This is a genomic window from Paenibacillus sp. NEAU-GSW1, assembly GCF_009737085.1.
In the GTDB taxonomy this organism is placed as follows: domain Bacteria; phylum Bacillota; class Bacilli; order Paenibacillales; family Paenibacillaceae; genus Pristimantibacillus.
Map to the genome: position 1 here is coordinate 115343 of NZ_WOVL01000006.1, position 56680 is coordinate 172022.

Below are 56680 nucleotides of genomic sequence, written 5' to 3' on the forward strand. Positions count from 1 at the left end.
TCCGTATACTCCAGTTCGGCGGCAAATTTGCGCTTTAACGTCTCGCGAAACCGGATTCGCAAATCTTGCGGCACTTGAAACAAATAGCGGTTCGTTCCGCTAAATCCATTGAACAGCCATCCTTGATGCTTAAAGCGAACGATCATGTCACGGGGAGCCATTTCCTTTTCTTGCGTTTGTTCCTCTTTTTTACGTGAACGTTTCGGCTTAGCAGCCTCAATTTTATTCGATTCCGGCACAGGTTCCGCTTTACCCGCCTCGACAAATTTGCCTTGCTGCACGCGCGCAATTAATTCTTCGAGGCTGAACGAATCGCGAGTCTCGAACAGCAGCGTATTTAGAAAGCGAAACTCTTCAACCTTCATGCCGCTGATTTGCGCTTCAAAGACGTCGTTGCGGCTTACTGTCGACAAAATCGACTGGATCAATTCGTTTTTGGAGTGCCCGTTGCACTCAATGCGATACACAGAAGCAATTCTGCTTAATTGCCCGATGTCTGCGAAGCCTAGCATATCCGAGAAATTCATCGCTGCCCCTCCCGTCCCCGCTGCCTATTCACAGCTGAATTACTATCATTATGGGAAATTAAACCCTTTTTCAAACGGGAGGCTGAGAAAAAGAAAAAGCCGCGAATTCTATTCGATAGAATTCACGGCTTTCATGGCTTGGCAATACGATATGCAAAGTGAAGCATCTTATTATTAATTTCTAGTCCGAGAAAGCCAGTTCAGGATCAATAGTGTAATGATGATACCAAGGAGCGCGAAGGCCGCCCAATATTGCGGAAAAGCAGGTACGACCTTAAGTACGAAAGGATCGCTGACGCTCGCGACTGGCACCTCTAATTCTGCGCTGATGACAAGCGCGCTGTCCGAAGCGTTGGCCGTATCCATCAATCCGGTCAATTGCGCGATTTCCTTCCCGGAAGGAGCAGTTTCATATCCGGTCACGAAATAAATGAGCGCGCAAGCGAACATAGCCATGCAGGCTGCGATGACAATCGCTAAATTGCGGCGGAACGATTTCGAGAAATGATAGCTTTTCTGAGCAACAGGCATGAGCCACGATTGCTCGGCATAAATCCGATCCATAACGTTTCGATTCACATGATCGATCGGGCCGAGCAGCGGTTCCTCCTCCTCGGACATGAAACGAATCATCGATTCGCTCTCTTCCCACAGTCGGAATTGCTCTGTGCAATGTTCGCACTCCAGAAGGTGAGCCTCCATCTCCTCCCGGTCCGTATCCTCCTCGGACAGTTGCCAATAGGTGCCGAATTTGTGTTGAACGTCCTCGCAGTTCATCGCGTTTTCATCCCCTCGAACTCCTCCATCATCTGTGCTTCACCGAAATAAGGCTCAAGCTGCGACTTGACGCTAGCCCTTGCCCGGAATAACAGCGATTTAACGGAACTGACCGTTTGCCCTAAAATATTGGCGATCTCTTGATAGTCCATTTGGTCATATTCGCGAAGAATGAGCGCAGATCGCTGCTTATCAGGCAAATTGTTAATCGCTTCACGAACCATAGCCATACGCTCGTTGCGCAGCACAAGCTGATCCGGAGCGAGTTCGGGCGATGCGGGAGGGATATGTCCCGCTTCGTCGAGCGGCAAATTCGTCGTCTTTTGTTTTCTCAGCTCGCTTAGCACCGTATTTCGCGCGATCGTGTAGAGCCACGTTGAAAAAGAAGCATCGACCTCGCGAAAGGAATGCAAGCTGCGATAGGCTTTATAGAACGTCTCCGAGCACAAGTCTTCCGCTAACAGCTCTAACTTTGCGCTCTTTAGCATGTGATAAATAAAAGTTAATATTTTTCGTTGATAACGGCGCATAAGCTCGGAGTACAGCTCGATGTTGCCGTCCTTGATTTCTCGTATTAATTGGGAATCAGTCATGACAGGCGAACCTCCTCACCTGCGAATTCTTCTTCCCAGTTCGATTATGAAACATTGTACCGAACCGGAAGCGAAAAGTTGCGGTCATTAGAATAAAAATTAATATTCGAGTCATCCAATCAAAATCCTGCTAGCTTCGACAAATGGTGTTTAACCCATTATTTTACAAACAAGACGTTCCTATGTATTGTATCATAGCTAGCTGAATCAGTCCTTAAATTAAGTAAAAAAAAAACCACCTATAAAAGGTGGTCCGCACAGAGTGCGAAGAATTTGGATAGGAGTGGAGAGAAACCATACTGTACTTTTATTATATGTATACGCTTCCAAATTGTCAATAAGCGTTTTCATTTTTGTATAAAGAAATTTGAAAGCGATTACTCCGTTCATCTTTACAGATGGACGGAGTAATGTTTGCCTAACAATACGAGCGCTTGATCCAAGTCCTCTTGTGAGCGGAACGATAGCCGCAAAACACCGGGAACATCTTCCCTGCTCTCGATTATAAGAATGTTGCTAAGATTAATCCGGGCGTTTCCTAGTTCTGTCGCGATGGAGCCGATGATACCGGGATGATCGGGAACATCGACATAACATTCGAACGTGGAAAGAATCATCCCTTTGCGCCGCTCCGGCATCCGGCTGCGGAATTCTCCCGCTGTCTGAAAAGCTTCTTCAATCGCCTGGCCGTCTTCAGATTCCAGAATGCGCACGAACTTCTCCGTTTCGACATTCCAGTCCTTCAACAGCTTCAGCAGGACGCTGCGATTGTTTATGAGAATATCGCGCCAGACGACCGGATCGCTGGACGCGATGCGCGTAATATCCCGAAATCCTCCGGCAGCGAGCGATTCATATAAACCGTTGCCTTCATTGTAGCCGCGAACTTGATTGACGAGAGCAACCGCAATAATGTGCGGCAAATGACTGATCGCGCCAACAATATCGTCGTGCGCACGCGCGTCAACCTTGACGATATGCGCCTTCGTATGCGCCAGCAGCTCTGTCAGCTTGTCCACTGCCTCAGCAGGCGTTGTATCATCCGGCGTAAGTACATAATAAGCGTTCTCGAACAACGTCGTCGCAGCTGCTTCGACGCCGGATTTCTCTGACCCTGCCATTGGATGGCCGCCAATAAACGATACGTTCCGTTTGTTGAAAATTCGGCCGCATTCCACAACAGAAGCTTTCGTGCTGCCAACATCGGTAATGATGCAGCCCGGTTTTAAATCAAGAGCATTCAATTCATTCACATACTCGTCCAGCATGCCGACCGGAACGCACAGAAAAATAAAATCTGCGTCTTCGGCTGCTTCCGACAGCGAAGTGGTTGCGTAGTCGACCACGCCTCGCTGCATATATTTTTGTACCGATGACTCGCGGTTGGAATAACCGACGACTGTAAGCCCCGGCTTGCCTTTAAAACATAAGGCCAGCGAGCCGCCGATTAGTCCTACGCCAAAAATCGCTATTTTCGTTGTCACTTTACCCGTGCACCGCCGATTCCTGCAATACTTGCTCTAAAGCTGCGATAAATTTCTCGTTCTGTTCCTGCGTGCCGATCGAAACGCGGATATAAGTCGGATAATAGGTCCAACGCGGACGCGTTATAATTCCTTTGCGAAGCAAGGCATCAAATACTTCTGTCGACGGACGTTTCACATCAACCAGGATGAAGTTTCCGTGTGCAGGGAAGTAGGGCAGTCCGAGCTTTTCGAAGCGATCGCTTAAATAAGCGATGCCCGCTGCATTCTCTTGGCGGCACCGTTCGACGAACGCTTTATCTCCGATCGCCGCTTTCGCAGCGGCTTGCGCCATGCGGGATGTATTAAACGGTTCTCGAACCTGATTGATAAAACGGATAACATCCGGATGGCCGACTCCATAACCGATACGCATCGAAGAAAGGCCGTAAATTTTCGAGAATGTGCGCAGCAGAACGAGATTGCGGTGCTCGCTAAGCAGCTCTAAACCGTCCGGGTATTCCGGATCTACAACAAACTCGCAATATGCCTCATCCAGCACCACAAGAACATGTTTTGGAACTTGCGATAAGAAAGCCGACAACTCCGGCTTTGTTACAATTGTGCCCGTTGGGTTGTTCGGATTGCATACCCAAACGATTTTCGTGCGTTCGGTAATTTTGGCGAGCATTGCCGGAAGATCATGCTTCCCTTCCTTCAATGGCACTTCAATAATGCGGGCATTCTCGACTTCCGCATTATGTTTATATTGAGAGAAGGTTTCATCCGCCATAATCGTTTCGTCGCCAGGCGCCAGAAACGCGCGCGCAAGCATCAGGATAATATCGCTTGATCCTGTGCCGAAAATAAGCTGATCCGTATTGACGCCCAGCGCTCTTGCCAGCTCGGCTCCAAGCTCTACGCTGCCGCCGTCCGGATATAAATGAACCTGATCCAGCTCTTTAATCGCAGCTGCTTTAGCCAGCTCGGAGCAGCCGAATGGATTTTCATTGGATGCCAGCTTGATGACCTCTGTAAGTCCAAGCTCTCTTTTTACATCTTCAATCGGCTTTCCCGGTTGATAAACCGGAAGATGCACGATATTGCTTTTTGGCTGCATGCGCCGTTCACCTCTTTAATAGAATGGCTGTCACATCTTGCATGTCCTCTATTGTCTCACATCTTTACTTCCTTTTAAAGACATTGGCGCGAAAAGCAGGGGCAAACAGCAGCCTCCGCGCTTCGAATGTTTTTCCGATCGCTATCGCTTCTCCAGAATCATTCGAAATGCTCTATTTGCTATGACCCTGTTTCTTAAACGGACATGAGAGACCTTATTCTGCCTTATCGAGACGACTCCGCATTCTAGCAACGGACACCAGAGCCCTTATTAGACGCAGAACGGCTCTTTGCGAAGCATTTTCACACAAATAGAGGCTTCTATGTCCGTTGCTTTTTCAATAACAGCGACACTACTTATTCACAAATGTTCAAATTAAACTTTCCCAAACAAAATAAAGGGGCTGACCCAAAAGTCTTTAGACTTTGGGGCAGCTCTTTTCGCTACACAGTCACTGCTGAAAGGCAACTGCGCAGGCGAATGTTCTTACGATCGCTGTGCTCTTACGGATTCCTTGAACAAATGGGTTAAGGTTGGAATCCGAAGAGCAAGGCGAACGCTAACGCTTCTTCAGAATCATTCGTCTGCTCCGTTGCTGGACAGTTATTTTTCAAAATGAACAAAAAAAAGAAACAGCTTTTTGGTAAAATGGAGGTACCACCCAACCATTCCAAAGGAGCTGTTTCTTTTGTACATCCAATATACCTTGGATCAACTTTGCCTGCCAATGGACCTCGAAGAGGATATTCCTCCGAATCATCTCGTTCGCGTCGTCAACGCTGCTGTAAACCGTCTCGACGACAAGATCTTTGCCGATGCTTATCCGGGCGGTGGTCGAGATAGTTATCACCCCAAAATGCTAACCAAAGTGATCGTACAGATCGGAACAGAAAACCAGTTCATCATCGGCTACAGCTTGCATCAACGCCCAACAGACACACGCTGCCTCAAGCCCCATCTAGAGAAAAGTAAAAACAACGATAGGATCGATGCCACGAAACGTCATTGCCGACGCAGGATATGGCGGCGAAGAAAACTACGCGTACTTGGAGAGCGAAGGGGATTCCGACGTTTTCTGCTTCTAGGCTTATCGAAAGTAAGCCTAGAGGTCGGTTGGCTTTCGCTTGCCCATAATCTGCTCAAAAAAGCGGCAATAGACGAAAAAGACAGAAATCGCGGTGCAGGGATAACCATCCTGACACCGCCATTTTGCTAAAAATATGATATTTTGTTAAGCAAGCTGTCACATCAAGCCAGCGGGATCTACTTATGGGTCAGCCTTTTGTCACCCTTTTAAACTCGCTACATACTCGCCAATTTGCCGCAAGCCCTCTTCACGCTGCTGCTCGTCGGCAAGCAGCGGAAGCGTCTCTTCGATTTTACGAACGATCGCGCTGCCGACAACGACGCCGTCGCACTGCGCTTCGAATCTTTTCACCTGTTCGCGGTTTGAAATGCCGAAGCCGACTGCAATCGGCAAATCGGTTGCTTGGCGGACTGTCGCCAGGAAATCATTAATGCCGCTGTGGAATTCCGAGCGAACGCCCGTAACGCCCAGCGAGGATACGCAATAAACAAAGCCGCGCGCTTTCCGGGAGATGCGGACGATACGATCCTTGGAAGTCGGAGCGACGAGCGGAATAAGATGGATACCGTGAGCTTCTGCCAGCGTACGAACCTCTTCATCTTCCTCGATCGGCAAATCCGGGATGATCAGACCGCTGATATCTTTTGCCTTCACAAGCTCCATAAAAGCTTCGAGTCCGAATTGCAATACCGGATTAAAGTAAGTAAACAAAATAAATGGCAGCTTCACGCCGCTTTGGCGAGCTTTCTGTGCCGTATCGATACAATCCCGGATTGAGATACGGTTTACAAGCGCCCGCTCCGAAGCCCGTTGAATGACCGGACCGTCAGCAAGCGGATCGGAATAAGGTACGCCAAGCTCCAGCAGATCGGCGCCCGCCTTCTCCAATTGCTGAATGATCGCAATTGTCGTTTCTACATCGGGATCACCGGTCGTCAGAAACGGAATGAGCGCTGTTTTGCCCTCTTCTTTCAATCGAGCAAAAGTTTGATCAATGAGATTCATGCTGCTCACCTCCAAGATAACCCATAATCGCTTCCACGTCTTTGTCTCCGCGGCCAGACAGGCTTACTACGACGATTTCATCTTTATCCAGCGTCGGCGCAAGCTTAATCGTCTGTGCAATCGCGTGAGCCGATTCAAGCGCCGGAATAATGCCTTCCGTACGGGAGAGCAGTTGCAGCGCTTCTAACGCCTCCGCATCGGTAATCGGGAAGTATTCCGCGCGTCCCGAATCTTTCAAATACGCATGCTCCGGACCGATGCCCGGGTAGTCAAGCCCTGCAGAGATGGAATGAGCAGGCTGCACTTGCCCGTATTCGTCTTGAAGCAAGTAGCTGAGCGAGCCTTGGAAAACGCCGTGGCTTCCTTTTGTCATCGTCGCCGCATGCTCGTTCGTGTCTACGCCGCGACCCGCCGCTTCGACGCCGACGAGTTTAACGGAGCCGTCGCCGACGAGTTTAACGGAGCCGTCGCCGACGAACGGATAGAAAATGCCGATGGCATTGCTGCCGCCGCCAACCGCTGCTACCACGTAATCAGGCAAACGTCCTTCAACTTCAACAATTTGCTCGCGGGACTCGTCGCCGATAATGCGCTGGAAGTCGCGAACCATCATTGGATAGGGATGCGGTCCGGTTGCGGAACCGAGAATATAGTAAGTGTCGTCTACATTGCTGACCCAATAGCGAAGCGTTTCGTTGCACGCATCCTTCAACGTTTTCGTTCCGGAAGTGACCGGAACGACTTCAGCGCCAAGCAGCTGCATGCGGAATACGTTCAGCTGCTGCCGTTTCATATCTTCTTCGCCCATGAACACTTTGCACTCTAGCCCAAGCAGCGCAGCTACGGTAGCGGATGCTACGCCATGCTGGCCAGCGCCTGTCTCGGCGATTACTTTTGTTTTGCCCATACGCTTTGCCAATACGGCTTGGCCAATCGTGTTGTTGATTTTATGAGCGCCCGTATGGTTCAAGTCCTCGCGCTTCAAATACACTTTAGCGCCGCCCAAATGATTGCTTAAGCGCTCCGCATAATAAAGCGGAGTCGGACGGCCGGAATATTTATGAAGAAGATCATGCACTTCCTGCTGAAACTCAGCGTCCTGGGAATAGCGGTTGTACGCTTCTTCCAATTCATGCAGCGCGTTCATCAGCGTCTCGGGAACATAACGTCCGCCGAATTTGCCGAAGCGCCCGTTCTCGTCAGGTACTCGGTTCATCTCTCAATCACCTTTCTTACAAACGCTTTTATTTTATCGATATCTTTGTGTCCATCCGTTTCAACGCCGCTCGATACATCGATGCCGTCCGGCATATATCCGTCCAAAAGCTCTCCGACGTTGCCCGGATGCAAGCCGCCCGCTACATAGAGCGGAACGCCGATCGAAGCCGCAGCAGCGCGGTATTCCGCAATAAGTTCCCAATTGAAGGTCACGCCGGTACCGCCGCCTGCAGTATCGATCAGCACGGCGTCAACCGCGGATCTATAGGGTGCAAGCCTTGCTTCCGCGCTTTCTTTCGGATCATCCTGCCCTTTGCCAATCGAGAAAACCTTCCAGACGTCGACCGAAAGCTGCTGCTTAACATCCCGGCAGAACACTGCGCTCTCCTCACCGTGCAGCTGAACGACATCAAGTCCAGCAATGTCCACAACCGTTTTGAGCGTATCCAATTCAGGATTTACGAATACGCCAACTGACCGAGGCGGCTGATCATTTGCCATTCGAACGCTTTTTGAAGCTTCAATAAGCTTAGCGGCTGCCTCCGGCTCGACTTGGCGCTTGCTTTTGGCAAACATGTAGCCAATCTCGTGAACCGGCAGCCGATCCATTAACAGAATCGTCTCCGCATTTTTAAGGCCGCATATTTTGATTCTTGGTCCGTTGCTCATCTTATCGGCACCGGCCCCATCAAATCAATGACCGCATCGCCTGCATCCGACTGACGCATAAAGTGCTCGCCAATGAGCACGCCTTGCGCGCCGACTGACTGCAAATAGTCCATATCCGCGCGGCCTGCAATGCCGCTCTCGCTAATAACCGTTACATGCTTAGGCATAAGTCCGATTAATTGCTCTGTCGTCTTCAAATCGGTTACGAATGATTTCAAGTCGCGGTTGTTCACGCCGATCAACGTCGCTTTATCGAGCTCCAGCACCTGCTCCAGCTCTTGGCGGTCATGCACCTCAACCAGCACATCCATGCCCAGCGATTTAGCGGTGTCATACAGCTCGCCAAGCTGCTGCGGCGTCAAAATTGCAGCTATAAGAAGGATCGCATCCGCACCGATTACGCGAGCCTCATAGACTTGCTTATAGTCAATAATAAAATCTTTGCGCAGCAAAGGAAGACTTACCGTGTCGCGCACGAGCGACAAGTAGTCGTTAGAACCTTGAAAATAGTCGCGGTCCGTCAGCACCGAAATGCAGTCCGCCCCTGCCCGTTCGTAGGCGGCGGCAAGCTCAGCCGGATGGAAATCCGGACGGATAAGCCCTTTCGACGGGGATGCCTTTTTCACCTCGGCGATCAAACCCAGCTCTCTCTTGCGTCCTGCATTCAAAGCCCGCTCAAAGCCGCGGCAAGGCGCAAGCGCCGAAATTTGCTGTTCATATTGCGCCAATTGAAAATGCTCGGCTAAAGCCGCTACTTCTTCTCGCTTGGTCGCTACGATTTTATTAAGAAACATGTGCTAACTCTCCCGTCGTTTGAATAAGCGCATTCAGCTGCTGCTCCGCTTTGCCCGAATCAATTGTATCCGCTGCTATCGCTACGCCCTCTTGCAGCGTGTCGGACAAGCCGCCGACATAAATGCACGCTCCAGCGTTCGCCAGGACGATATCGCGATAGGCACCCTGCTGTTGGCCTGCGAATATCGCGCGAATCAGCGCAGCGTTTGTCTGCGGATCGCCGCCGACTACCTCGCTGATCGGATAACGCTTTAATCCCAAATCCTCCGGCGACAGCTCATAGGAGCGAACCTCGCCGTTTTGCAGCTCGGAAATTTTCGTCGGCGCGGAAATGCTGATTTCATCCAGACCGTCGATGCTGCTTACCACCATAGCCCGCTTCACGCCCAGATCGCCTAGTACTGAAGCAATCGTATCTGTTTTTGAGCGGTCATACAAGCCCAAAAGCTGGCGATCGGCTCCAGCCGGATTCGTTAAAGGGCCAAGCATGTTAAAAATCGTCCGTACGCCAAGCTCTCGCCGAGGCGCCGCTGCATATTTCAGCGACGGGTGATACAGCTGCGCGAACATAAAGCAAATGCCAATCCGGTTCAAGCATTCCGACGCTTGCTCCGGCGTTAGCGTAATTTGAACGCCAAGCGCTTCGAGCACGTCCGCGCTACCGGCTTTGCCGGACATCGCGCGATTGCCGTGTTTCGCAACGCGAATTCCCGCAGCGGAAGCGATGATCGAGGACGCAGTTGAAATGTTGAATTTATGAATGCCGGAACCGCCGGTACCGCAAGTGTCGAGCAATCCTTCCTGTTTCGTCTGCACATGGCTGGAGAGGGAGCGCATTACTTCAGCAAATCCGGTAATTTCATCTTTCGTCTCGCCCTTCATCCGCAAAGCGGTTGCGACGCCAGCAATTTGCGCCGGTGTCGCCTCTCCGCTCATAATAATTTCCATGACCGAGCGGGCTTCCGCTCGCGACAGGTCGCTCCCGCCGATGAGCTTCTGGAGCGCGCTTTGCATCGTTACAGGTTCCGTAATGAAAGTCATTGCCCTTTCCCCTCTCCCGCTTGAACATAATAATCGGTATTAATAGCGCTTTGCTCGCCGATCCGTTTTTTGCCGAACACGAGCTCTGCGACGCGAATCGCTTTTAAGCTCGCCTTCGCTTTATTTACGGTTTCCTCATATTCGCTTTCCGGCACCGAATCCCATACGATGCCCGCTCCAGCTTGCACGTAGGCTTTGCCGTTTTTGAAAATGATGGTACGAATCGTGATGCACGTATCAAGCGAACCGCCAAAGCCGAGGTAGCCAATCGCGCCGGCGTACGCGCCGCGCGCTTCGTTCTCCAGCTCAGCGATAATTTCCATCGCCCGCAGCTTAGGCGCGCCGGACACGGTTCCGGCAGGCAAGCAGGATAAAAATGCATCGAAGAAGTCTTTGTCTTCGCGCAGCTTGCCGGAGACATTCGATACGATGTGCATCACATGCGAGTAGCGTTCGATTTCCATATACGAATCGCATTGAACCGATCCGAACTCGGATACGCGTCCGATATCGTTACGCCCGAGGTCGACGAGCATCAGATGCTCTGCGCGTTCCTTCTCGTCAGCGAGCAATTCCTTCTCCAGCGCCAAATCTTGTTCAGGCGTCTTGCCTCTTGGCCGCGTACCGGCGATTGGACGAGTCTCCACTTTGTCGCCGTCGACTTTAACGAGCGCTTCCGGCGATGTGCCGACAATAACTTCGTCGCCCATTTTCAAATAGTACATATAAGGCGAAGGATTCATTGTGCGCAGTACCCGGTAGACATGCAGCGGATCGATAACGGTATCGATGCTGAAGCGCTGGGAAAGCACCACTTGGAAAATATCGCCGGAACGAATATACTCCTTCGATTTCTCGACGTTCGCAATAAACTGCTCTTTCGTGACATTCGATTGAATCTCGCCCAGATCCGGGTCAACGGCCACCGTCGAGCCGGACATTACCGGAACGGCAATCGGCTGCTGGAGACGTTCGATCGTTGCTTCAATTTTTGCGATCGCCGCGTGGTAAGCCTTCTCAACCGCGGATTCCGTTGCGACTTGCGGCACATGAACGTTTCCGATAATTTGAAGCTGCTGTTTGAAGTGATCGAATACGATGACCTGGTCGCAGAACATAAATTGCAAATCGTTCATTTGCAAATCGTCAACGCGATGTGCAGGAAGCTTCTCGTAATATTGCAGCAAATCATAGCCGAAAAATCCGATTGCCCCGCCCGTAAACGGAGGCAAGCCTTCGATATGCGGGCTGCGGAACGAGCGTAAATGCGCTTTAAGCAGCTCAATAGGCTTATCGTCGAACGCAGTTGTCACGCCGTTTTGCTCCAACACCATCTTGCCGTTTTTACCGTAAAGCATCATGAACGGATCGGTGCCGATGAACGAGTAACGAGCCCATTTCACGCCCCCCTCGACACTCTCGAGCAGAAACGCGTGCTTCTCCTTCGCAAAATGCTGAAACAGCCGGATTGGCGTTTCGGTATCCGCCATAATGTGGCGCACAATTGGAATCAGGTTATATTGACCGGCTAATTTTTGGACTTGCTGAAGTTCGTTGTTCATAATGGGCCTCCTAAATGCTCGCTCATTAACTTGCTCGGCAGCTGTGCCGCTTTACGCGCGAAATGTTCTTCCGATCGTATTGTTCCAAGGCCTGGCTTCTATCTTTGACGGATATTCCCGAATCGACCTTTACACAAAAACGAACGCTTATAAGCTTTCTGCAAGAAAGCTACTTCGAAAGCATTAACTGCGCTTCTCCAGAATCATTTCGCCCGCTCCGCTCAAGCGTCCCTTAACCCGTTAAAAGCTTCGCCTTTTTTCGTTGTGGGATGGGGTGGTTGGGGCAATAAGAAAAGCCCCTGCGATCGCAGGGGCTTGTTGAATTTAAATGAACAACAGTAACGATTCAGCAAATAAAATATAGCTAAGTACGCAGGCGACCGTTACGTAAGGTCGTACACAAATAAATGCTGCGCGCACATTAGGCTAATCTCATCTCGGCTGTACTCGTCTCTTCTCTGCTCATCTCTGCTCAACTAAAAACCTGCTCGCTCACTGTCTTGCGCTAATCTGGCTCTCTACTACTCGATCTGTTCTATCTGCTGCTAGGTGACTGCTCTCTGATTTACTAAACTGTATCCACTATACAATAGCTGACGTCAAAGCGTCAACTTAAGTTTTGGATAAATCCGGACGCAGCACTTGGGCGCCGCCCAAATAGACATGATTAATCTCAGCTTGCGTCTTCCCGGTATTGACGTGCAGCATAAAACGGATGCAACGTTCCAGGCTGCCTTTCACCGGAACTTCCAGCGCGCACATTAACGGCACCAGCTCCCAACCGCCCATTTGGCGAATTGCGCTAGCCGGAAACGTTGCGTCCAAATCGCCCGTTACCGTAATCATCACGCTGCAAATATCCTCAGGAACGATCTCATTTTCCTTTACAATGCTGTTCAGCAGTTCGATCGTTGCTTTCAAAATCGGCTGCGGTTCATTGACGTCGACTGTAATCGCGCCTCGTATGCCTCTGACACTCATCTGTTACGCCTCCAGTTTCAATTGCTCGACAATTTCCCGCACCCATGCTGCTGGAACGTCTTTCTTAATTTCGACCTTGCCAATCGCTGTCGGCACAATAAAGGTCATTGTGTTTTCCATAAATTTCTTATCGTGCATCATCGCTTTCATAATCGCGTCGACGTCGAAATGCTCCGGCAATTTCACCGGCAGGCCGCATTTCGCCAGCACTTGCTTCGTCGTCGTGTACACTTCTTCCGGCGCACCGTAACGAAGGCCGAGCTTAGCCGAACCAATCATGCCGATGGAGATCGCTTCGCCGTGAAGCATCTCGCCATATCCGGCTACTGCTTCCAACGCATGGCCGATCGTGTGGCCCAGGTTCAGAATCGCACGCAGATCATTCTCCCGTTCGTCTTGCGAAACGACTGCCGCTTTCACGCTGCTTCCTTTGTACAAGGCATAACCAAGCGCGTCCGGCTCGAGCGCTAGCAGCTTATCCGCGTTGGCGTCGCACCAGTCCGTGAATTCCGAATCCCAAATCAGACCGTGTTTAACGACTTCCGAAAGGCCGGCAGATACATCTCTTGGCGGCAGCGTTTGGAGCGTATTCAAATCGTAGAGCACGAACTCCGGCTGATAAAAGGCTCCGATAATGTTTTTGGCAAGCGGATGGTTAACCGCCACTTTGCCGCCAACGCTGCTGTCATGCGCCAGAATTGTCGTCGGCACTTGCACGAACTTAATTCCCCGCATATAAGATGCAGCTACGAATCCAGCCAAATCGCCGACAACTCCGCCGCCGAGGGCTACGATCGTCGATTTGCGGTCAAGTCCCGCCTCGAGCGCTTTCGTAACGAGCTCCTCCAGCATCGAAAGCGATTTCGAACTTTCGCCCGACGGAACGACCGCCGATGCGACCTGGAAGCCTCCAGCCTTCAGGCTGTTCTCCAGCGCCTGCAAATGATGGCCCGCGACATATTCGTCGGTCACAATCATAAGCGGCGATCTAACGCTTGTTCCATGCTTCAAAAAATAGGAGGAGGCCTCCTGCAGAAGACCTTCGCCAATATAGATCGGATAAGAGCGTTCGCCTAGATCAACCTTTAATTCTCTCATAATTTACCTCTCCCATAGCTCGTCAAAAGCCTCAACATCTTTGCTCATTATAGTACAGCCATGTCGGTTTGACAATCATCGCAATAGCCTTGCCGCCTGCGGCAGCACAATAAAAAAAGAGCTGCCCCGCCGTATTCCGGCAAGGCAGCCCGCTATTCGAACGCAGCTGTCGTTTCAGCTTGTAATGCTTGTAACCGCTCTGCCGCGTCTGCCTGTTACATCTTCGGCCGGCATTTGCACGTCATTGATCAGCCCCGACAGCTGACGGCTGTCCAGACCGATAATCTGGGCGCATTCCTGTATCGAAATGATGCCGCTGCGGTAAGCATTGATCACTTTCCGTTTATCCATTCCTATCCTCCCGTTCCCTGCAGTGTCGCTTATACTTGTAGTATAGGAGGAGATGGAAAACGGTATACATTCCGATCAGGATTAAGACTGTATTCTTCGGTAAAAGAACGTATCCGCCGTTTCGAAGCCGTATTGCCCTGGCGAAAAAATTTGCTCCGTGCTGCCAACGAACAGCAAGCCCCCCGGGCGAAGCGCTTGCGCGAATTTATGATACAGCAAATGTTTGGCCTCTTCGGTAAAATAAATCATGACGTTGCGGCAGACGATTAGATCAAAGCCGGAGTCAAACGAATCGTGCAGCAAATTTTGCTGTTTAAAATCGATATGCTTCTTCAAACTGTCGGACACCGCGAACGCGCCGTCTTCCGGCTTGAAATATTTGCTCTGCAGCGGCTTAGGAACGTCACGGAGCGAACGCTCCAGATAGATGCCCTCTTTCGCCTTTTCCAGCACAATTGCATCCAAATCGGTAGCCAGAACTGAAGCGCGGTTCGAGGCCGACATCTCCTCTAATATCATCGCCAGCGTATACGGCTCCTCGCCTGTCGAGCAAGCGGCGCTCCAAATTTTAATTCGGCCGCCGCCCTTCAGCATTTCAGGCAAAAAACGGTTCTGCAGCACTTCCCACCGATTCGGATTGCGCCAAAATTCGGATACATTAATCGTCATCCGATCAAGAAATTCGTTCAATAACGCACGGTTTTTCTCAATTGCTTCCCAATACAGTTCAAAGCTTTCATAGCCATGCTTCAAACGGAGCGTGGTCAAACGGCGTTTCATCTGCGCCTCTTTATATTGGCTCAAATCGATATGGGTCTTTTCCTTCATCCGTTGAATGAACAAGCTAAAATCGCGGTCCTCTGTCATTGCGGCGTCTCCCTCCCTGGATGCGCGGTGCCAATGATCGTATTGCTAACGAGAGAAAGCTAAATCCATTTTTGAATCGTATGCTCGTAGCTGACAAGCTCGCTTGCCGCAAAGAAATTGCCGATCTCGCGCGCAGCGCTTTCCGGAGAATCGGAACCGTGGATCAAATTAAAATTCGTATGTACTGCAAAATCGGAACGAATCGTTCCTGGCGCGGCGTCAACGGAGTTCGTTTTGCCGATCAACGCTCTAGTCAGCGCAATTACGTTATCGCCTTCCCAAACCATCGCAAATACCGGACCTGCCGTGATGAAATCGATCAGCGGCGGGTAGAACGGTTTTCCTTCATGCTCAGCGTAATGCTTAGCTGCGAGCTCGCGGTCGACCTGCATAAACTTCGCAGCCGCAAGCTTCAAGCCTTTGCGCTCGAACCGACCTACGATTTCGCCGATCAGTCCGCGTTGTACGCCATCCGGTTTTATCATCAGAAAAGTTCTTTCCATCATTATCCAATCCTCTCTGTATGGTTTAATAGTTGCGCTTCCCGACAAAATGAGCGATATCGATTAAATTCTTTTTCGCCCCGATAGCCGGCAATCCCTCTAATGCATGCAGCGCTTTTTCAAGATAACGGTTCGCGAGCTGATCGGCGAGCCCGATTCCGCTGCTTTCTCTAATGAGCTTAATTGCGGGAGCCGTATCCGCCGATCCGTTCGATTGTTTAATTCGGGAAATCTCCTCCAGCAGCGGACCGCGCACTTTCTCGTCACGCAGCGCCAATATTACAGGCAACGTTATGTTCCCTTGCCTTATATCTGAACCTGGCGGCTTGCCGATCTGCTTCTCCGTTCCAAACAAGTCAAGCAGATCGTCGCGGATTTGAAAATTCATTCCGATATTATAACCGTAACTGTACAGCCGATTGACCGTTTGCCGATCCGCATCGGCCGCGGCGGCGCCAAGCTGGCAGCTGATCGCAATCAACAGCGCGGTCTTGCGCCGAATGCGCAGCAAATAATTACGAATCGTTTGCTCCGTATTGAAAAAATCGCGGATTTGCTCCATCTCGCCGATGCTCATCTGCACAAGCGACTTCGATAGCATTTGATGGATAAACGGATTGTTCAGCTCGGTTGCGATCGTTAACGCCTTACCGAATATATAGTCTCCCGTATACATCGCGACGCGGTTATCCCATTTCGACTTAACGGTCAATTGGCCGCGGCGAGTAGTTGCGTCGTCGATGACGTCGTCATGCACAAGTGAAGACATATGAATCAGTTCGAGCGGAACCGCTATTTTTTGGAGCACATCAAGGTTATAGTGGCCAAACTTGCCTGCGAGCAACACGAAAACCGGACGCAGCCGTTTGCCGCCAGCTTTGAGCAAGTGAAGCGAGGCTTCGCTAAGCAGCCCGTCGTCAAACGTTACGCTTTTCTCAAGCTCGCGTTCAATTTGGTTAATATCCCCTTTTAGTTTGGAAAAAATGTCTAGTAGTTTCATTCGTTCACCTGTTCGGCATGAACCGGATATCCACTTCGCGATCCAAAAGTCCCAGCTCATTCGCATATTTAAAATATAAGGCCAAACCTTCCTGCTGCTTCGGACCGAAGTCGAATTGAAGGCTCGTAAAATAGTTCCGCCAATAGGCTTCATCGCCTCCCAGCACATCGCAAGCTTTACGGATCAGCGGCTGCAAATCGCTTGTGCTCTGCTCCTTGCTCGCCAGCATTGCGTCATACAGCAGACGAAGCGCCTGCGGCGCAGCCTCTGCCGCTTCTTTGCGGACAGCTACGACTGCATAAGTCATCGCAAGGCCGGTCCATCGATTCCATAAACCGCCCAAATCAATGACGTGCAGCCCCGTGTTCTCGCGCCAAGATGCATGAATAGCCGGATCTCCAATTAACAACGCCCCGTCCGCCTGTTCCAGCATGCGGTCCAAGTCCGGTTCCGCTGATTCATACTGAGGATGAATGCCATAATAGTTTGACATAATGATTTTCAATAAATTGACCGAAGTTGCCGAAGCTGTCGTAACCGCAATTCGTTCCGGCTTTACTTTATCTATCGGCTCTTTCAAGAAAAGCAATATCGAATTAACATCGCCCTCTGAGCCGACCGAAAGCTGCGGCAGCAATAAATAATCGTCGTAATGCAAGCCGTAAGCAAAAGAAGAAATGGCGGATACGCCAATCTCACCCTCTTGCAGCATCCGGTTAAGCACAGCCGGCACCCGTGAAACAATTTCAATCGAAGGACCGTTGTTCGGCAGCGACAAATGATGAAATAAAGGCCAAGCGTTCGCATAATCGATACGACCGACAGTGAGCGATTCGTTAATGCTCATGCTGCTCATGCTGCTCATCTCCCCATCTTCGATAGAGGCTGTGTTCAACATTCATGTTGTCCAACACTTTGCCTACTAGAAAATCGACCATTTCGTCCATCGATTGCGGCTTATAATAAAAGGCCGGCATCGCCGGAATCATCCGGACGCCTAGCCGCGACAGCTTTAACATATTTTCAAGATGAATCGCATGCAGCGGCGTTTCCCTTGGAACGAGAAGAAGCTTGCGGCCTTCCTTAAGCATGACATCGGCTGCCCGTGTCAGCAAATCGTCGGAAATGCCGTGCGCAAGCGATGCCAATGATCCCATCGAGCAAGGTACGATAGCCATGCCTTCCGCCAAAAAAGAACCGCTTGCGATCGAAGCTCCGATATCCGCATTTGGATGGAAGACAAGCTTGCCATCGGACAACTGACGGCCGAAAGCTTGTTCAAGCGCCGCTTGCCTGCGGGATGTCTCCCAGCCAAGCTCTTCCTTAAGCACCCGCCAGCCGGCTTCCGTAATAACGAGATGCACGGTGAATGATGCGCGAATAAGCTCCTCGATAAGCCGGATGCCGTAAATCGATCCGCTGGCGCCGGTAATTCCGACAACCCAGCGTCTTTTTTTCGCAGCTGCCGTCTCTACCATTGATGCAGCACCGCCAAATCTGCAATCGTAAATGCGAAGAGCACAACGCTGAGCGTTCCGTTCATGCCGAAAAAGGCAATTTGAACGCGGGACAAATCATTCGGACGAACGAGCCAGTGCTGATAGAACAACATGGCGATGGACAAGATTGTGCCCGCCAAATAGCCCCAGCTTAAATCCGTCAGCCAGAACAGTCCGATAAAGCCGACAGCTGTAACGATGTGAAAAGAGCGTGCGATCCAGAGCGCGCCCGAAATGCCAAAGCGCGCAGGAATCGAATGCAATCCAGCTCCGCGATCATACTCGAAGTCTTGCGTCGCATATACAATATCAAAGCCTGCGATCCATAGCGATACCGTAATATAAAGCAGCCAGGCCGGCGCGTCAAATTGCCCGGTTACGGCTACCCAGCCGCCCAGCGGCGACAAGCCGATCGTAAGGCCGAGAAAAACATGGCACAGCCAAGTGAATCTTTTCGTATAAGAATAAAGGACAAGCATAACGACAGCGATTGGCATGAGCTTCATCGCGATTGGCGCAAGCTGCGAAGCGGCGACAAACAACAATACGAACGATACAATCGTAAAGAGGAGCACCTCTGCAGACTTCAGCAAGCCCGCGGGAAGCGCGCGGCTTGCGGTTCGCGGATTGCGCAAATCAATCGCTTTGTCGATTAAACGATTCAGACACATCGCAGCGCTCCTCGCGCCGAACATCGCCAGCGTAATCCAGCCGATCTGCGCCCAGGACGGAAATTCGCCGTTCATGACGACCGAGCCGAGAATAGCTCCCATGAAGGCGAAAGGCAAAGCAAATACAGTATGCTCAAACTTAATCATTTCTAGAATAATGCGTAATTTGCGAATCATTGCTGCTTCTTCTCCTTTTTGCCGATGTGCAGTGCGGCAACGCCGCCGAACAGCGGATATGCGCTGACCTGCTTAAGCTCGGCTTTGCGGAACAGCTCACTTAATTGCTTCATATCAAGAAATTGCTTTAACGAATCAGGCAGCCATTTATATTCTTGGAACCGCTTCGCTACCAGCTTGCCAAGGAGCGGTAAAATCTGTTCGAAGTACAAGTAGTATACCGCTTTAAAAGGCTGCCAGCCCGGTTTCGAAAGCTCCAGGCAAACGACGCTGCCGCCCGGTTTGACGACACGTTCCATTTCTTTCAGCACCTGCAAATAGTTCGGCACATTACGCAGTCCGAATCCGATCGTAACATAGTCAAATGAATTGTCCTCGAAGGGCAGCTCCATCGCATTGCCTTGCACCAGCTTAATTTGATTGTCCAGCTTCTCGCCTTTAATTTTATCCATGCCGATATCAAGCATGTTCTGACTGAAATCCAATCCGGTAATCGCGCCGGTTCCGCTCGCCTTTGCCAGAGCGATCGTCCAGTCGCAAGTGCCGCAGCAAATATCGAGCGCCGTTTGGCCCGGCTGCACGTTCATTTTTTTCATCGTAAACTTCCGCCACGCCTTGTGCCTGCGAAAGCTCAGCAAATCGTTCATCAAATCGTATTTCGGAGCGATGCTCTCGAATACGGCGTGAACATGCTGTTTGGAGTTTGCTTCCATTGCTTGTTCGTCCCCTTATCTGATCTCGTTTAACGCGGGAGCGCTCCAGCCGGCTTGCCGGCATAAAGCTCCGTCATTTGGCGGAGTTCCTGCGCGAGCTTGTCCGAAGCAAGCCCTTCTGCCGCCATCCGCACTTCATTCGCTGCAGCATTAGCGATTGCAGTCAATTTCGCTTCTATATCGTATTTGCGCAGGAGGCCGCTAATAAAAGCAGGCTCAGCTTTGCGCTCATTAAGCATGCTGCATTCTTCCTCCGTCCCTTCCTGCAAGACATGCCAATAAGCCCAGCTTTGATAAAAGCGGGCAGGCGATTCGCTGCGCGCCAGCTCGTCCAAGGCAACCTCGCAGCGGCTCATACCCGCCAGCAGCTCCGGCCAACAAGCGGAAAGCTCGCCTCTCAGCATGCCATTAAAAACTCGAAACAGCTCGCTTTTGAGCTGCACTGTCGCATTCAGATATTCTTCAGCCGTTAGCTTTAGCCGGTTCATCATCAAATATAAATTCATCTTCATGCGATTGACTTCGCAAACGGCGGCGCTGATGGCCGAAATCATTTCGATTTGACCCGCCTGCGACAGCAGCCGGTAAAACTGGGAGCTGAAATAGTCGCCGCCGAGCACTTTCAGCTGCCTCGAGCGCATTTCGCTCTCCGATCTTTTATCGATTTCGACATCGATTAAATCATGCGTGTCCATGCCAAGCTGCACTAGCGAAACGACCAAAGAATAGAGTTCATTATGAACGGCTTGCGGACGCTGCTGCTCCAGAACCGCTTGCAGAAGCCGCACTCGCAAATCCGGAAACGCCGGCAGTTCCGTATAGGCCTCTATCATGTCGTACTCGACATATTTCTTCGCGATCTCATGGATACGGTATTGTTTCACAGGGTAAGCCTCCCAAGCTTAAAAGAGGTAGTTCAAAAATTCACTTTGATCACGACGCATATCATAAACCGGATTCAGCTTCGAATCGAATATTGAATGCAGCCGGATTTAGGAGAATGCTTCATCCAGCCTTTTGAACATATGCTCATAAGAAAAATAATCTAAACTATTATAGCACAACTTTGAAAAATGAGCATTGCAAGCTTGCCGTTTTATTGCGCTCTTTCCGACATCGGAACGGCCGAATATCCGTCCGCCCTGCCGAACCGTTCCTCCCAAGCCGACGTAAAGCTAATCCGAAGACGCTGCCGCCACATCTCGTTATGCAGCGGGTCGGCTTTGCCGAGCTCCTCGATGCCTCCAGCCAGCCAACTGTCGCCGCGTCGGACGTCGACCGCGAACAGCAGCTTAGCTTGATCCTGCGAGTCATCGACAAATCGAATCAGGACGCGATTGACATTATCCATTTGAACAAATGACAGCTGAAACAGCTTCCGCATATCGTCGGGCCATTGGCGAGCCTGCCCGGGATTATCGCTTACTTTTATATCGACACTCAATATCGCATGGTTCCAAACGACTTTGGCAAGCGGACTGGCAAGCTGAAGACCGACCATGGAATCGACCAGATTGCTGTTGCTTAATCGCGTCGCCGGCGACGGATGAAAAACGGCAACCTCGCCCCCAGGCTGAAAATGGTTGGCATGCGGCAGCCACGCCAGCAGGAGCGTTACCGCTAAAGCCGCGAGCAGCCCTGTTAAATACGGTTTTGCGATTCTCATCTTCATCGCCGATAACCTCCCGTGCTGGATGCGTCCGCTTCGTATTCAAAGTGTGGACGTTCCGCATAAACCTCATACCCCATTGTACAAACAATTAAGCCAGGCTATGACACGAAATCGACGAAAAAGCTCCCTCTCCGCTTATCCGCAGAGGGGAGCCGACTCGCCTTTATTGATCGGTTTCCATCGTACCGTATTTCGTCATTACAATCGCTTTTCCGCGAATTTTTATTGCGGAAGTATGGTTGGTGAACTGGGCAATCATAATTTCGTTCTTGTCCAACTTCTCGGTATGATGGAACTTTGTATCCTGTCCGCGCGTCAAGCCGATCACTTGAACGCCGTGGTCTTTGGCCTTAATAACGATGTAATCCTCATGGTTCGCTTCCATCTTGGACCCTCCTAAAAGTTTTGCGAAGCAAAACTCACTTCGAAAGCATAAGCTTAAGTTTTGCGAAGCAAAACTCACTTCGAAAGCATAAGCTTAAATTTTGCGAAGCAAAACTCACTTCGAAACATAAGCTCTGCTTTGCGCAGTAAACTTTCAAATAGCAATTTTTATTATAAGAGGGCGCGCATCGCTTGTAAAGGAAAAGCGCCGGACGTCTCTAAATGCAAAAAGCGCCTGGGCGGCTAAGCCCGGACGCTTTCTAGACATTCGTTTATGCTTAATTGGAAACAAGATCTTTAAGAGATTTACCCGGTTTGAATGCAGGCATTTTGCTGGCTGCGATATCAATCTCTTCGCCGGTTTGCGGGTTACGGCCTTTGCGTGCTTGGCGCTCGCGAACTTCGAAGTTCCCGAATCCTACCAGTTGCACTTTATCTCCGTTTTGAAGCGCGTCGGAAATCGCATCGAATACAGCATCAACTGCCTTCGTAGCATCCTTCTTCGACAGATCGGACAGCTCAGCTACTTTGGCGATCAAATCAGTTTTATTCATTGTATCACCTCCCCTAAAGACAATGAAGAGTCATCTTATCCCTCTTATTAACCGTTTACTTCAAAAATATACCTTCTAGAACAAACTTATAGTAATACAGCCGTTTCGCAATTTCAAGTAGTTGACTCGGTTTCAGATGTTTTCATTATTGCTTTAGCTATCTGTTTCGGCGTCTGGATAGATGAACGAACGTGACGGCAAGCGCCAGGACAAGCACGGTGCCTTTAATGATGTCATTCGCATAATATTGCACCTTCATCATCGTCATGCCGTTGAGCAGAACCCCGATCAGAATGGCGCCGAAAAAGGTGCCGATGACGTTCGGTTTGCCTGCGCCGAAGACGGAGTATCCGACAAATACGGCCGCCACCGCTTCCATCATCATCGGCGCGCCGGCGTCAATTTGCCCTGTACCCACCCGGGCTGCGAACAAGATGCCGCCAATTGCCGCGAATACGCCCGACGCAATGTAAGCAGCTGTACGGATGCGGCGGACGCGAATGCCCGACAGGCGCGCTGCTTCTTCATTGCCGCCTACCGTGTGCATTTGCCGTCCCCACTTCGTATATTTGAAGAACAGGTGTACGGCCGCTACCGCTACAATCATTAAAATAACCGGTACCGGCACGCCAAACAGCTTGCCTTGTCCGAGCCACAGAAACGATTCACTGAATACGCCAGGAGCCGTGGAACCGTCCGGCATCGGCATGTTGTTATAGATCGAATAGCCTTTTGTATACGTCTTGTGAATACCTGCGACGATATACATGACTGCTAGAGTCGCAAGCAAATCCGGGATGCGGATTTTAACGATCAACAGCGAGTTGAGCAAGCCAACCGCGGCGCCAATCAATAAAGCGACAATAATGACCAAATATACGGGCTGCTCATACCAAACCATCATAGCTGCCGTAACGACCGTCGTGATCGAGACCGTCGAGCCGACAGACAAGTCAAAGCCGTCTACGGTCAACGAGAACGTAACGCCGATCGCTACAAAAGTTACAATCGAAATGGAGCGCAATATATCTGCAATGTTTGCATAAGTGAAGAAATGCTCATCCCATAATGAGAAAAATAAAATGACAAAACCGATGACGATAAGTGAACCGTATTTAAAAATAAACTGCAAAGCCTTATCCATTATGCCTGCTCCTCCTTGCCGCCGCCGCTTGCGTAAAGCAGCAGCTGCTGCTGCGTTGCCTCGCCGCGATCGAATTGCTTCACCAGCTCGCCGTCGCACATGACGATTATGCGGTCGGCAATTCCGATCGCTTCCGTAAATTCGCAGGTCAGGTAGACGATGGCCTTGCCCTGCGCTGCCAAACCGCCGATAATGCGGAAAATATCGCTTTTCGCGCCGATATCGACCCCTTTGGTCGGTTCATCAAACAAATAGACAGCCGCTTCCGTCGACAGCCATTTGCCGATCGATACTTTCTGCTGGTTGCCGCCGCTCAGAAAACCGGTTTTAAGCAATGGCGATGACGTTTTAATGCCTAGCTTGCCGATAACCGCCTGAGCGTTATTGCTTTCTTTTTTGCCGGAAATGAATCCAAAACGGGAAAACACCTTCAACAGCGGCAGGCTGAGATTATGCTGAACCGATTCGTCTACAAGTATGCCTTGCGTACGCCGTTCTTCCGGAACGAGCGCAATGCCGCCCTTAATTGCATCCGCCGGATCGGAGACGCGAACTTGCTTGCCCTGCACCGTGATGCTGCCGGAATCGGCCTGATCGGCGCCGAAGAGCAATCGCGACAGCTCCGTCTTGCCTGCGCCGACGAGTCCTACGATGGCAACAATTTCTCCGCTTCGAGCCTCAAAGCTGACATTGCGCACGCGATGTCCGCGAGAAACGCCTTCCACATGAAGCAACGATTCACCGATAGCCGCATCTGCTTTCGGATACTCCTCTTCAAATACGCGGCCAAGCATCGCATGGACGACATCCTGAGCGGTAATGTCAGCCGCCCGTTCCGTCATAACGCCTTCTCCGTCTCTCATAACGGTAATGCGATCGCATATCCGGAACACTTCAGGCAAACGATGCGTAATAAACACGATGCCGATGCCGTCTTTTTTCAGCTGGTCGATGACACGGAATAACCGCTCCGCTTCTTCAAGGCTTAGCGGCGCGGTCGGTTCGTCAAAAATCACATATTTCGCTTGCTCGGTCAGCAATCTAGCGATCAATACGAGCTGTTTCTCAGCTAAGCTGAGCTCGCCCGCCTTTTTGCGCACCGGAATCGCTGCGCCAAGCTTGGCTAACGTCGCTTCCGCTTCTTTCTCCAGCTTGCCCCAATTGACCCACATTCCGCTGCCTTGCGCTGATATACGGTCCATCATTACATTTTCCGCAACGCTTAATTCTGCGACCAGAGCGGTATCAACCTCCTGATAAACACAATGGATGCCCAAACGCTTGGCATCCCCAGGTGAACCGATATGGGCAGGAGCTTCGTCAATGACGATAGAACCTTCTTCCTGCGTATACGCTCCGGACAATATTTTCATCAATGTGCTCTTGCCGGCTCCATTTGCCCCGAGCAGCGCATGAACCTCGCCGCCGCTCACGGTAAAATCGACGCCGCGGAGAGCGGGGACGCCGGAAAACGATTTCCGGATCCCCTTCATTTGCAATTGTTTAGGTATACTCATCTGCCTACACCTCTCCAGCGTTCCGTTTGACCGAATTACTTCGTGCCTTCCAGCTCTTTCATCCAATCTTCATAGCCTTGCTCGCTGCTGCCCCAACCTTCGACATATTGCGACAGTTGCGTTGTATTTACTTTTTCTTCAGGCAGAGCATCGCGGTGTACATATACCGGATTCAATACGATTGTCGCTTCATTCTCTTCGCCTTTAAATTCTTTGTACAGCGTGCGCACTTGAATGCGTCCGATATCTTTCGGATCAACCGCTGCGGAAGCGACCCAAGGGCTGTTCTTATCTTGAATCATTTGCAAATCTTCGTCGCTCATATCGATGCCGTAGACTTTAATTTCTGTACGGCCTGCTTGTTGAATCGCGCGCGCTGCGCCTTTCGCGAACTCATCCCATGCAGCCCAAACCGCTGTAATGTCGCCTTTGTTCGGATATTGCTTCAGAATGGCTTCCATTTGCGCTTGTGTATCGATTGCCGGGTTGTTCGCATTCCCGAACGCGCCGATTTCTTTAATTTCTGGATATTTCTCTTGGAACGCTTTGTAAGCCACTTGGCGGCGTTCCATTGGAGCAAAGCCAGCTACCCATACTTTTACGATTTGGCCTTTGCCGCCAGCGTCTTTTGCAAGCTGCTCAAGCGTCATTTCAGCCATTTTTTGGTCATCTTGCTGCAGAACAGGTACGCCTTCTACTTTTACGTCTGCATCAAACACAACGACAGAAATGCCTTTTTCAACCGCTTTTTTAATGCCCGCTTCCAGTGCCGCAGCTTGGCCGTGGTCGATCAGAATGCCGTCAAACCCTTGGTTGATTGCCGCATCAAGGTTCGAAGCCATTTTGCCGAGATCGTTGTCGGATGCGAATACTTGAACCTCGCCGCCGAATTTGCCAACCTGCTCTTTCACGCCCTCCACATATTGCGCGGAGAAAGTGCCTTGATTGAATTGCATAACGAGCGCGACTTTTTTTCCTTTCAAAGACGCTGCGTCGTTGCTAGCCGCCGGAGCAGAAGCCGAAGGCTCAGCAGAAGCTGCCGGCTCTGTATTTCCGTTTTTATTGGCGCCGCAAGCTGCCAACACGAGCAGCATTGCTGCTAAAAGAAGCGTAAATAAACCTTTTTTCTTCATTTCATCTCTTCCCTTCATTCTTCGATCGAAATCGTATCTCTTCCAATGCTATTATCATACCACCATAACATAGTATGTCAATCGGAATTTATGTACTTATGGACTAAACTTGTCGAATTGTATCGAAAAAGAATGATTTATAGCGGCACTTGTCATTATAATGCCGTTCTTGCCAAATATTCAACCACCAATTCAATGAAATATGAAGATTCGCTGCAGAAATTTCGCGCTAAAAGCAAAAAAACTGCCCGCGGCCAATTTGGCCATACGGGCAGTTTTTGTTTAAAGGATAATGGCAATCAGGCCGCCAGAGCCTTCATTAATAATTCGGCCTAGCGTTTCTTGAAGCTTGTAGCGCGCATTGTCCGGCATCATCGCAATTTTGCCTTGGATGCCTTCGCGTACGAGCGAGTGAAGCGAACGGCCGAAAATATCAGACTCCCAAATTTTGATTGGGTCGGCTTCAAAGTCTTGCATCAAATAACGAACAAGCTCTTCCGTCTGCTTCTCTGAACCGATAATCGGCGCAAACTCGGATTCGACATCGACGCGGATCATATGGATGGAAGGCGCAGTCGCTTTCAGCCTAACGCCAAATCGCGAGCCTTGACGGATAAGCTCCGGCTCATCGAGCGCCATTTCCGCAAGCGTCGGAGCAGCAATGCCGTAGCCTGTCGCTTTAACCATTTCAAGCGCTTCGGCGAATCGGTCATATTCCCGCTTCGCATGGGAGAACTCCTGCATTAATTGCAGCAAGTGATCTTTGCCGCGAATCTCGACGCCGACAACTTCCATTAAGATTCGATCGTACAATTCGTCCGGTGCGTACAGATCGATCTCCGCTACGCCCTGCCCCATGTTCATGCCGCTGAGGCCGGCTCTGGCGATAAAGTCATAGTCCATGAATTGCGTCACGACGCGATCGACATCCCTCAAACGGCGAATATCTTTAACCGTATCGCGAACGGAGTTTTCATAATTGCTGCGCAGCCAGTGCTGCTCGTTCAATACCATTACCCAGCTTGGCAGATTCACGTTTACTTCATGAACCGGGAACTCGTAGAGCACCTCGCGGAGTACGGAGACGACTTCCTCCTCACCCATCGTTGCCACGCTGAGCGTAATTACCGGGATATCATATTTGGCCTGAAGCTCGCTTCGCAGATTCAGCGCTTCTTCGCTGCGCGGACGCGTCGAGTTTATAATGAGGACGAATGGCTTGCCGACCTCCTTGAGCTCGCTGATGACCCGCTCTTCCGCATGCACATAAGAGCTGCGCGGAATTTCCGCGATTGTGCCGTCCGTCGTTACGACGACGCCAAGCGTGGAATGCTCCTGAATGACTTTTCTCGTGCCGATTTCAGCCGCTTCCTGGAACGGAATCGGTTCATCGAACCACGGAGTCGTAATCATTCGCGGTCCGTTCTCGTCCTCATAGCCTTTTGCTCCTTCGACAGCATAGCCCACGCAATCTACCAGACGTACGTTGACTTCAAGCCCTTCGCTCACTCTCAGCTGAACAGCCTGATTCGGTACGAATTTAGGCTCGGTTGTCATGATCGTTTTGCCCGCGGCGCTTTGAGGAAGTTCGTCAACGGCTCTGACTCTTTCAGCTTCGCTCGAAATATTCGGAAGCACGACGGTCTCCATAAACCGTTTAATAAACGTTGATTTGCCTGTTCGGACCGCCCCGACTACTCCGAGGTAAATATCCCCGCCGGTACGTTCGGCTATGTCCTTGAAAATGTCCACTTTCTCCACTGAATATCCCCTCCCAATTGAATTCCCGGTTCGCCGCCTTCCACCGGACAAGAGGGCAGGCCAGCGACGCAACTCGTACAGCTTTTTGGACTAGTAATAGCATATTGTCCATTCTCTCCGATTATGACAAGAATTGTGTGTGACACTTTTTAAAAACGCAAAACGATTGCTAATGCCGCCATAGATTAGCTTTAGCCGTTTACGCTTGATCGGGTCACGTTCTTGCCCTTCCAAGATTGAGATATATGAGGATGTAACGTTTTCTATACCAAAAAATCCTCATCGACAGCTCTACTAGCATGTCAATGAGGATTATAGAAGGTTGATACTATCGGGCGACGGCAACCGGTTCGCCAGCTTTCCAATGATAGACCGGCGCCTTCACCGGCACAAATAAATCTGAATCGGCTAGAAGCGTTCGTAGATCGGAGTCTGCGCCGGGCTCGCTGCCGCTTTTTTGCACGGCTTGCATCAGATCCGGACCATAATCGGCATACACCTTGCCTTGCTCGTCCAGCATCGCAGCAAGCGTCTGTCCGGAATAATCGCTTAGCAGCTCCGGCGTTTTCCGTTTCAATGCGTCATAGTCGATATAATTGTAACCCGGATAGGCTTCGTCCGTTTTTGGAAGCTCGCCGCCATGCGCGTCCGCATATTCATCTACCGCGTTTTGAATATCAGTAAGCTGTTGGAATAGCACAAGGTTCATCAGCTTAACGGCCGGCTTCGTCTCTTCGTTAATGACGATGAAATAATAATTGCCGCCCTTCTCGAAAGCGGCTGAAGGAATTTCACTCAAATAGCCTTTATTTTGCATCTGCGTGAAATCGATAAGAAATTTCTCGTACACAGGCGTTTCCGTCGTGCTGTTCTTGATCGGCAGAATGCCGGTCTCCGACTGGAATTGATCAATAGCCGCCTGGACGTTTCGCACCGCTTCTTTTGGAGCAGCCTGATTTTGTTTAAGCTGGCTTTTCGGGTACATGCATCCGCTTAAGGCAGTCAGCATCAGTGCGGCGATCATCAGGCGCACTGCCGTTCTAACAGCAGCGCCTGACCGCTTTGCTTCGATTGCGATCATCATTAGATCTTACCTCCCTCTATTTATTACCAAAGCTTATCGCCCTCTTCCTCCGCCTGTCTGGCCAGCTGGCGTTCCACAGCGGCGCGCAGCGGATCGAGAGGAACTTCTGCGGAAACGCAGCCTCCCACTCTTGCTTGGCAGGCTAGACGAATATGCCGCTCTTCCAAGCCGGACAGCTTTCTCCTCTCGTTATCCGAGATCGGAAGCAGCTCGCTTTCCGGACTTACCGTCATCTTGCACATAAAGCATGCCGCTTTCCCGCCGCAGCGCGTACGGATTGAAAGACCGGCAAGCCGGGCCGCATCCAGAAGCGTAGTGCCCCGCAGAACTTTAACTGTCTTTCCGGACGGCAAAAATCGCACCTCGCCGTTCATCGCGACACTTCTGCTTTCCCGGCTTTGACAGCTAACCGATCATGCAACTGGCGCTTTAACGCCGGAGACAGCGCATTTCGTGCTTCTAATTGCTCCAGCGCGCCAAGATGCTCCGCCGCTTCGCGAGCAAATGCTTCAATGATCAATTCGCAGCGATCCGAACGTTCGCGCAGCACATTGAACCAGAGCTCGTGAGCCAAAGGCGCCACATGCGCGATATGGCCGTGCCGCGTTGCGACAGGCAAGGACAACGGCAGAAGCAGCTCGGCAACCTCCGTCACATATACGCTTTCTTGCGCCTTGACGACAAAGCCGCCGACCAATTCGACTTCAATGCCCTCGATTTCATACTGGCAAAGCTGCGATCGGTACATACTCGTTTCACTCAACACCGGCTCGGCAACCGCATAAGGGCGCAGCAGCAAATGCAGACGATCGAATTCGGCGTCGTCGATATAAAGATCCAGGTCTCTTGGCTCGCTGGCGAGCGGCAATCCGCGAAGCATCAATCCCGCGCTTCCGCCTACAATCCAAGCCACCCCGCTATCCTTGGCCCGTTCTGCGATCAAGGCCAGCGCGGCTTCGATCTGTCCTCTTACGCTCATTCAAAGTCACTCCGCTTTAACTTAAATTAAAAATAAGGTTTATTCACCGCTTTGATCGCAACGGCTTCCGATTTAATAATCGATTGGCAAGCAAGACGATAGCCTTCCTCAAACTCTTCAGGATCCATTCTGTCCCATTCGGCATCCGTAATGCCCTCTAATCCATCAGCGCCCTCTGTAATTAGGCAACGGCATCTTGCGCACGTTCCTCGCGTGCAGGACGATGACCAATCAACTTTATGCTTAAGCGCCAATTGAAGCAGTGACAAGCCAGGCTCCGCTTCCACGACCGCAGTCTTCGTTCTTCCTTTCAGCTCTATCATTGCTTATGATATCCCCTTACCTTCGGTATGTATCAGATAATCAGATAATGGCCAGTTATGCTCTATATGATCGAAAACATGCCGTAAATAAAGCCGAACACCAGCAGAACGAATGCCACCAGCGAAAGAATGAATTTTACTGCGCCTTTCGTCTTCAGCCGGGCAAACGTGATAATGACGGCGGCAATGGCCATCAGCCCGATTCCGATAAATGAAACCCACATTTTTGTCATTGGATCCATTGCTTGATCTTCTCCTACTCTGTATAAAAAATGATTGCACCAAACCTCATTATAACATCGGTCGCAAAAAAGGACAAAAGCTGCGCGGCGCGGCAGGAAAAAGCGATTCCTTGTCGCGGCGCCATGTGCTTTTGTCCCGATATTTTGCCATTACTTTTTCATCATCATCTTCATCAAAGTTTCAATATTGCCCATATTCATACCGGTCGCTTTGACCGCTTTGACGATATCGTTCACAGTCGATTCCGATACGGGAACTTTAGCCATATCCGATACTTGCTTAATCAGCTTGCGCAGCTCCGCTTCGCTTTGCATCGTTTTATCGGTAACGCCGCTGGCCAGCTTTTTAACTGTGCTCTCCGATATGTTTTTGCCCGTTTTTTTGTTAATTGCGCCAAGCACGTCTTTGGAAAGATCTTTACCCATGTTTCTCCCCTTCCCGGTTTAGATCGGTTCGGCATGACATCAGCATCTTTGAACAGAATTCAAAGTCACTATTACAGTGCCTGAAACATCATATGAGGGGGACAACGGATTGGTGTAGGCGTTCATCCCCCGAGGCGGGGGCACGCTCGCAAATCTAACCTAGCTTAGCTGTTCTATTTCGTGCGTTTTCAAACGACCCATCAGATTTTCTACCGCCGTTCTCGGCGAGCTGCCAGCGAACAGCACCTGATATAGCTGAGACGTAATCGGCATTTCCACATCATAGCGGCTGGAAAGCTCATGCGCAGCTCGTGTCGTTTTGACGCCTTCGACAACCATGCCCATCTTATCGAGCACATCGTCAAGCGGCGTTCCGTCCGCGAGCATGGAGCCGGCTCGCCAGTTGCGGCTATGCTTGCTGGTGCAAGTAACGACCAAGTCGCCAACGCCGGCAAGGCCGGCAAAAGTAAGCGGACTGGCGCCCATAGCCACGCCTAGCCTGCTGATTTCCGCTAAGCCGCGCGTAATGAGCGCAGCCTTCGCGTTGTCGCCAAAGCCAAGGCCATCAGAGAGGCCTGCGCCAAGCGCGATAATGTTCTTGATCGCGCCTGCCACTTCAACGCCAACGACATCCTGATTCGTATAGACGCGGAAATAACCGTTCATAAATGCGTCTTGCGCCTTTTCCGCCGCCTGCTGATCAGCTGAAGCAACGACAACCGTCGTCGGCTGTTTGCGAATCACTTCTTCAGCATGGCTAGGGCCGGACAATACGGCAATTGAATCGACCGAACGATTAAGCTCTTCAGCGAGCACTGTCGTCATTCTCTTAAGCGATCCTGTCTCGAATCCTTTAGTCGCGTGAACGACCAGTGTGCGTTCGCCCATAAAAGCAGACGCTTGCTTTGCAACCTCTCTCATGGCAGCGGAAGGCGCGACGAACAACGCGAGCTCCGCGTCCAGAAGCGCATCTTCCATATCCGTCGTCGCTTTCAACGATGCCGAGAGCTTGACGCCCGGCAAATACTTCGGATTTTCTTGTTCGTTGTTGATCCGCTTCGCCTGATCGGCGTTGCGCGTCCACAGCTTTACTTCAAAGCCGTTATCCGCCAATACGGATGCAAGCGCCGTTCCCCAGCTGCCTGCCACGAATACGGCAGCGCGGCGAATCAAATCCGGATTTCCGTCAGACATGGTCCGTTACGCCCCTTTCTTTGCGCCAAGCTTGTTCTCCGTTCCTTTAGCAAGTTTGACGATGTTGGTCCGGTGACGGACAAAAGCAAATACGCACAGCAGCAAGCTTACCGACAATAAAGGCAAAGAATAATGAATAAGTCCGATAAAAAGCGGAACAAGCGATGCAAACAAAAGCGAGCCCAAACTTACATAACGCGTAATTGCGATCGTCGCGATCGCTACAATACCTGCAATCAATGCCGGAACAAACGCAAGAGTTGCCATAACGCCAACGGTCGTAGCTATCCCTTTTCCGCCTTTGAAGCGGAACCATACCGGCCAGTTATGGCCGATGATTGCCGCCAAGCCGCACAACGCAGCAGTCCAGTCGCCGTAACTGTCCGGTCCAAGCCAATGTCCCAGCCATACTGCGGCAATTCCTTTGGCAATATCGAGAAAGAAAACGAGCAATCCGGGACCTTTGCCAAGCACCCGGATTGTATTGGTCGCTCCTGCGTTGCCGCTGCCATGCTGCCTGATATCAATTCCCTTAACAAGCTTGGCAATGACAATACTAAATGAAACCGAACCTAACAAATAACTGATTACAATCGCAATGCAAACGTTCAGCACAGTGATTCTCCCCTAATCTTCGTCAGACTTCCGCCGCGTAAATAGACGAACCGGCGTACCTTCGAAATCGAATGCCGCACGTATTTTATTTTCCAAATAACGTTCATACGAGAAGTGCATCATCTCCGGATCGTTTACGAAAATAACGATGGAAGGCGGCTTCGTCGCAACTTGCGTCACATAGTTGATTTTCAACCGTCTGCCTTTATCCGTTGGAGGCGGATTGTATGCGACTGCATCGGCAACGACATCATTAAGAAGATGCGTCTGAATACGCATCGCATGCTGTTGCGATACGTGATTAACGACAGGAAGCAGCTTGTGCAAACGCGATTTTGTGAGCGCTGACAAGAACACGACCGGTGCATAGGTCATGAACAAGAAATGATCGCGAATGTTTTGCGTGAACGCATTCATCGTCTTGTCATCTTTCTCGACAACATCCCATTTATTCACGACAAAGATAGACGCTTTGCCCGCTTCATGCGCGTAACCGGCAATATGCTTATCCTGCTCAATAATGCCTTCCTCGCCGTTAATAAGCACGAGAACGACATCGGCGCGTTCGATCGCCTTCAGCGCGCGCATAACGCTGTATTTCTCAGTCGTTTCATATACTTTGCCGCGTTTCCGCATGCCGGCCGTATCAATCAACACGTAACGCTGGCCGTCCCGCTCGAAAGGGGTATCGATTGCGTCGCGCGTTGTGCCTGCTACATTGCTGACAATTACGCGTTCTTCGCCAAGCAGCGCATTAACAAGCGAAGATTTGCCGACATTCGGACGGCCGATTAATGCCACTTTAATAATATCGTCGTCATAATCGTCATCTTCCAGTACCGGCAGCTTCTCTACGGCCGCATCAAGCAAATCGCCGAGACCGATACCGTGAGCGCCGGAAATCGCGATAGGCTGGCCAAAGCCCAAACCGTAAAATTCGTATACTTCATCCATCCGGCCCATGTTGTCCACTTTATTGACAGCCAAAACAACGGGCTTGCGAGAGCGGAACAGCATTTGCGCCACCTCGTCGTCCGCATGCGTCAGCCCAGCTTTTGCATCCACCATAAAAATGATGACGTCCGCTTCTTCAATAGCAAGCTCAGCTTGCATACGGACCGATTTCATGATTTCATCTTCGCCGTCAATCTCGATACCGCCGGTATCGACGATGCTGAAAGCGGTGCCGTTCCATTCGCCGGCGCTGTACAGTCGATCGCGAGTCACACCCGGCTTATCTTCGACAATTGCGAGCCGGTCGCCGACAATCCGATTGAATATGGTCGATTTTCCCACATTCGGACGGCCGACAATGGCGATAACGGGTCTTGCCATAGTTGATTTTCACTCCTTCAGAATTACACTCGTTACTCATCATAGCAAAAAACGACGTGCTTGGCTAACTTTTCATCTTAATCCGAATCAGCCCTTTTGTTTTTCCATAGCAATACGGCGTACTTCGAAGCAGTGAAGCGAGCCGCGCTGAAAACAATGCTGACTCCGCGAGACAACGCAAACGCCAGCCAAAAGCCGTCCCACCAAGGCAATTGTCCGATATGCGCGGTATGCTCGCCGCCGCTCATAACGGCAATCGTCATTTCGGCAACGAACGCAGACAAAACGAGCACAGCAAATTGATGCTGCGCTTTCGTAGAGAACGCTGCGGCAAGCAGGCCGCCTAGCAGCGGAGCATCCCATCTTGGATCGATCCAATAAAATACCGGGTCGGCATTGTACATCGTCTGAATGCTGCCCCAAATGACGCCGGTTAGCAACGAGCCTAACGACAAATACAATTTCGAATTATTGAAGGTATTACCTCTAACGGATGCTAATGCGGCTATTGTTATATAAACGGAGCTGGCATGCACATCTATCGCTATACTGCTAACCGCTAATGAATGCTGCAGCGGCTGCAAGGCAATACAGCCGCTGCCAATTGCAATCATAGTGCGCCAATTGGCATTCGCAGCCCCGACCCAATGAGACCAGCCAGTAGCTGATAAAATGATGAAAATTGTCAATATCCATATCGACACAAATCCGGGATTCATTCGATAATCACCTCTCGCTACCCTATTATGCGCGCTAACAGAAGTGACTATGCCGGCAATAGAGCAAATACCTCTTTTTCAGCTCTTATCAAGAGAAAAAGGACTATTCTCATTTGCTTGAAATGAGAATAGTCCTTTTGAATTACAGGCTCAGATTCACAATGGAATCGTGATTTATTTCAATTTGCTCAGCTTATCGCCGAAACGCTCAGCCAGCGAATAGCTCATGCTTTGATTGCTCAAGCTCACGTTCGGGTTGTTGCCCAGATCCTCTTGTTTAGGGGAACGCTCGCGTTGCGGTTTGCTTGCGCGAGGAGCCGCTTGTTCAGCCGGTTGCTCTGGAGCTTCTTCCGTTTCTTTAATGCTCAGGCTAACGCGTTTTTCAGCAGGGTTGAAATCAAGCACTTTCGCTTGCACTTCTTGACCCTCTTTCAAAACTTCGAAAGGAGTTGCAATGTGACGGTGAGCGATTTGAGAAATATGAACCAGGCCTTCAACGCCAGGAGCAATCTCAACGAATGCGCCGAAAGTAACAAGGCGGCGAACTGTGCCCGTTACGATATCGCCTACGTTGAATTGGCCAGCAGCCGATTCCCAAGGACCAGGTTGCGCGGCTTTAATGCTCAAGCTGATTTTGCTTGCAGCCGGATCTACCTTCAGCACTTTCACTGTTACGGCTTGACCTTCGGACACGACATCCTTCGGATGTGCAACATGCTGCCACGACAGCTCAGAAACGTGCACCAGACCGTCGATGCCGCCGATATCAACGAATGCGCCAAATGGAGTCAAGCGTTGAACAGTGCCTTCCAGCTGTTGGCCCACTTGCAGCGAAGCGATAATTTTCGATTTGTTTTGCTCGAACTCAGCGTCCAGCACTTCTTTTTGGGAAAGGATCACTTTGTTGTTCTCGCGATCGATTTCCTTCACTTTTACGCGAAGCGTGCGGCCTTTGTAGTCGCTGAAATCTTCTACGAAATGACGCTCAACCATCGAAGCCGGAATGAAGCCGCGTACGCCTACGTCTGCGACAAGGCCGCCTTTAACGACGTCAGCTACCGTTACTTCAAATACTTCGCCGCTTTCGAAACGGCTTTGCAGCGCGTCCCAAGCTTTTTCGCCGTCAACAAGGCGTTTCGACAAAACGAGCTTTTCTTTCTCGTCGTCGATGCTGACCACTTTAAGTTCAACTTCTTGGCCGATTTGTACGGCTTCAGTCGCGTTCTCAAGCTGTACCGCAGAAAGCTCGCGGATAGGAATGATCCCGTCATATTTATATCCAAGGCTTACATAAGCTTGGTTATCTTCGATTTTGACGATCGTGCCTTTAACGGAATCGCCTTTTTTCAAAGACACAAAATTGTCCATAGCTGCTTGGTCTTGAGCTACAGAGTCCTGAACATTGATTTCTTCTGACATTAGAAATAACCTCCTCAATTCATACCCCAACTTTATTTAAATCCGTTGCCGCATAGACGGCAAACAGCATTTAAAACGAATCCATATGCAACCGGCTCTTGCCGCTTGCCATAATGTCGAACAATTAATTATTTGTGTTGCTGTTGCAGCTCGCGAATGCGAACCATAATGGCTTCTGTTACCCGTTCCAGCATATCCGGCGATGAATCATGAATGAATGCGGAAAGATCAACCGGCTTGCCGTATACGACTTTCATTTTGCTGAACGGTTTGTACTTGCCGACAATCGCGACAGGCACTACGGTAGCACCGCTGCGAATTGCGATCATTGCCGCGCCTTTTTTAGCCGCTGCGCCTTCCGCTTGATGACGAGTGCCTTCCGGGAAAATGCCCATTACTTTGCCTTCTTGAAGCAGACTGATAGCGGAACGGATCGCTTCCTTGCTGACGCCTCCGCGTTTGACCGGGAATGCGCCAAGTCCCTTAATCAGCGGACCAAAAACCGGAATGTCGAACAGCTCTTGCTTTGCCATGTAATGTACTTTGCGTTTCAGCTTAATGCCGACGGTCGGAGGATCAAAATTGCTTATATGATTGGACGCCAGTACGACTGGACCGTCAGTCGGTATGTTCTCGATGCCTACTGCTTTAAGCCGGAACAAGAAATTGTAGATGACGAGGAGAAGAAATCGGCATATACGGTATAACATAGTTTACTTCGCCTCCGCCAATTTGGTTCGGCTTAATTTCACAATTGCCGCGACGACTTCTTGAATCGTCATCGCCGTGCTGTCCATTACGATTGCATCTGATGCGCATATAAGCGGCGCAATCTCCCGCTGCTCGTCCAATCGATCGCGCTCGGCGATCTCCTGTGCCAGCTGTTCAAGCGTTACCGATTGTGTCCCGGCAATTTCTTTGAAGCGCCTGTTGGCGCGTTCCTGCACCGATGCGGTCAAGAATACTTTCAATTCCGCGTTCGGCAGCACGTGAGAACCGATGTCGCGTCCGTCCATGACAACGCCTTTTCGCTCTGCCAGCCTGCGCTGCATGTTGCCGAGAATCGTTCTGACTGTTTCGTTAGCAGCGACAAGGGAAACGACAAGCGTTACCTCGCGAGACCGAATATGCTCTGTCACGTCTTCGCCGTTCACTAAAACCGTCTGGCCGTTCTCGCCAGGCAACATCTCGATCTCGAGCGTAGCCGCAAGCGCCGCCAATTTATCGCGGTCCTGCGGTTGTATCGATTTACGAAGCGCACTTAGCGTAACCGCCCGGTACATTGCTCCCGTATCGATATAGATGAAACCCAGCTGTTCGGCAACTTTGCGCGCAACCGTACTTTTTCCTGCGCCTGCAGGGCCGTCGATCGCAATGTTAATCCGGTCGCTGTCACCGTCTTGATGCATCACAAACAGTCTACCCCCTTATTAAAAAGACGCCGCGTTGAATGCGGATGATAAACGATAGTTGTCGTGTCCGAATGCAACGTCAACCTCTCAAGAAAAAAGCAGGCTCTGCCTGCGAACGTGAAAATTATACCACACTACGGACATAGATGCAAAAGAAGCAGCCGCCATTTCTCAATCCGGCGCCGTTCCTTCCCAGCGGTCTACATCTGAAATCCATCGCCTGATTCCGTCGTTTTGCAGCGCAATTTGCGACAAAACGACAGCAATCAGCAGCAAGATCGCCAGCTTGGCGAGCTTGCTGCTAACTGCGTCCGCGATGTCTCGCATCCGCTTCTTGTCGCTCGGTTGCGGTGTGCTTCTATACGTATTGCGATCATTCGGCATTGGACTACCATCCATTTCCTGTTTTTGGATAGGATGTCTATGTACATGTCCGATTATTCATTACCGATTGCGTATATCAAGCTGTCTCTCAAAGCAGTAACGAATAATTTTTTGGCGTTCGCCGTCGGAAATGCTAGCGAACTTAATCATCACTTGCTTGCGGCCGGTTGGGAGATCGACGACGCGGACAATTTCCCCTTTGAAGGACGCATGCTCAAGCGAGCCGTTCTTATACGGGACAAGCATCCAGCAATCGAGTACCATTTCAGGGCGCACTGGCCATTTGCCGTCGCATATGAACGAAATGCCTCCGCCGCCTACATCGTCAGTGAGCGTAACAAAGCGTATGTGAGCACCGCCGTTGACCGCGATTTCCAATTCAGCCGAAACGCGCAAGAAATGCCGGCGCTGCACTTTCGTGATCCGCTCCGGATCCGGCTTGCGAATTTTGATTAGCCGGATCGTATCGTCTCTAAAGCCAATTACGTGCGAATCAAAATAGTTTTTAATGCCGTCCTCGGTAATAAAGTGGGCCGACAGCTCGTCCCCCAGGAACAATCTTTTCATTCGGCCGGTATCACCGCTAATTGGAGTCTCGATCAGCAGCCCGTCTTCCAGCTCGTCAGCAATGCGAGCTTTGTATTCGACTGAAGCTTCACTTTGATCCGTAGAAGCAATTTCGAAAAATAACATTTGATTAATTCTAGGCAACAAATGGCTCCCCTCCCATATTGGTGTCATTATAACACACTCGAATTAAAGGGAGCCATATCGTAATTAGTCGTTTGTTGCCGAACGATCAAGCTGTGTCATCTCTTCAATCGATTCCTCGACGCCGCTTTCGGCGTTGATGTAAATCCGGTAAATGCTGCCGTTTATTTTTCCTGTAAATTCATAGCAAAGCACTTCTTCTCCAAGGTCGCTCATAATAATCGCTTTTTGCTCCCTGGACACTTTCAGCTCCGGATTCAGCGCTTTCCGAGCTTCAGCGATTGTCAGCTTAGCTGCCGGAATGTTCCGTTTATGATGCTCGTACACATAATCGTTCGCTTGCAGGCCTACCGCTTCGCCATTGTCCAAAGCGATTTTAACAGTCAGCTTTTCCGGATAAATAAGAACGCCGTTTTGGTCTGCGACATAAGTGAACGTTCCTGCATTGTTGAAAACGTCATAGCTTATCGCTTGCATAGATTTGAATCCGTGATCATTCAAAAATTTGTCAGCAGCTTTACGGGCTTGCTCCGTATCCAGCTGTTTTTCGCCCACATCTCGCGGATCCATGAACCAAATAAGCTGTCCGCCCTTTTTCGTATAGTCCATTTGCAGCTTTTTGCCCGATTTCGGCTCAGTCACAGTCGCGCTGAAAGAAGCGTATTCCGTTCCTTTGCCGTTTTCGACGACTTTAATTTCTCCAACATCTTTGCCGACAAAATCGGCGACATGTTTTTTGATGTCTTCAGCAGTTACCAGCTTGCCGCCAAGCATGTTGATCGTCCGTTTCTGATACATGCTGGATACGGATGGCCCCCAATTGATTTCCGGATACTCGCTCACTTTTTTGTCTACGGTCTTAAAGCCGTCGATAATCGTGTTGTCGTTGTTTTGCTTCTCTGATGCGAGCGCGATTTCAACGTCCATCCAGCGAAGATTCGAGCCAAGCACTTTGTCCTGCACGGCGAGCAGATCCTTCGATATTTCCTCGGACTTCGCATAAAGCGTTTTGAGCGTATTAAATTCATCTTTCGACAGCGGCTGCTTGGTCAAATCTCGCACCGAAGTCTTGTAAGCAAAATTGGCTATGCGGGACAAAAAGTCTTCCGCCTCGTTGAACGGCAGCAATGTAAGCGGCAGTTGATTGATTTCATTTTGCGCCTCGCTCGTCAGCCGCCATACGTTAACAAGCCCCTTCCGATGATAGCTTTGCGACGTGGAATTGACCGCGAGCGTGTTGCCCAGTTGCTGATGAAGCTGTTCGACATGGAAAGCGAGATCATGAAAAGCGCGCTGGTATTGGTTCTCGGCTTTGAGCAGTATCGAGTTTTTCTCCTGATGCTCTTGATAGCCCCAATAGGCGGCTCCGATCAACAGAAGGGTTGCGATGGGGAAAAGCACTGCGCTGAGTCTCTTATACATAACAAAAAGCTCCTTTCTTGTGCAAACCTGTCGTTAGTTTGGTTTCCACAAGGGAGCTTTATTCATGACATATGGAGTTTGCGCATGACATCAGGAGTTTGCGCCGAGCGGAAACTCACTCCTCTTCAAACTCACACCTTTTCAAACTCACTCTAAAACTATAATCCATGCTCTTCAATATCTAGGTCGTGGCTATTGTTGCAAATGCATTGCTTAAAGCCGGTATCGATCGACCCCTTCTCGCGCTTCCCGCGCAGCACGAACTTCTCGCCGCAAATGTTGCAGCGAATTGTCACTTTAACCCTCGCTTCCATTGCTGCCCCCCTCAAGATCAACTTTTCTAGGAGACAGTATAGACGGATTCGCTATAATTTAACCTCTTCTTCACGGGCAAGAAAGCGAAACGGCGATCTGGCGTTGGCGCTTTGCATTTTGCGAAGCCCCCAAGTCCATAAAGCGATCATGAACGGCACGATAAAATACATCCAGTGTTGCTGCTGCGTTAGCATAATCCAGTCATACACGCCATGCAGCGCGAACGGCAGCGCCAGTGATACGGACAAAAACCAATTGCGGCTGCGCTTGCTGATCGCAAATTTCGCTTTCCCCATATAGTAGCCCATCATAATGCCGAACAGCGCGTGCCCGGAAACAGGCAGAAGCGCCCGCATCAGCAGCGTTCCGAACGTTGCCGGCGAGAAAACGGCGTACATGACATTCTCCAGCGTCGCAAAGCCGAGCGAGATGGACGCCGCATAAACGATGCCGTCATAAGGCTCGTCGAATTCGGTGTGGTTGTAAATAATATGATACAACACGAACCACTTGACCAATTCCTCAGCACCGGCGGATTGAGCAAAAGCGAACACAAAAGGATTATCTCCCCACCAAAGCTGAAGCCCGCGTTGCAAGACGACGATCGGGACTACAATCAGCATCCCTAGAAAAAACATCCGCACGACCATATGGATCGGTTCCGAATCGTAACGGTCCTTCAAGTATAAATAAGCGAGCAGCGAAACGCCTGGCGCTACCGCTGCGGTCAACACGGAAAATAACAGCATTTCGTCGTTCACCTCCAAACGGGACGAGAGCTCGCTGAAGGTCGATACGCCCCTTCTTCCGGCAAGCCGCCTAAACCCAGCCGCGGTAACGAACCGCTTCTGCCATTTTGCGGACTCCTGTCATATAAGCGGCAAGCCGCATATCGACATTTCTCGTCTTATGAATATCATACACTTGCTCAAAGCCGCGAATCATCATAACCTTGAGCTTCTTGTCGACCTCTTCTTCATCCCAATAGTAGCCTTGATTGTTCTGCACCCATTCGAAGTAAGAAACGATTACGCCGCCGGCGCTGGCCAGCACGTCAGGCACAAGCAAAATTCCGCGCTGGGTCAAAATTTGCGTCGCCTCGATCGTCGTCGGACCGTTCGCCGCTTCAACGACGATTTGCGCGCGAATATTAGGCGCATTCGTTTCGGTAATTTGATTCTCGATCGCTGCCGGTACGAGAACATCGCATTCCAGCTCCAGCAGCTGCTCGTTCGTTATCGTCTGCGGGAATAAATTCGTAACATTGCCAAACGAATCTCTCCGGTCCAGAAGATAAGGAATATCCAAACCTTCTTCATTATACAACGCGCCGTTCACATCCGATATACCTATTACGCGAGCGCCGGCCTCATGCATGAATTTGGCAAGGTAACTGCCTGCGTTGCCGAAGCCTTGAATAACGATTTTTGCGCCCAACATGTCGATAGACCGAAGCTTAAGCGCCTCTTCAATCATAATGACAACGCCTCTAGCCGTCGCTGTTTCCCGCCCCTTGGAACCGCCAAGCACGAGCGGCTTTCCGGTAATAAAACCGGGGGAGTCAAATTCCCGGATGCGGCTGTATTCATCCATCATCCAAGCCATAATTTGAGAGTTGGTCATTACATCGGGCGCCGGAATATCTTTCGTCGGGCCGACGATTTGGCTGACCGCCCGCACATAGCCGCGGCTCAAGCGTTCCAGCTCGCCAAAGGACATTTGACGCGGATCGCATATAACGCCGCCCTTGCCTCCGCCGTAAGGCAAATCGGCGATGCCGCATTTTAAGCTCATCCATATGGACAGCGCCTTTACTTCAAGTTCGCTGACGCCGGGATGAAAACGGACGCCCCCTTTTGTCGGACCTACAGCGTCATTATGCTGGGAACGATACCCTGTAAACACCTTCGTCGACCCGTCGTCCATCCGAACAGGAATGCGTACCGTTAATACGCGCATCGGTTCTTTCAACAGCTCAATCATCGAATCCTGATGTCCAAGCTTGCGCAAAGCGAGTTCAATTACAATTTGCGTAGATTTCAATATATCATGCGAATTTATGTCTGCCATGCAGCAATTCACCGCCTTTGTTTACTTGTAATATGAACGTCAAGCGCAAACCGTATTCCGTATATTTGTTTAGGCGCATGCAAGAAGAGCACCCGCAGACTTGGATGGCCGCCCGCCGATGCTCTTCCTAACGCGTTCTCAATTATAGAAATGAGTGCAAACTTCCAGCACGGCTCCGGACGGCATAATGACTTTGCCGTACTCCTCGAGCATGGCGTAAGTAACAGACGTCGCTTCTCCGTATTCAGCCAGCAATGCAATAACGGCATTGTGGCGGGATGAATCGATTAGTGCCGGTTCAAGCGCCAATATCCATTTCCCATTGTACGAATACAGCCGCCCATCTTCCGTAAGCTCGGCAGCGCGCAGTTGCTTGCAAACGCTAATGACATCTTCAAAATCGCGAAACGAATACATCACGATGTCGCTTTGCTCCATCGTTACTTCCATTTCGTATATCTCTTCTTCCGAATCTTCATCGTCGGTTGCCCGTTCGTCGGATCCGCCGTTCATTTTGCCGCGGGTAACGATTACAACCATTCCTTGGGCCGGGAGGGCAAAAACTTCGACCGCTAACGGGCCGCTGGCATCGAATCCAAGTTCACTATATGCTTGGTCCATCATTTCACTGAAAAGCTCGTGTACCTTTGGAATTTCGCGCCACATATCGTCCTTCTGGATCCCTCTCTCCAGCAGGTCGTCGAACGTCAGGAAAATCCGTATCTTGTCCTGACTAAGCCGCTCGATTTTCATGACAGGATCCTCCTCTGCAGCATCTGTTGTAACAGCGTATGAAATTATTATGAAGATGTGATCAAAATGATCAAATCGTACTATGTAATTAATTTTATCATGTATGATCGCGGAATGCACCTAAAAATGGCTGAGCTCCGTTTTATATCCTAAGATCCACGGCGGCTTGCTCCGCGAATAAAAGAAGAATCGTTTGAACATTGCAGCCAGCAGCTCTGTTCAAGCGATTCTTCTTGTCGTTCCGGGCCCGAGCGGCCAAACCGCCGCTTTGTCCATTATCAATGCGTTTGGTTCGATTGGGATGACGATTCCGCCATAATTTGATCCGCTTGCGCCTTCAGTTTTGGGTCGCTGTTTACGAGCGCTTCAATCTGTGCCCAGCTTCCTTCTGATTTTGCGGCGGTACCGTCTGTACGCTTTGGGGCGGACGATACCGCCTGCGCCTTCCAATTCGCTGAATTTGTCATCATCGATACGGTTTTCCGGCCAACCATGGAGCATGCGCTCGCCAGCGCTGCAGACGCCCATGCAGCCGTTCCCGGCCGTTTACGAGCAACATATACCGCAGCAGCCATCCCGAGCACGCTGCCGAACAAAAATCCGCCAAGCTTCATAGGGCATAACCTCCTGTAAATGTTGTTTCAACCATTAGGTTGGCTTGCACAATGAATCGCCATCCTGCTAAAAAAAAGGAAACTTGATTAGCGGCGGCGAATTCCGAATATGCTACAATTAAATGCACAACTTGAGCTGCAGCGGAGGGATTACAAGATGAACTTAAAACAAAAGCGCAGAAGGCAAGCTTCTCTGCTCGGCGCAGCGGCTGTCATTGCCGCCACAGCTTTGCTTGCGGGATGCGGCGGCGCCGCGCAAACGAACAGCAAAGACAAAGGGTCAGATCAGCCGTCGTCGGCTGCTGAAAGCCCGGCACCGTCGCCGACTGAACAGGCGAAACCGGCTTCTCCATCGCCGACTGCCGCCCCGGAAGCTTCGGCATCTACGGCGCCGGCAATATCCGAACCGGCCAAACCGCTTTACAAAATGAGCAGCGTCTATCGCTTCTCACCAATCGAGGAAGGCACAGAGAAAAAAGTCGTTTTACTTACGTTCGACGACGGACCGAAAGACGAAGCCGTGCTGACATCCATGCTTGACACGCTTGATAAGCATAAAGCGAAGGCGATCTTTTTCGTTAACGGCTATCGCGTAAAGCAAAATCCGGAGCTTCTAAAACTTATTCACGAGCGAGGGCAAACCATAGGCAATCATTCGTGGGATCATATCGATTTGAAGAAGGAAAATGAAGAAAAAATCGAACAGCAAATCGGGGACGTTCAAAAGGACGTTGAGGCTATTGTCGGCGAACCGCCGCGGTTTTTCCGTCCGCCATACGGCTCAGGCGGCGACAAAGTGAAGGAAATAGCAAAAAACCACGGCCTGTTGTTCATGACGTGGTCGAACGGTTCGCTTGATTGGGAACAAAAATCACCTGGGAAGCCTGATGAAGTCATTGCAAATGTACTTGATCAGCTTCATCCCGGCGCCAATATTTTAATGCACGAATTGGGATGGACAGCGGAAGCGCTTGACGGCCTGCTTACGAAACTGGAAGAAAAAGGATACGGATTTATTGATCCTTCTACTATCGAATTGCCGTAATCGACCAAGCTGTCAAAGCGCAATATATCTATCCGTAATTCCCGTACTTGAAGCCGTACCAGAACAGTCCGGCAACGAGCACCACAAATAAAATAAAAAGAACGTTATAATACCATTTTGTTACCTTCTGAGCATTCGAAGGAAATTTCTTTCTTCTGGGCGGCAGCTGCGCCTCGGCATTCGAAGCGTTATCGATGCCAGGCGGGGATGCCGCCTGCTCATGCTGTCGCCTTCTTCTCGACTCTCCGAATTTCTGCACCCGGCTCATACTTAATGCTCCTGCTCCTTCCTGAAACGAATCATTAATCCCATAATAAAATCGACCAAGAAATGCGCGATAATAGGCGCCCAAAGCGTATCCGTCTGTTGATAAATCCAGCCTAACCCATAGCTGATCGAAAAAACAAGTGCCGTTGGTATCCAATGTCTTAAATAACGAACATGAATGGTCGCGAAAACGATACTTGTCCAGTAAGGACCAATAGCATGCTGCACCGCACCTCGGAACAACAACTCTTCGCAAACGGCCACAACAAGAGATAGTACGGCAATATGCCAAACCGGTCTCGTTTTAAAAATACGGTCATTTACGCCTCCGTCGTCCGCCGCCTCCTCCGGTACCCATCGCGAAATTAGCAAATCAATTGCAATAACGGCGGCCGCTAACCCGACTCCCCAATAGACATAATCCAACGTTTTAGGAAAATGGAATAAATGAATTATGTTCTGACGCTGAAATAATACCCATATCAAACCGATAATAAAAGTAAGGCCTTGCGTCATGTAAAGGTTGATCAGCAGCATGCGATCGTCAAGTTCGCCAACCTGCACTCTGCGCACTTTAATTTTTCGGATGTCGAATTTTTTCATATTTTCCCGCCATTCTAGAAGGTTCATATTTTCTTTTACGATCATTTCACCTATACTGGGAGAACACAAACCACATCCATATATTACATAGAAGGAGATTTGTGATGGAGAAACGATTAACTCGCACCGCCATGTTTTTTAGTGTAGGCTTTGTATTTATGGTTGCCTGTGCAGCAGCCGCCTTTTTCTTCGGTTTAAAGCTGGGAACCGAGAAAGCCGAAGCAGCTTATGAAAAGGAACAACTGGAAAGCGAAGCGGCTCAAGTCTCGACGCCCTACCAGCAGCAAGACTTGGTATCATTCTATCATACCGTATTTTTACCTTACCGAGAATTTCAATCCGAATGGCAAAAAGCGATAAATAAGCTTGCGCAAGGGCAACAATCCGAAGCGGTGTCCATGTTGGATGGACTTAGCGATCTAGCGAGCCGCAAACGGAATGACGCCGCTTCATTCGATATGCAAAAGTCGCCTTTGCTTGGACAAGCTCAAGCAAACATCATTAACAGCTTGAAGCAATTTGAGAAAGCATCCGACAAAGCGGTGTCATTGTCAAAGAGCGCTGAAGGACAACAGCTCATTGCCGCAATCGGCAAAGAAGAATCCTATAAGTCTGCCGTATCCAACGCGCTTGCCGCTCAGCAATCATATTATGCGGCAATGATGAAATGGGGCGCTTCCGTCGATCCTGAAATTCCGAGCGACTATACATCGACAAGCATTATGGAAATTTCCCAATGGAAGGCTCTCCCGTTAATCGTTAAAAATAAGCTGATGGCTGACCAACTGAACAAACGGAAGCAGCTAATGTCGTTTTATCCGCAAGATTTAACGAGCCGCGTGGACGAGTTCATCAAGAACGGCCAGCAGTCGTCAATGAAGGTTCGTTCCGTTTCGGCAATTGTTGATTTGCTTATTAATACGAAGGCCGTTCGCTACGGCGATTTTATTGAGAACAAAGCGGCTTTGTACGATAATGAAATGCTTCCGCAACTGCCGTTCTATTATCAGGAAATTGTGAATTAATCATATTGAAACCCTTGCAGCAAGGCTATGGCAGCCATTCCTCCTTCGACATTGAAGAGGTTGCCGTAGCCTTGTTCTTGTAAATAGCGGCATACAGCTAAGCTGCGGACGCCATGCGCGCATACGATATAAATCGGTTTATCATCCTCGAGCTCGCCCAGACGATGCGGGATCGTGTTCATTGGAATAAGGCGAGTAGCTTCTATGTGATAATAGTCCCATTCCTGCGGCTCGCGAACATCAATAATTTGCTCGGGTAAAAAATGGGCTTCGTTCATCCGCTCGAGCAATTGTTCAGCACTAATACTTCGTATTTGATTCATGATGGCAACTCCCTATACTCGCAATATTTCTAGGTATAATGGTTGAATCATAACGAAAATTTCACAATTGAGCAAGTTTGGTCATTGCAATTGATCACCTGATTGCTATAAAATAGAAAAGGTCGTCCAGTATGAATTTAGTCGAAATTTGACGGTTCGTTCCGACTCACAATGTCCGGCTCTTGCCTCGCGGTACAGAGACGGTGTTTTTTTTCCACATCGGAAAATGGAAATGCATTAAAGCGTTAAAGTGAAAACATCAACCGATCGGCGACAAAGGAAACCGAAGCCCGATAACGCGATAGCTTGCGTTGGGATGAAGGTTTACTTATTCGCCTTTCAATATTAAAGAAAAAGAATTTGCACCGCCAGACGTTTTACGGATGTATTCGATGCCGTTTACCGTTTGGCAATACGTTTAGGAGGAAATCTGCACATGTTTAAAGTTCTAGTATCCGACCCGATCAGCGATCTGGGCATTCAAAAACTGGTCGACGCGGAAGATGTCATTGTCGACAAAAACCCTGGTCTTAGCGAAGACGAGCTTGTTGCCATCATCGGCGACTATGACGCTCTTCTCGTTCGCAGCCAAACACGCGTTACGCCGCGCATCATGGAAGCCGGCAAAAAACTGAAGGTTGTCGGCCGCGCAGGCGTTGGCGTTGACAATATTGACCTTCAAGCGGCGACGCAGCAAGGCATTATCGTTATCAATGCGCCAGACGGCAACACAATTACAACTTGCGAGCATACTTTTGCGATGATCATGGCTGTTGCTCGTCACATTCCGCAAGCCTATTTGAAAACGGTCACCGGCGTATGGGACCGCAAATCGTTCCTGGGCGTTGAACTGCGCACGAAAGTACTCGGCGTACTCGGCATGGGCCGAATCGGCAGTGAAGTAGCGAAACGCGCGAAAGCATTCGGTATGGAAATTATGGGTTATGACCCGTTCATGACGGAAGAGCGCGCAGAGAAGCTTGGCATTAAGCTGGCAAGCGTTGACGAAATCGTCCGCAATGCTGACTTCATGACGGTGCATACGCCGATGACTCCTGAAACTCGCCATATGATCGGTAAAAAGCAATTCGAAGTGATGAAGCCTGGCATGCGCATCGTGAACTGCGCACGCGGCGGTATTATCGACGAGATCGCTCTCGTTGACGCTATCGACAAAGGCATCGTTGCCGGCGCCGCATTCGACGTATTCGAAGTTGAGCCGCCAGCAGCTGATCATCCTTTCCTAAAGAACCCTAAAATTATCGTAACGCCTCACCTTGGCGCATCGACAGTAGAAGCACAAGAAAACGTTGCGATCGACGTTTCCGAGCAAGTGCTACACATCCTGCGTGACGAGCCGTTCAGCAACGCGGTTAACATGCCTCCTATCCCTGCGAACCTGGCAAGCAAATTGCAGCCATACTACACGCTGGGCGAGAAGCTCGGTAACTTCATCGCGCAAATTACGGAAGGCGCCGTTCAAGAAATTACAGTCGGCTACTCCGGCGAACTGGCTGAGGTTGACACTCAACCGCTCACTCGTTACATCGTCAAAGGCGTGCTGTCGCATCATTTGGGCGCTGAGAACGTAAACGTGGTTAACTCGATGCATCTTGCCAAAGAGCGCGATGTGAACGTTGTAGTTAACAAATCGCATGCGGCAAAAGATTTTACGAACCTTGTGTCCGTATCGCTGCGCACGAAGAAAGAAGAGCGTTCCGTTGCTGGTACGCTGCTCACTGGTTACGGCCCGCGCGTAGTCCAAATTGACAAGTTCCCAGTCGATGTTACGCCTGAAGGCAACTTGATTCTGATCTCGCACAACGACAAACCAGGCATCATCGGCCGCGTCGGCACGCTGCTTGGCAGCAATGACGTCAACATCGCTACGATGCAGGTTGGACGCCAGCTTGTAGGCGGATCGGCAATCATGGTGCTGACAGTTGATAAAGGCGCTGACAAAGCGATTCTGGAGCAACTGACTGAACTGGCAGACCTCAACTCCGCGAAAGAAATAACGCTTAACTAATAGATGTGAAAAAAGGTAAAGCAGCTTGGGCTGCTTTACCTTTTTTGTTCACTATTTATCTCTTCCCTTACCTATTTAGGCAGTCCCTTCTATCAACGCTGTTCCTTCGCGCACAGCGCCATTGTTCCACGTACAACAAGATTATTACCGTTCATTCAACAAAAAGAGCGTTCCTCTCAGGGAACGCTCTCATTACGAATGCCTCGTTTCGACAGGAAGCAACAGCGTGAACGTTGTGCCTTTGCCCAGAACGCTGTCTACTTCAATTCTGCCATGATGCTGGGTAACGATATTTTTTACAATTGCCAGCCCTAAGCCAGTCCCACCGGATGCGCCGCGCTTACGCGCTTTGTCCGCCTTATAAAATCGCTCAAATATATAGGGGACATCTTCACTCGGAATGCCCTGCCCTTCATCCTTCACTTTGAGCAGCACATATCCGCGTCCGTTCACATCGGCGAGCTCGCCTGATATCGATATGTTTTTACCAGATGGCGTATGCCGAAGCGCATTGTCGAGTAGATTGGTCATTACCTGTTCGATACGGTCCTCGTCGGCTCCCATTACCGTCAACGGCTCTTCCGGCAATGTCGCGTAGAGCGATACCTCGCGTTCCTTTGCATAGACTTGGAATTTGCGGTGTACACGCTTGACAAGCTGTCTTAAATCAACCTGCTGAAGATTTAACTCGACATGCCCTGCTTCCATCCTCGCCATATCTAGAAAATCGTTGACCAGCCTGCCCATACGCAACGATTCGTCGTAAATGACCTGAACGAGCTCCTTCCGCTCTTCCGGCGAGGCAACGATATCGTCCAGCAACGCTTCGCTATAGCCTTGAAGCATTGACAGCGGCGTACGAATCTCGTGCGATACGTTTGCGACGAAATCGCGCCGCAGCTTCTCCAGCTTATGCTCCTCAGTTACATTACGGATAACGGCAACCGCCCCGCGGCTAATGCCCTCCGTAATAAGAGGCGCCATTGCAACCGACCATACGCTGTTATGCACTTGAACTCTTTCGGTGAAGTCTCTTCCTTCCGTCAACACCGTCTGGAACGTGTCGCGCAAAGGCCCCGGTACGCTCGAGTACGGCGAACCTTCCGCCAAGTCATGCCAATCCTGCTCAAAATCGTTCCAGCGTGTCAGCAATATTTGGCCGGGAGGATTCGTCAAAATCACTTTTCCTTCTGCGTCAAACGTTATGACAGCGTCTCCCATGCTTCGAAGGATGCTGGACAGATGCTCTTTCTCATGACTTAAATCATGAATCAGTTTATCGAGCTGTCCGGTCATATGATTGAACGTATTCGCCAGTTGGCCGATCTCATCACTTGATACGATGTTAACTTGCGTCTTGTAATCGCCCTGCGAGATTGAATCGGCCGCCTTCTTCAGCTGCAAGAGCGGCTGCTGAATTTTGGATGAGAGAAAAAAAGCGAAAAACGTAGACATCAGAAAGCCGATGACGGCTACAACGATAAAGACAAGCTTAATTTTTTGCTGGTTATCGGCGAAGGCGAAATCGATATATTGCAGCAAGAACACGCCTAGGATAAGCAGAACGATCGCGACGAGCACAATAATCGTCAGCCAAAGCTTGCCTACAACGCTATGAAGCAAGTTGCCGATCCAGCTGTTCCGGAAAAATTTCATTACTTCGGAACCTCTAGCTTGTAGCCGACGCCCCATACCGTCGTAATCATCGACGCCGCATCGGCCGAAACCTTGTTCAGTTTCTCGCGAAGTCGTTTCACATGCGTATCGACCGTCCGCAAGTCGCCGAAAAACTCATAGTTCCATACATCTTTAAGGAGCTCCTCGCGGGAAAATACTTTGTCCGGCGAAACAGCCAAGTAGTGCAGCAACTCGTATTCCTTAGGCGTCAGACTCACTTCTTGCCCGCCTGCAGTAACCCGGTGAGCGTCATGCTCGATTACAAGATGCGGGAATACGATGTTATTGCTGGAGTTGCTTTCTTTCGTCAGGAACGCGGTCGCGGATGACCGCCGCAAAATCGCTTTGACACGGTAAATGACTTCGCGCGGACTAAACGGCTTGACGACATAATCGTCTGCTCCCACTTCAAAGCCTTGCACGCGGTTCATTTCCTCGCCTTTTGCCGTCAGCATAATGACCGGCGTTGCTTTCACTTGGCGAAGCCTTGAGCACACTTCAACGCCGTCAATGCCCGGCAGCATGACATCGAGCAAAATAAGCGCGTAATCAGATGCGGTTGCAAGACGAAGCGCTGTTTCTCCATCCTCCGCTTCGTCGATCGCATACCCTTCTTTCTCCAGGTACATTTTCAAAAGCCGGCGAATCCGTTCCTCATCATCGACAACTAAAATACGGCTGGCCATCATGCTGGACCGCTCCCTTCTATAGTTAAGAATTATTTATACGCCTGCATAGGAATGCAACCCAGCGATTATCAGGTTAACCCCTACTAGAGTGAACAGAATAACTACAAAGCCGATTACCGCTAGCCAAGAGGAACGCGTTCCCTGCCAGCCGCGCGACAATCTGAAATGCAAGTATGCGCTATAGTATAGCCAAGAAATAAGCGCCCAAACTTCTTTTGGATCCCAACCCCAGAATCTGCCCCACGCCTTTTCCGCCCAAATCATGGCGAAGATCAGAGCGCCAAGCGTAAAGATCGGGAAGCCGATCGCGATGGAACGATAGCTGATTTCATCCAAATCTTCCGGATCGATGCCGTCCATCAAAGGATGGATAACAGCGCCTAGACGTTTGCGGAGCAAGAGGCGAAGCAAGCCATAGATGATCGAGCCTGCAATAATTGACCAAATAACCGTGTTCAGCTTGCGGCCGGCGTTAACGCCGTTCATCCAAGACGGAGCTTCAAACAGCGGTTTATCCATTCCGAGGAATGTGTCCATCGATTCTGTTTGGCTGTTGTAAGGCTTAAAGATTGGCGGCAGCGTATATTCGACTGCTTCCTGTGTCGTTGCCTCGGTACCTTTGCTGTCGATAACCGATTTTTCTTGTATAAAGTTAGCTTCGTAGCCCATGCCTCGGAAGGCGAATACAGCTACAACAAAGCCGATAACAATAATGAGTGTATAGAGAGAAAACTCCACCCAAAATTGCGACCGTTTCGCTTCTTTCGACGTTTGCTTGAAATCGACGACACGGAGCAAGTACATGAGGCCGGCCGCGAAGCCTACTGCGAAGAATGCTTCGCCAAGAGCGGCGGTCGTAACGTGCACTTTCAGCCAAATCGAGTCAAGAGCCGGAATAAGCGGCTGCACCTCTTGCGGGAAAACGGCCGCATAGGCAACTACGATAACGGTAAGCGGCAATGCAAACATGCCTAGAAGCGGCTTTTTGTAAATCGCGTAAACAATCGTAAAAGCAATCATTATGGCCATGCCAAGAAAAGTAATAAATTCGTACATATTGCTTGTCGGAATTTGGCCGCTTCCGATCCAACGGGTGAAGAAGAACGTCAAATGGCCAAGCAGGCCAAGCGTTGAAGTAACGAAAGCGACACGTCCCCACTTCTTCTCATGCGCTTCCGGATCGCGGTTGCTCCATTTTTTCCCTGCAATCGCGATTACGTAGAACAGAAATGCAAAACAATACAAGAAGAAAGCAACGATAAATGAATCGCTGCTGAAATCAACTAAACTCACGCGTTATTCCCTCCGTTATCAAGCGACTTTGGATCTATCGAAATGCCTTGGCTGCGAAGCGCCGCTGCAACATCCGCACGCATTCCGTACCAGTTTTTGTTCGTATGCGCGCCGAGAGACAGCTTGCCGTCGTCAATGCGAAGCCAAATACGCCGATGCTGCCAATACGAGCCCATAAGCAGGCCAATCATCGAAATGGCTGCGCCTACCCATACATAAGGCAGCGCTTTGTCGATGCGAACGTTCAAATACGTTGAAGCTTCGGCGAAATGGACGTTTTCCATGCCGTCCACCTTAATCTCAAACTTATCGGCAATTGCCGCGTTCAGCGTATCCTGCCCGAATTTCTCCTTATCTTTCTGCATCGGGAAATACATATAAGGCTGTCCTTTTTCCGGCAGTCCCGGTCCCGTAATCAGAAAGACGAATGCAGGCGCGTTCGGCTCTCGTCCAAGCGTCACAGGCTCTCCACTGTCGTTAACCGAAAATTCCATGTAATTGGCTACCAGCTTCAGATGATACGGCCCTAAGTCATAATCGAGAGCCGGATCCTTCATCGGCAATTCGAAAGGCCCGTAGGCCTCGCCGGTTTGCTTATCGATCAGCATCGGATTAACGCTTTTCAGCTTCGGAGTCACATCGTAATCGAACTGATACAGCTTCAATCCGTCGTATTGCAGCGGACTGTTCACCTTGATGTCATGCTTGTACACCTCGGTCAGCACAGGCGTTTCGTTCAACCCGTCGCCGCATTCGGCGGAACATTTGTACAATACCGCTTTCGTTTCATACAGCTTGGCCCGAGCCTTGCCCTGCAGCTTCTCGGGAAGCTCTTCATCCGTATAGTAGGTAACCGTAAACTTCTCGTTTTTCACAAAGTAATTGGTCCCGTCAATATGAACGGTATCCCCGTCCGGGATCGTAACGTAGCTGTCCATTTGCCAGCCTGGAATGCCTCGGGCCAATATGGCGAGCAAAAATACGATGAGACCGATATGATTGATATACGGTCCCCATCTGCTAAACCGGTTTTTCTCGGCAAGCAGCGCCGTTCCGTCTGAATGAATCCGGTATCGCTTCTTTTGAAGCTGTGCGCCTATTTGCTCGACCCATTGCTCGGCCGGAACGTCGATTTGAGCCTCATAGACTGTTTTCTGCCGCAAAATAAACCGCAAATGCTTCCGCACTTGCTGCTTGCTTAGCGCACGATAAAGCGGAAGCACGCGATCCAAGCTGCAAATCACGAGCGAAGTGCCAATCATGACGAGCAGCATAATAAACCACCAGGATTCAAACGTATGGGACAGTCCGAGCAAATAATAAATATGGCCCAGCGTTCCGTATTCTTCCTTGTAATACGTATCAGGCTCGAAATTGTTCAGAAAAGAGCTTTCCTGCGGATAGATCGTACCTAGCGACGCTGCAATCAGCGTCAGTAAAATTAAATAAACTGCAATTTTGACAGAAGAGAAAAAATTCCAAATCCGGTCGATCGGATTCGGATTGCTCTTCTGCGAACGGCGGGCGACGCCGTCATATCGCATCTCAAGCGGAGTTTCCTCCGCGGCATCCTCAATGAGCGGTTTACCGCAGCTTTCGCATAATACAGTGCCGACTGCATTCTGATGCCCGCATTCACATTTCGTGTTATGTAACGATAACACTGTTGAAACCTCCTAGAACTGATCCGATGCATGGGTTTTTCCAAGATGTATGATCCATAGCTGCAATAACGCAAGCTGCCGCAATCATTCATGCAGCTAGCTTGTATGTTCCAGCAGTTTCGCAATCCGTTCGTCAATATCCGCCTCGGTCATGCCCCCGACTTTAATTTCCATAATTTTGCCGTCAGGCTTCACGAAAAAGGTAGTCGGATACGATCTAAGCCCGTATTTGCGTTCCGTTTTCCTATCTACATCTCTTAGAATAGGGTAATTGAGATCGAAGTTGCGAACGAAATTGTTCACCGTCAAATTGTCCTCACTTAAATTGATCGCCAAAATTTCGAGTCCTTCGTCTTGCCATTTCGCAAATTGCCGCTCAAATTCCGGCATTTCTTTCACGCATGGCGGACAAAAAGTGCCCCAGAAATTAATGACAACCGCTTTACCCTTATAATCCGACAATTGATGCGTATTCCCATCAAGATCGGCAAGAGTAAAATCAGGCACAGTTCCGCCTACTTTCGGGATGCCGTCGTTGTCGGCTGCAAACAACGCCGTGCCGATCGCATAACCGCCAATAATCAGAACAGCGAGCAATATAACGATTTGTACGGGTTTCCGGTACTTGCCCATCGTTGTCGTTTCACCTGCATTTCATGCTTTGTCAGCTTTGTATAACTTCATTATAACGAAAATCGGGCGGCAATTGCCGTTGCCGCCGTTTACTTTTTATGAACTTTATGTGTCTTGAGCGCCTTGAGAGCCATTTCCTTCAGCTCTTTAACCTCGACCGGCGTCAGATGGCGAAATTGTCCGCGTGCAAGCGTCTGCAGTCCAAGCTCGCCGAATTTAACACGGCGCAGCCGGATAACGGGATGCTTGATTGCCTCAAACATACGGCGTACTTGGCGGTTGCGTCCTTCATGAATCGTAATCCGAATGGTCGACTGATTTTTCTCCGTATCGACATCCTGGTATTCCAACTCTGCCGGTGCCGTCATACCGTCCTCGAGCATAATGCCTTTTTTCAGCTGTTCGAGCAGCGAGCCGTGCGGTACGCCTTCTACAGTGGCATAATACATTTTGGGCACATGGTGTCTCGGATGGGTCAGCAAGTTGGCGAATTCACCGTCATTCGTCAGCAACAATAGACCTTCCGTATCGTAGTCAAGCCGGCCGACCGGATAGACCCGCTCCTTAATTCCAGGCAAAAAATCAGCCACCACTTTGCGCCCTTGCGGATCTTTCGCGCTAGTGATGACGCCTTTAGGTTTATTGAGCATGACATAAATCTTTTTCTCGCTGCGAATCGGCTTGCCGTTCACCGTAATGACATCGGCTGCCGGGTCCGCTTTGACGCCAAGCGTTGTCACTTTCTCGCCGTTCACTTCAACTTGGCCCGCCAAAATCATTTCTTCGCATTTGCGCCGGGAAGCGATGCCCGCTTGCGCTAATATTTTCTGTAAACGTTCCAATGCTTTCACCTCAACCTCCATCATAACGATATGGGAGGCAAAGCACAAGCTTGATTAGCCAAATATGTACAAGCAGATCATGATCGCTGCAATAAATCCGACAAAATCGGAAAAAAGCCCGACTTTTAGCGCATAGCCGGATTTTCGGATGCCGATGGCGCCGAAGTATACGGTCAATACATAAAGCGTCGTATCCGTGCTTCCTTGAATCGTCGACGCGATGCGTCCGATCATTGAATCCGGTCCGTAAGTTTGAATTAAATCAGCGGTAAATGCGAGCGAACCGGCGCCCGTAAGCGGACGCAAGATGCCTAGAGGCAGCACTTCGCTTGGCACGCCCAGCCAATCGAACAACGGCCTTACGAAGCCGAGCAGCATGTCCATTGCGCCGGAAGCGCGGAACATGCTGATAGCGACCATCATGCCCACCAAATGCGGAATAATGCCGATGGCCGTTCCAAAACCGTCTTTGGCTCCTTCAACGAACGTCTCATATACGGGTACTTTGCGAAAAGCGGCATATAAAGGAATGAAAACAATAATTGCAGGAATAAGCCAAGCGGACATGCGCGTAAATAGATCAAGCAACGGTGCCACCTCCCGTCGGCGGCGCCTCAAGGTTAGCTTTTCGTTCACTCCTCGAGCCATTGCCATTGGAGTGTCCCCCGGTAATGGAAGGCGGTGACTTGGC

64 protein-coding genes and 1 pseudogene (2 of these 65 cut by a window edge) are annotated in these 56680 nt (G+C 50.2%); 4 read left to right on the forward strand and 61 right to left on the reverse strand.

All coding sequences use genetic code 11. From position 1 onward, the window contains the following. The 5 genes from GOM71_RS05905 to hisC all read right to left on the reverse strand — a co-directional run. Positions 1–527, reverse strand: the start of a protein-coding gene (locus tag GOM71_RS05905) for a hypothetical protein (protein ID WP_156278836.1). It extends 661 nt beyond the left edge of the window; only the first 527 of its 1188 coding nucleotides appear in the window; the start codon lies at positions 525–527; its stop codon lies beyond the left edge, outside the window. A gap of 174 nt (positions 528–701) precedes the next feature. After that, entirely contained in the window at positions 702–1304 is a 603-nt protein-coding gene (locus GOM71_RS05910; RefSeq protein ID WP_156278837.1) for an anti-sigma factor family protein, read from the reverse strand. Then, on the reverse strand, positions 1301–1897 hold the full coding sequence (locus tag GOM71_RS05915; protein WP_156278838.1) for an RNA polymerase sigma factor: 597 nt from the start codon (positions 1895–1897) through the stop codon (positions 1301–1303). The genes GOM71_RS05910 and GOM71_RS05915 overlap by 4 nt, the downstream gene beginning before the upstream one ends. Positions 1898–2289: 392 nt before the next feature. After that, complete coding sequence (locus tag GOM71_RS05920) at positions 2290–3381, reverse strand: prephenate dehydrogenase (protein WP_367649479.1); 1092 nt, start codon at positions 3379–3381, stop codon at positions 2290–2292. A gap of 1 nt (position 3382) precedes the next feature. Further along, on the reverse strand, positions 3383–4480 hold the full coding sequence (hisC, locus tag GOM71_RS05925) for a histidinol-phosphate transaminase (RefSeq protein WP_156278839.1): 1098 nt from the start codon (positions 4478–4480) through the stop codon (positions 3383–3385). A gap of 688 nt (positions 4481–5168) precedes the next feature. Here hisC and GOM71_RS25110 point away from each other — a divergent pair. Beyond that, positions 5169–5372: pseudogene (locus tag GOM71_RS25110) on the forward strand (transposase); the annotation flags it as partial. Between the two features lie 393 nt (positions 5373–5765). Here GOM71_RS25110 and trpA read toward each other — a convergent pair. The 45 genes from trpA to GOM71_RS06150 all read right to left on the reverse strand — a co-directional run bounded on the left by trpA (position 5766) and on the right by GOM71_RS06150 (position 43899). Continuing rightward, entirely contained in the window at positions 5766–6572 is an 807-nt protein-coding gene (trpA, locus tag GOM71_RS05940) for a tryptophan synthase subunit alpha (RefSeq protein WP_156278840.1), read from the reverse strand. Continuing rightward, the gene (gene trpB, locus GOM71_RS05945) at positions 6559–7788 is read right to left on the reverse strand and encodes a tryptophan synthase subunit beta (RefSeq protein WP_156278841.1); all 1230 of its coding nucleotides are present in this window, start codon (positions 7786–7788) and stop codon (positions 6559–6561) included. The genes trpA and trpB overlap by 14 nt, the downstream gene beginning before the upstream one ends. After that, positions 7785–8459 carry a phosphoribosylanthranilate isomerase gene (locus tag GOM71_RS05950; RefSeq protein ID WP_156278842.1) on the reverse strand — a complete coding sequence of 225 codons (675 nt, stop codon included), beginning with the start codon at positions 8457–8459 and terminating at the stop codon, positions 7785–7787. The genes trpB and GOM71_RS05950 overlap by 4 nt, the downstream gene beginning before the upstream one ends. Continuing rightward, positions 8456–9253: an indole-3-glycerol phosphate synthase TrpC gene (gene trpC, locus GOM71_RS05955; RefSeq protein ID WP_156278843.1), complete on the reverse strand. Its 798-nt coding sequence runs from the start codon at positions 9251–9253 to the stop codon at positions 8456–8458. Before trpC ends, GOM71_RS05950 begins: the two co-directional genes overlap by 4 nt. After that, the gene (trpD, locus tag GOM71_RS05960) at positions 9243–10295 is read right to left on the reverse strand and encodes an anthranilate phosphoribosyltransferase (RefSeq protein ID WP_156278844.1); all 1053 of its coding nucleotides are present in this window, start codon (positions 10293–10295) and stop codon (positions 9243–9245) included. The genes trpC and trpD overlap by 11 nt, the downstream gene beginning before the upstream one ends. Continuing rightward, positions 10292–11857 (reverse strand): anthranilate synthase component I, encoded by a 1566-nt coding sequence (gene trpE / locus GOM71_RS05965; protein WP_156278845.1) that lies wholly within the window; start codon positions 11855–11857, stop codon positions 10292–10294. The genes trpD and trpE overlap by 4 nt, the downstream gene beginning before the upstream one ends. Positions 11858–12469: 612 nt before the next feature. Beyond that, positions 12470–12838, reverse strand: coding sequence for a chorismate mutase (gene aroH, locus GOM71_RS05970; RefSeq protein ID WP_156278846.1), 369 nt, complete (start codon positions 12836–12838; stop codon positions 12470–12472). 3 nt (positions 12839–12841) lie between these two features. Next, on the reverse strand, positions 12842–13936 hold the full coding sequence (aroB, locus tag GOM71_RS05975; RefSeq protein ID WP_156278847.1) for a 3-dehydroquinate synthase: 1095 nt from the start codon (positions 13934–13936) through the stop codon (positions 12842–12844). A gap of 174 nt (positions 13937–14110) precedes the next feature. Continuing rightward, positions 14111–14287, reverse strand: coding sequence for a hypothetical protein (locus GOM71_RS23760; protein ID WP_173275278.1), 177 nt, complete (start codon positions 14285–14287; stop codon positions 14111–14113). 81 nt (positions 14288–14368) lie between these two features. Beyond that, positions 14369–15154 carry a CheR family methyltransferase gene (locus GOM71_RS05980; protein ID WP_156278848.1) on the reverse strand — a complete coding sequence of 262 codons (786 nt, stop codon included), beginning with the start codon at positions 15152–15154 and terminating at the stop codon, positions 14369–14371. 59 nt (positions 15155–15213) lie between these two features. Then, positions 15214–15657 (reverse strand): nucleoside-diphosphate kinase, encoded by a 444-nt coding sequence (gene ndk, locus GOM71_RS05985; protein ID WP_156278957.1) that lies wholly within the window; start codon positions 15655–15657, stop codon positions 15214–15216. A 25-nt stretch (positions 15658–15682) separates the two neighbouring features. Then, on the reverse strand, positions 15683–16657 hold the full coding sequence (locus tag GOM71_RS05990; protein WP_156278849.1) for a polyprenyl synthetase family protein: 975 nt from the start codon (positions 16655–16657) through the stop codon (positions 15683–15685). Positions 16658–16661: 4 nt separating this feature from the next. After that, positions 16662–17513: a menaquinone biosynthetic enzyme MqnA/MqnD family protein gene (locus GOM71_RS05995; protein WP_367649480.1), complete on the reverse strand. Its 852-nt coding sequence runs from the start codon at positions 17511–17513 to the stop codon at positions 16662–16664. After that, the gene (locus GOM71_RS06000) at positions 17494–18135 is read right to left on the reverse strand and encodes a UbiX family flavin prenyltransferase (protein WP_156278850.1); all 642 of its coding nucleotides are present in this window, start codon (positions 18133–18135) and stop codon (positions 17494–17496) included. The genes GOM71_RS05995 and GOM71_RS06000 overlap by 20 nt, the downstream gene beginning before the upstream one ends. Further along, a complete protein-coding gene (locus tag GOM71_RS06005) occupies positions 18129–19004 on the reverse strand; it encodes a UbiA-like polyprenyltransferase (RefSeq protein ID WP_156278851.1) in 876 nt (291 codons plus the stop codon). Before GOM71_RS06005 ends, GOM71_RS06000 begins: the two co-directional genes overlap by 7 nt. Beyond that, complete coding sequence (locus tag GOM71_RS06010; RefSeq protein WP_156278852.1) at positions 19001–19717, reverse strand: demethylmenaquinone methyltransferase; 717 nt, start codon at positions 19715–19717, stop codon at positions 19001–19003. The genes GOM71_RS06005 and GOM71_RS06010 overlap by 4 nt, the downstream gene beginning before the upstream one ends. Positions 19718–19746: 29 nt before the next feature. Next, on the reverse strand, positions 19747–20601 hold the full coding sequence (locus GOM71_RS06015; RefSeq protein ID WP_367649481.1) for a heptaprenyl diphosphate synthase component 1: 855 nt from the start codon (positions 20599–20601) through the stop codon (positions 19747–19749). Between the two features lie 212 nt (positions 20602–20813). Next, positions 20814–21389 carry a hypothetical protein gene (locus tag GOM71_RS06020; RefSeq protein WP_156278853.1) on the reverse strand — a complete coding sequence of 192 codons (576 nt, stop codon included), beginning with the start codon at positions 21387–21389 and terminating at the stop codon, positions 20814–20816. 163 nt (positions 21390–21552) lie between these two features. Next, a complete protein-coding gene (gene mtrB / locus GOM71_RS06025) occupies positions 21553–21774 on the reverse strand; it encodes a trp RNA-binding attenuation protein MtrB (protein ID WP_156278854.1) in 222 nt (73 codons plus the stop codon). A gap of 277 nt (positions 21775–22051) precedes the next feature. After that, the gene (locus GOM71_RS06030) at positions 22052–22327 is read right to left on the reverse strand and encodes an HU family DNA-binding protein (protein ID WP_156278855.1); all 276 of its coding nucleotides are present in this window, start codon (positions 22325–22327) and stop codon (positions 22052–22054) included. Positions 22328–22484: 157 nt separating this feature from the next. Further along, the gene (locus GOM71_RS06035) at positions 22485–23471 is read right to left on the reverse strand and encodes an ABC transporter permease (protein ID WP_156278856.1); all 987 of its coding nucleotides are present in this window, start codon (positions 23469–23471) and stop codon (positions 22485–22487) included. Continuing rightward, positions 23471–24988: a sugar ABC transporter ATP-binding protein gene (locus GOM71_RS06040; protein WP_156278857.1), complete on the reverse strand. Its 1518-nt coding sequence runs from the start codon at positions 24986–24988 to the stop codon at positions 23471–23473. The genes GOM71_RS06035 and GOM71_RS06040 overlap by 1 nt, the downstream gene beginning before the upstream one ends. Before the next feature lie 35 nt (positions 24989–25023). Further along, positions 25024–26121 carry a sugar ABC transporter substrate-binding protein gene (locus tag GOM71_RS06045; RefSeq protein ID WP_156278858.1) on the reverse strand — a complete coding sequence of 366 codons (1098 nt, stop codon included), beginning with the start codon at positions 26119–26121 and terminating at the stop codon, positions 25024–25026. 282 nt (positions 26122–26403) lie between these two features. After that, positions 26404–27882 carry a stage IV sporulation protein A gene (gene spoIVA, locus GOM71_RS06050; protein WP_367649482.1) on the reverse strand — a complete coding sequence of 493 codons (1479 nt, stop codon included), beginning with the start codon at positions 27880–27882 and terminating at the stop codon, positions 26404–26406. A 328-nt stretch (positions 27883–28210) separates the two neighbouring features. Continuing rightward, the gene (locus tag GOM71_RS06055; protein WP_156278860.1) at positions 28211–28966 is read right to left on the reverse strand and encodes a hypothetical protein; all 756 of its coding nucleotides are present in this window, start codon (positions 28964–28966) and stop codon (positions 28211–28213) included. Positions 28967–28989: 23 nt separating this feature from the next. Beyond that, positions 28990–29340 carry a 2Fe-2S iron-sulfur cluster-binding protein gene (locus GOM71_RS06060; RefSeq protein WP_156278861.1) on the reverse strand — a complete coding sequence of 117 codons (351 nt, stop codon included), beginning with the start codon at positions 29338–29340 and terminating at the stop codon, positions 28990–28992. Then, positions 29337–29945, reverse strand: a complete 609-nt coding sequence (locus GOM71_RS06065; protein ID WP_156278862.1) for a nucleotidyltransferase family protein — start codon at positions 29943–29945, stop codon at positions 29337–29339. The genes GOM71_RS06060 and GOM71_RS06065 overlap by 4 nt, the downstream gene beginning before the upstream one ends. A gap of 26 nt (positions 29946–29971) precedes the next feature. Next, entirely contained in the window at positions 29972–30268 is a 297-nt protein-coding gene (locus GOM71_RS06070; protein WP_156278863.1) for a 2Fe-2S iron-sulfur cluster-binding protein, read from the reverse strand. Positions 30269–30330: 62 nt separating this feature from the next. After that, entirely contained in the window at positions 30331–30510 is a 180-nt protein-coding gene (locus GOM71_RS06075) for a DUF2768 family protein (RefSeq protein WP_156278864.1), read from the reverse strand. A gap of 150 nt (positions 30511–30660) precedes the next feature. After that, entirely contained in the window at positions 30661–30936 is a 276-nt protein-coding gene (locus tag GOM71_RS06080; RefSeq protein WP_156278865.1) for a stage VI sporulation protein F, read from the reverse strand. Positions 30937–31095: 159 nt separating this feature from the next. Further along, the gene (locus GOM71_RS06085) at positions 31096–32130 is read right to left on the reverse strand and encodes an NAD(P)H-dependent glycerol-3-phosphate dehydrogenase (protein ID WP_156278866.1); all 1035 of its coding nucleotides are present in this window, start codon (positions 32128–32130) and stop codon (positions 31096–31098) included. A gap of 6 nt (positions 32131–32136) precedes the next feature. After that, positions 32137–32745 carry a glycerol-3-phosphate 1-O-acyltransferase PlsY gene (gene plsY / locus GOM71_RS06090; protein WP_367649483.1) on the reverse strand — a complete coding sequence of 203 codons (609 nt, stop codon included), beginning with the start codon at positions 32743–32745 and terminating at the stop codon, positions 32137–32139. Positions 32746–32757: 12 nt separating this feature from the next. After that, positions 32758–34080, reverse strand: a complete 1323-nt coding sequence (gene der, locus GOM71_RS06095; RefSeq protein WP_156278867.1) for a ribosome biogenesis GTPase Der — start codon at positions 34078–34080, stop codon at positions 32758–32760. Positions 34081–34157: 77 nt separating this feature from the next. After that, entirely contained in the window at positions 34158–34799 is a 642-nt protein-coding gene (locus GOM71_RS06100; protein ID WP_156278868.1) for a YphA family membrane protein, read from the reverse strand. A gap of 174 nt (positions 34800–34973) precedes the next feature. Then, positions 34974–36218 carry a 30S ribosomal protein S1 gene (gene rpsA / locus GOM71_RS06105; protein WP_156278869.1) on the reverse strand — a complete coding sequence of 415 codons (1245 nt, stop codon included), beginning with the start codon at positions 36216–36218 and terminating at the stop codon, positions 34974–34976. A gap of 128 nt (positions 36219–36346) precedes the next feature. Continuing rightward, positions 36347–36928 carry a lysophospholipid acyltransferase family protein gene (locus GOM71_RS06110; protein ID WP_156278870.1) on the reverse strand — a complete coding sequence of 194 codons (582 nt, stop codon included), beginning with the start codon at positions 36926–36928 and terminating at the stop codon, positions 36347–36349. Positions 36929–36931: 3 nt separating this feature from the next. After that, a complete protein-coding gene (gene cmk, locus GOM71_RS06115; RefSeq protein WP_156278965.1) occupies positions 36932–37627 on the reverse strand; it encodes a (d)CMP kinase in 696 nt (231 codons plus the stop codon). Between the two features lie 174 nt (positions 37628–37801). Further along, the gene (locus GOM71_RS06120; RefSeq protein WP_156278871.1) at positions 37802–38014 is read right to left on the reverse strand and encodes a hypothetical protein; all 213 of its coding nucleotides are present in this window, start codon (positions 38012–38014) and stop codon (positions 37802–37804) included. 60 nt (positions 38015–38074) lie between these two features. After that, positions 38075–38725 (reverse strand): flagellar brake protein, encoded by a 651-nt coding sequence (locus GOM71_RS06125; protein WP_367649484.1) that lies wholly within the window; start codon positions 38723–38725, stop codon positions 38075–38077. Positions 38726–38791: 66 nt separating this feature from the next. Next, positions 38792–40147, reverse strand: coding sequence for a germination protein YpeB (ypeB, locus tag GOM71_RS06130; RefSeq protein ID WP_156278873.1), 1356 nt, complete (start codon positions 40145–40147; stop codon positions 38792–38794). Positions 40148–40305: 158 nt separating this feature from the next. Next, positions 40306–40461 carry a hypothetical protein gene (locus tag GOM71_RS23765; protein WP_173275284.1) on the reverse strand — a complete coding sequence of 52 codons (156 nt, stop codon included), beginning with the start codon at positions 40459–40461 and terminating at the stop codon, positions 40306–40308. A gap of 51 nt (positions 40462–40512) precedes the next feature. Beyond that, positions 40513–41211 carry a glutamic-type intramembrane protease PrsW gene (gene prsW / locus GOM71_RS06135; protein WP_156278874.1) on the reverse strand — a complete coding sequence of 233 codons (699 nt, stop codon included), beginning with the start codon at positions 41209–41211 and terminating at the stop codon, positions 40513–40515. A gap of 70 nt (positions 41212–41281) precedes the next feature. Next, on the reverse strand, positions 41282–42532 hold the full coding sequence (locus tag GOM71_RS06140; RefSeq protein ID WP_156278875.1) for a Glu/Leu/Phe/Val family dehydrogenase: 1251 nt from the start codon (positions 42530–42532) through the stop codon (positions 41282–41284). A 138-nt stretch (positions 42533–42670) separates the two neighbouring features. Continuing rightward, on the reverse strand, positions 42671–43285 hold the full coding sequence (locus tag GOM71_RS06145; protein WP_156278876.1) for a genetic competence negative regulator: 615 nt from the start codon (positions 43283–43285) through the stop codon (positions 42671–42673). A 278-nt stretch (positions 43286–43563) separates the two neighbouring features. Continuing rightward, positions 43564–43899 (reverse strand): hypothetical protein, encoded by a 336-nt coding sequence (locus GOM71_RS06150; RefSeq protein ID WP_156278877.1) that lies wholly within the window; start codon positions 43897–43899, stop codon positions 43564–43566. A gap of 157 nt (positions 43900–44056) precedes the next feature. Here GOM71_RS06150 and GOM71_RS06155 point away from each other — a divergent pair, with 157 nt between their 5' ends. After that, complete coding sequence (locus GOM71_RS06155; RefSeq protein WP_156278878.1) at positions 44057–44944, forward strand: polysaccharide deacetylase family protein; 888 nt, start codon at positions 44057–44059, stop codon at positions 44942–44944. A 28-nt stretch (positions 44945–44972) separates the two neighbouring features. Here the strand turns inward: GOM71_RS06155 and GOM71_RS06160 are convergent, their stop codons facing one another. After that, positions 44973–45212: a hypothetical protein gene (locus GOM71_RS06160; RefSeq protein ID WP_156278879.1), complete on the reverse strand. Its 240-nt coding sequence runs from the start codon at positions 45210–45212 to the stop codon at positions 44973–44975. 2 nt (positions 45213–45214) lie between these two features. Next, on the reverse strand, positions 45215–45814 hold the full coding sequence (locus tag GOM71_RS06165) for a CPBP family intramembrane glutamic endopeptidase (protein WP_156278880.1): 600 nt from the start codon (positions 45812–45814) through the stop codon (positions 45215–45217). Between the two features lie 104 nt (positions 45815–45918). Here GOM71_RS06165 and GOM71_RS06170 point away from each other — a divergent pair, with 104 nt between their 5' ends. Next, positions 45919–46839, forward strand: a complete 921-nt coding sequence (locus GOM71_RS06170; protein ID WP_156278881.1) for a hypothetical protein — start codon at positions 45919–45921, stop codon at positions 46837–46839. Here GOM71_RS06170 and GOM71_RS06175 read toward each other — a convergent pair. After that, positions 46836–47162: a rhodanese-like domain-containing protein gene (locus tag GOM71_RS06175; RefSeq protein WP_156278882.1), complete on the reverse strand. Its 327-nt coding sequence runs from the start codon at positions 47160–47162 to the stop codon at positions 46836–46838. The genes GOM71_RS06170 and GOM71_RS06175 overlap by 4 nt on opposite strands. A gap of 436 nt (positions 47163–47598) precedes the next feature. On the opposite strand from GOM71_RS06175, the gene serA reads away from it, so the two are divergent. Continuing rightward, a complete protein-coding gene (serA, locus tag GOM71_RS06180) occupies positions 47599–49191 on the forward strand; it encodes a phosphoglycerate dehydrogenase (RefSeq protein ID WP_156278883.1) in 1593 nt (530 codons plus the stop codon). 192 nt (positions 49192–49383) lie between these two features. Here the strand turns inward: serA and GOM71_RS06185 are convergent, their stop codons facing one another. The 8 genes from GOM71_RS06185 to GOM71_RS06220 form a co-directional block, all read right to left on the reverse strand. Next, entirely contained in the window at positions 49384–50847 is a 1464-nt protein-coding gene (locus GOM71_RS06185; RefSeq protein ID WP_156278884.1) for a HAMP domain-containing sensor histidine kinase, read from the reverse strand. Then, complete coding sequence (locus GOM71_RS06190) at positions 50847–51557, reverse strand: response regulator transcription factor (protein WP_483311024.1); 711 nt, start codon at positions 51555–51557, stop codon at positions 50847–50849. Before GOM71_RS06190 ends, GOM71_RS06185 begins: the two co-directional genes overlap by 1 nt. Before the next feature lie 33 nt (positions 51558–51590). Next, positions 51591–52850 (reverse strand): cytochrome c biogenesis protein CcsA, encoded by a 1260-nt coding sequence (ccsA, locus tag GOM71_RS06195; protein WP_367649485.1) that lies wholly within the window; start codon positions 52848–52850, stop codon positions 51591–51593. Next, positions 52847–54514 (reverse strand): cytochrome c biogenesis protein ResB, encoded by a 1668-nt coding sequence (resB, locus tag GOM71_RS06200; RefSeq protein WP_367649486.1) that lies wholly within the window; start codon positions 54512–54514, stop codon positions 52847–52849. The genes ccsA and resB overlap by 4 nt, the downstream gene beginning before the upstream one ends. A 96-nt stretch (positions 54515–54610) precedes the next feature. After that, positions 54611–55147 (reverse strand): thiol-disulfide oxidoreductase ResA, encoded by a 537-nt coding sequence (resA, locus tag GOM71_RS06205; protein WP_156278885.1) that lies wholly within the window; start codon positions 55145–55147, stop codon positions 54611–54613. Positions 55148–55236: 89 nt separating this feature from the next. Then, a complete protein-coding gene (locus GOM71_RS06210; RefSeq protein WP_156278971.1) occupies positions 55237–55989 on the reverse strand; it encodes a pseudouridine synthase in 753 nt (250 codons plus the stop codon). 54 nt (positions 55990–56043) lie between these two features. After that, a complete protein-coding gene (locus tag GOM71_RS06215) occupies positions 56044–56556 on the reverse strand; it encodes a spore maturation protein (protein WP_156278973.1) in 513 nt (170 codons plus the stop codon). A gap of 13 nt (positions 56557–56569) precedes the next feature. Continuing rightward, positions 56570–56680: the 3' end of a nucleoside recognition domain-containing protein gene (locus GOM71_RS06220; protein ID WP_253944724.1), read on the reverse strand. The gene runs 573 nt beyond the window's last position; the window shows 111 of its 684 coding nt (coding positions 574–684); its start codon lies off the right edge, out of view; its stop codon occupies positions 56570–56572.

Bases quoted from the DNA above. Each gene is read 5' to 3' on its own strand.
- GOM71_RS06005 (WP_156278851.1), bottom strand. From the start codon at position 19,004: ATGATTCGCAAATTACGCATTATTCTAGAAATGATTAAGTTTGAGCAT.
- GOM71_RS06155 (WP_156278878.1), top strand. From the start codon at position 44,057: ATGAACTTAAAACAAAAGCGCAGAAGGCAAGCTTCTCTGCTCGGCGCA.
- GOM71_RS06215 (WP_156278973.1), bottom strand. From the start codon at position 56,556: ATGTCCGCTTGGCTTATTCCTGCAATTATTGTTTTCATTCCTTTATAT.
- aroH (WP_156278846.1), bottom strand. From the start codon at position 12,838: ATGAGTGTCAGAGGCATACGAGGCGCGATTACAGTCGACGTCAATGAA.
- GOM71_RS06100 (WP_156278868.1), bottom strand. From the start codon at position 34,799: ATGAATCCCGGATTTGTGTCGATATGGATATTGACAATTTTCATCATT.
- GOM71_RS05915 (WP_156278838.1), bottom strand. From the start codon at position 1,897: ATGACTGATTCCCAATTAATACGAGAAATCAAGGACGGCAACATCGAG.
- cmk (WP_156278965.1), bottom strand. From the start codon at position 37,627: ATGCATCAAGACGGTGACAGCGACCGGATTAACATTGCGATCGACGGC.
- GOM71_RS06035 (WP_156278856.1), bottom strand. From the start codon at position 23,471: ATGGATAAGGCTTTGCAGTTTATTTTTAAATACGGTTCACTTATCGTC.
- hisC (WP_156278839.1), bottom strand. From the start codon at position 4,480: ATGCAGCCAAAAAGCAATATCGTGCATCTTCCGGTTTATCAACCGGGA.
- GOM71_RS06010 (WP_156278852.1), bottom strand. From the start codon at position 19,717: ATGGAAGCAAACTCCAAACAGCATGTTCACGCCGTATTCGAGAGCATC.
- mtrB (WP_156278854.1), bottom strand. From the start codon at position 21,774: ATGGAAGCGAACCATGAGGATTACATCGTTATTAAGGCCAAAGACCAC.
- GOM71_RS06145 (WP_156278876.1), bottom strand. From the start codon at position 43,285: ATGAAAATCGAGCGGCTTAGTCAGGACAAGATACGGATTTTCCTGACG.
- GOM71_RS23760 (WP_173275278.1), bottom strand. From the start codon at position 14,287: ATGGATAAACGGAAAGTGATCAATGCTTACCGCAGCGGCATCATTTCG.
- GOM71_RS05990 (WP_156278849.1), bottom strand. From the start codon at position 16,657: ATGAAACTACTAGACATTTTTTCCAAACTAAAAGGGGATATTAACCAA.
- trpA (WP_156278840.1), bottom strand. From the start codon at position 6,572: ATGAATCTCATTGATCAAACTTTTGCTCGATTGAAAGAAGAGGGCAAA.
- GOM71_RS06030 (WP_156278855.1), bottom strand. From the start codon at position 22,327: ATGAATAAAACTGATTTGATCGCCAAAGTAGCTGAGCTGTCCGATCTG.
- trpC (WP_156278843.1), bottom strand. From the start codon at position 9,253: ATGTTTCTTAATAAAATCGTAGCGACCAAGCGAGAAGAAGTAGCGGCT.
- trpD (WP_156278844.1), bottom strand. From the start codon at position 10,295: ATGACTTTCATTACGGAACCTGTAACGATGCAAAGCGCGCTCCAGAAG.
- aroB (WP_156278847.1), bottom strand. From the start codon at position 13,936: ATGAGAGAATTAAAGGTTGATCTAGGCGAACGCTCTTATCCGATCTAT.
- prsW (WP_156278874.1), bottom strand. From the start codon at position 41,211: ATGCTGTTATTTTCCGTGTTGACCGCAGCGGTAGCGCCAGGCGTTTCG.
- trpE (WP_156278845.1), bottom strand. From the start codon at position 11,857: ATGAACAACGAACTTCAGCAAGTCCAAAAATTAGCCGGTCAATATAAC.
- GOM71_RS06160 (WP_156278879.1), bottom strand. From the start codon at position 45,212: ATGAGCCGGGTGCAGAAATTCGGAGAGTCGAGAAGAAGGCGACAGCAT.
- serA (WP_156278883.1), top strand. From the start codon at position 47,599: ATGTTTAAAGTTCTAGTATCCGACCCGATCAGCGATCTGGGCATTCAA.
- GOM71_RS06040 (WP_156278857.1), bottom strand. From the start codon at position 24,988: ATGAGTATACCTAAACAATTGCAAATGAAGGGGATCCGGAAATCGTTT.
- ndk (WP_156278957.1), bottom strand. From the start codon at position 15,657: ATGGAAAGAACTTTTCTGATGATAAAACCGGATGGCGTACAACGCGGA.
- GOM71_RS06165 (WP_156278880.1), bottom strand. From the start codon at position 45,814: ATGAAAAAATTCGACATCCGAAAAATTAAAGTGCGCAGAGTGCAGGTT.
- GOM71_RS06070 (WP_156278863.1), bottom strand. From the start codon at position 30,268: ATGATAGAGCTGAAAGGAAGAACGAAGACTGCGGTCGTGGAAGCGGAG.
- GOM71_RS23765 (WP_173275284.1), bottom strand. From the start codon at position 40,461: ATGGAAGCGAGGGTTAAAGTGACAATTCGCTGCAACATTTGCGGCGAG.
- GOM71_RS06055 (WP_156278860.1), bottom strand. From the start codon at position 28,966: ATGATGATCGCAATCGAAGCAAAGCGGTCAGGCGCTGCTGTTAGAACG.
- GOM71_RS06045 (WP_156278858.1), bottom strand. From the start codon at position 26,121: ATGAAGAAAAAAGGTTTATTTACGCTTCTTTTAGCAGCAATGCTGCTC.
- GOM71_RS05995 (WP_367649480.1), bottom strand. From the start codon at position 17,513: ATGAGCAGCATGAGCATTAACGAATCGCTCACTGTCGGTCGTATCGAT.
- GOM71_RS06150 (WP_156278877.1), bottom strand. From the start codon at position 43,899: ATGAAGCTTGGCGGATTTTTGTTCGGCAGCGTGCTCGGGATGGCTGCT.
- resA (WP_156278885.1), bottom strand. From the start codon at position 55,147: ATGGGCAAGTACCGGAAACCCGTACAAATCGTTATATTGCTCGCTGTT.
- GOM71_RS06120 (WP_156278871.1), bottom strand. From the start codon at position 38,014: ATGCCGAATGATCGCAATACGTATAGAAGCACACCGCAACCGAGCGAC.
- GOM71_RS06190 (WP_483311024.1), bottom strand. From the start codon at position 51,557: ATGATGGCCAGCCGTATTTTAGTTGTCGATGATGAGGAACGGATTCGC.
- GOM71_RS06185 (WP_156278884.1), bottom strand. From the start codon at position 50,847: ATGAAATTTTTCCGGAACAGCTGGATCGGCAACTTGCTTCATAGCGTT.
- GOM71_RS05910 (WP_156278837.1), bottom strand. From the start codon at position 1,304: ATGAACTGCGAGGACGTTCAACACAAATTCGGCACCTATTGGCAACTG.
- GOM71_RS06075 (WP_156278864.1), bottom strand. From the start codon at position 30,510: ATGGATCCAATGACAAAAATGTGGGTTTCATTTATCGGAATCGGGCTG.
- GOM71_RS06110 (WP_156278870.1), bottom strand. From the start codon at position 36,928: ATGTTATACCGTATATGCCGATTTCTTCTCCTCGTCATCTACAATTTC.
- GOM71_RS06065 (WP_156278862.1), bottom strand. From the start codon at position 29,945: ATGAGCGTAAGAGGACAGATCGAAGCCGCGCTGGCCTTGATCGCAGAA.
- der (WP_156278867.1), bottom strand. From the start codon at position 34,080: ATGGCAAGACCCGTTATCGCCATTGTCGGCCGTCCGAATGTGGGAAAA.
- GOM71_RS06085 (WP_156278866.1), bottom strand. From the start codon at position 32,130: ATGTCTGACGGAAATCCGGATTTGATTCGCCGCGCTGCCGTATTCGTG.
- GOM71_RS05950 (WP_156278842.1), bottom strand. From the start codon at position 8,459: ATGAGCAACGGACCAAGAATCAAAATATGCGGCCTTAAAAATGCGGAG.
- GOM71_RS06060 (WP_156278861.1), bottom strand. From the start codon at position 29,340: ATGAACGGCGAGGTGCGATTTTTGCCGTCCGGAAAGACAGTTAAAGTT.
- GOM71_RS06000 (WP_156278850.1), bottom strand. From the start codon at position 18,135: ATGGTAGAGACGGCAGCTGCGAAAAAAAGACGCTGGGTTGTCGGAATT.
- GOM71_RS06170 (WP_156278881.1), top strand. From the start codon at position 45,919: ATGGAGAAACGATTAACTCGCACCGCCATGTTTTTTAGTGTAGGCTTT.
- GOM71_RS06020 (WP_156278853.1), bottom strand. From the start codon at position 21,389: ATGAAGATGAGAATCGCAAAACCGTATTTAACAGGGCTGCTCGCGGCT.
- GOM71_RS06140 (WP_156278875.1), bottom strand. From the start codon at position 42,532: ATGGCAGACATAAATTCGCATGATATATTGAAATCTACGCAAATTGTA.
- GOM71_RS06175 (WP_156278882.1), bottom strand. From the start codon at position 47,162: ATGAATCAAATACGAAGTATTAGTGCTGAACAATTGCTCGAGCGGATG.
- rpsA (WP_156278869.1), bottom strand. From the start codon at position 36,218: ATGTCAGAAGAAATCAATGTTCAGGACTCTGTAGCTCAAGACCAAGCA.
- ypeB (WP_156278873.1), bottom strand. From the start codon at position 40,147: ATGTATAAGAGACTCAGCGCAGTGCTTTTCCCCATCGCAACCCTTCTG.
- GOM71_RS05980 (WP_156278848.1), bottom strand. From the start codon at position 15,154: ATGACAGAGGACCGCGATTTTAGCTTGTTCATTCAACGGATGAAGGAA.
- GOM71_RS06080 (WP_156278865.1), bottom strand. From the start codon at position 30,936: ATGGGTAAAGATCTTTCCAAAGACGTGCTTGGCGCAATTAACAAAAAA.
- trpB (WP_156278841.1), bottom strand. From the start codon at position 7,788: ATGAACCGAGTACCTGACGAGAACGGGCGCTTCGGCAAATTCGGCGGA.